This is a genomic window from Leclercia sp. 1548, assembly GCF_050435045.1.
In the GTDB taxonomy this organism is placed as follows: Bacteria; Pseudomonadota; Gammaproteobacteria; order Enterobacterales; family Enterobacteriaceae; genus Enterobacter; species Enterobacter adecarboxylatus.
On record NZ_JBNDJP010000001.1, the window covers coordinates 113,786 to 170,813 of the forward strand.

Below are 57,028 nucleotides of genomic sequence, written 5' to 3' on the forward strand. Positions count from 1 at the left end.
CCAGATAACGGCCAGCGCCAGGAGGAGCAACATGACAACTGCAGGTGAAAATGCGCTGACGCTTAACGATCCCAGCAGTAAGCCACCGAAAAATCCGCCACCGGCAATCGCCAGATTCCAGGCCGTGACCAGCATTGACTGTGCCACGTCAGCAGCGTCGCCAGCGGTCCTGGCAATGGCGGTCTGGAATAACGTTGCTGCGCCACCAAAGGAAAGCCCCCAGACAGCGACTGCCGTGTAGACAGCAGCGGGGATATCACCCATGACCCACAGTACCAGCGCAGACAGAGCGAACAGTGCCGTGCTGATGAGCGCCAAGGTACGCAAACATCTGTCAACGAATACGCCGATAACCCAGATGCCCAGCAACGAAGCAACGCCAAATACCAGAAGTATCAGGTCCGTTCGTTCGGCCATCCCTGCGGATGCCAGAAATGGCGCGATATAGGTGTATAAGATGTTATGCGCCATCACAAAAGTCAGCACGACAAACAACACCGGGCGGACACCTGCAAGCCTGAACACCTGTCCCAGCGGCAGGCGCTTACCCGCTACCAGCCCCGGGAAGTCAGGCACCAGGAAGCGCACCCATACCATCAGCGTTATAGCCATCACACTGATAATACCGAAACACATGCGCCATCCGACCAGGCCACCGAGGAACGTTCCGGCGGGTACACCAAGCGACAGAGCTAGCGGCGTACCGACCATCGCAATGGCAATAGCCCGTCCTTTCTGCTCAACCGGCACCATGCGCGCTGCATAGCCCGCCAGTAGCGCCCACACAAGCCCCGCTGAAACCCCCGCCATAAACCGCGCAATCATCGTCATGACATAGTTAAGGGAGAACGCAGTGACGGTGTTAGTCACAACAAACCCGGCCAGGGCCAACAGTAATAACGGGCGTCGGCGTACGCCCTGTGTCGCTGTGATCAGGGGAATGGCAGCAACCAGCGATCCGACAGCGTAAAGCGTGACGAACTGCCCCGCCATTGCGCCTGAAATATTCATGCCAGCGCTAATCTGCGGCAGCAATCCTGCCGGCAGAGTCTCCGTCAAAATGGTAATAAAACCCGCCAGCGCCAGCGCCAGGAGTGAAGCGACCGGTAGAGGGGCGCTCTGCGTAATTTGCCCGGGTGCGGCGGTAATATTTGTCATAAATATGCCTTATCAAATGTGAGAAGCGGATGCCTGTGCCTGCAACAGACACGTATTTATTGGTTCCGGTCATAGTGAAGGCGTTACCTGAGCAAGACAATAATGCTAATGTTCATGACATATCGGACAAATATTCTTAAATGGTAAGCAATGGAATCCCTTAACGGCATCGCATTTTTCGTGCAGGCAGCAGAAGCCCGCAGTTTTTCCGGGGCCGGACGCAGCCTTGGTGTATCTTCATCAGCAGTAGGCAAAAGCATATCCCGGCTGGAAGAACGTCTGGGCGTTCGCCTTTTTCATCGCAGCACGCGCAGCATCACCTTGACCGCTGAAGGGACGCTGTTTCTTGAGCGTTGCCGCCGGATCCTGAGTGAAGTTGAAGCCGCCGAGCTGGAGCTGTCTGAAACTCAACAGATGCCCAGCGGGCGTCTGCGCATCAGCCTGCCTCTCGTTGGCCCGCTGGTGATGCCAGCGCTAACCGCCTTTATGCTTCGTTATCCTGAGGTTGAGCTGGATGTTGATTTTTCAGATCGCATGGTGGATGTGATAGAAGAAGGTTTTGATGTGGTGATGCGCACCGGCGAACCTACGGATTCACGCCTCATGTCCCGTCCGCTGGGCAGCTACCGGCTGCAGCTGGTCGCCTCCCCGGACTATCTTAAACGCCATGGAGTGCCAGAGCTTCCTGCAGAGCTATCCCATCATGCCTGCCTGCATCACCGATTTCCGAGCACCGGCAGGCTGGAGCCCTGGCCTCTGACGTGTGGACCTGACGCTGAGGAGCTGAAACTCCCCACAACGATGGTATGTAACACCTCGGCAGCCTTGTTGGATGTCGCGACGGCAGGTCTGGGTATTGCGTGCCTGCCTGACTTCATGGTGCGTCAGGCCGTGGCTACAGGCGAACTGTTACGCGTACTGGATAAATATATTGATCATCAGGGCACGTTCAGGCTGCTCTGGCCATCCAGTAAATACCTTTCGCCTAAAATACGTGTGTTCATAGACTTTATGGTCGGTACCCTCTTTGCGGAGATGGAGTCTCAAAAAGAGAGATAAGGGCGTTTTAGCCAGGGGGTCGGCTTCGCAGTGATGACCAATTTCACCGCAATAAAGAATTTTGAGTACAAAAAACCGGGCATTGCGCCCGGCTTTGCTTCCAGCCTGAAAAAGCTCTACGCAGTTAACCCGCGATTCACCAGCATCGGCTCAATCTGCGGATCGTGTCCGCGCCATGCCCGATAAAGTTCCGCTAAATCCGTGCTATTCCCGCGGGACAAAATCGCCTCGCGGAATTTCTGCCCGTTTTCGCGGTTCAGCCCGCCCTGCTCCACAAACCACTGATAGCCGTCATCGGCCAGCATTTGCGTCCAGAGATAGGCGTAATAACCTGCCGCATAGCCGCCGCCGAAGATATGGGCAAAGTAGGAGCTGCGATAGCGCGGCGGTACGGCGGGGAGATGCAATTGCTCACGCTCCAGCGCGGCGACTTCAAATGCCTCCACATCGTCTGGCGCTTCGCTGGCACTTAACCCATGCCAGTTCATATCCAGCAGCGCGGCGCTGAGCAGTTCGGTCATGTCATAGCCTTTATTGAACTGGGTGGCACTGAGCATTTTCTCGCGCAACGCGTCGGGCATCGGCTCCCCGGTTTCATAGTGGCGCGCATAGTGAGCGAAGACCTGCGGATGGCTGGCCCAGTGCTCGTTGATTTGCGACGGGAACTCCACAAAATCGCGCGGTGTGTTGGTGCCAGAGAGCGTAGCGTAACGCTGGCTGGCAAACAGCCCGTGCAGGGTGTGACCAAACTCGTGGAACAGAGTGATCACATCATCCCAGGAGATCAGCGCGGGTTGGCCTTCCGCCGGTTTTTGATAGTTACAGACGTTATAAATCACCGGACGCGTCCCGAATTCATGGGACTGTTCGACAAAGTTACCCATCCACGCCCCGCCGCCTTTTGAGTCGCGGGCGAAGAAGTCACCGTAAAACAGCGCCATCCCTTCGCCGTTCTGGTCAAAGATCTCCCAGACCCGCACGTCAGGATGATAAACCGGGATATCATTGCGCTCTGCGAAGGTAATGCCGAACAGTTGGGTCGCCGCCCAGAATACGCCGTCGGTCAGCACCCGGTTAAGGGCAAAATAGGGTTTAACCTGTGATTCATCCAGGGCGTACTTCGCCAGCCGCACACGTTCAGCGTAAAACAACCAGTCCCAGGCCTGCACGTCAAAGCGGCCCTGCTCGTCATCAATCACCTTCTGGATATCGGCCTGTTCCAGCAGTGCACGACCACGTGCGGCCGGGACGATACCGCGCATAAATGCCAGCGCGGCGTCAGGGGTTTTTGCCATCTGATCGGCAATTTTCCAGCTGGCGTAGCTGTCGAAGCCCAACAGCTCAGCCTGACGCGCCCGCAGCGCAACCAGACGACGAACCAGCTCGCGCGTGTCGTTGGCATCATTTTTTTGCGTACGCAGCCAGCCTGCTTTGAACAGATTTTCCCGGGTCTGGCGGTCTCGCAGCTGTTGCAGGGCCGGTTGCTGGGTGGTGTTGAGCAGCGGGATCAACCAGCGATCGCTCAACCCCTTATCCGCCGCCGCCCCGGCAGCCGCATCCAGTTCGGCCTTGCTCAGGCCATCAAGCTGATGAGGATAATCCACCACCAGCCCACCCGCTTTATCGGCGGCCAGCAGACGCTGGTTAAACTGGCTGGTGAGCGTCGCCGACTCGGTATTGATCGCCTTCAGGGCCTGTTTTTCCGCCTCTCCCAGCCGGGCACCGGCGAGGATAAAGCGCTGGTGCAGCTCCTCGATCAGGCGAAGAGACTCCGCGTCTGGCGCCATCGTCTGCCGCGCCTGGTAGACTGCATCCACCCGGGCAAAGAGGGCGTCATTCAGCCAGATATCATTGGCCAGCGCCGCCAGCTCGGTGGCGATCGCCTCTTCCAGCTGCTGCAAATGATCATTGGTGTGCGCCGAGGTCATGGCAAAGAAAACATTGCTCACCCGGCCCAGCAGGCCGCCGCTGTGCTCCAGCGCCAGCACGGTATTGTTAAAGTCAGGCGCTGCTGCGGACCCGGCGATGGCTGCGATCTCGTCGCGTTTCTGGCGAATGGCTTCGTCAAAGGCCGGGCGATAGTGACTATCGTCAATCAGATCAAAATGCGGCGCCTGGTACGGTAGCAGGCTGTTTGCGAAAAAGGGGTTAGTGCCAGACATATCAGACTCCTGAATATGATGAATCTCACCAGAGTAGGCCAGCCCGGCAGTCGCTGCAATCGTTGTCACCCGACGGAGCAAAAAGTGGCCTTACTCTGCGCCAGATCACATGCTATGGTAGTACTACACAAAAAGCGTTGAGGAACAGTGACATGATAATTTTAGTTACCGGGGCGACAGCAGGTTTTGGTGAAAGCATTACGCGTCGCTTCGTCGCCAACGGCCATAAGGTGATTGCCACCGGCCGTCGTCAGGAGCGTCTGCAAGAGCTGAAAGAGGAACTTGGCGACAGCATTCTGACCGCGCAGCTGGACGTGCGTAACCGCGCCTCCATTGAAGAGATGATCGCTAACCTGCCGGCGGAATGGCGCGACATCGACGTGCTGGTCAACAATGCCGGGCTGGCGCTGGGGCTGGAGCCTGCGCACAAAGCCAGCGTTGAAGACTGGGAAACGATGATCGACACCAACAACAAAGGCCTGGTCTATATGACCCGCGCTGTGCTGCCAGGTATGGTCGAGCGCAACCGCGGCCATGTGATCAACATTGGCTCCACTGCGGGAAGCTGGCCTTACGCGGGCGGCAATGTCTATGGCGCGACCAAAGCGTTTGTGCGTCAGTTCAGCCTGAACCTGCGCACCGATCTGCACGGTACCGCTATCCGCGTAACGGATATCGAGCCAGGTCTGGTTGGTGGGACCGAGTTCTCCAACGTGCGCTTCAAAGGCGATGATGACAAAGCCGGTAAAACCTACGAAAACACCACTGCCCTGACGCCGGATGATGTCACCGAAGCCGTCTGGTGGGTGGCGACCCTGCCGAAGCACGTCAACATTAACACCGTTGAAATGATGCCGGTCAGCCAGAGCTTTGCCGGTCTGAGCGTCCATCGCGGATGATTTTTCCAGACCTGGTCTGCGGGCCAGGTCTGGGATGCCCGACAAAAGAATGGTAGTATTTATCGGTTAATTTTCTGAGAAATCACAACCAATGGCCGCTGAATCGCAACTTAATCCTACCCAACCTGTTAATCAGCAGATTTACCGAATTTTGCGCAGCGACATTGTGCATTGTTTGATCCCGCCGGGAACGCCGCTCTCTGAAAAAGAGGTGTCGGTCCGCTTTGATGTCTCCCGCCAGCCGGTTCGCGAAGCCTTTATTAAGCTGGCTGAAAACGGCCTGATTCAGATCCGCCCTCAGCGCGGCAGTTACGTCAATAAAATCTCCCTTACTCAGGTGCGTAATGGCTGTTTTGTGCGTCAGGCTATTGAGTGCGCAGTGGTGCGGCGGGCGGCGAGTCTTATCGACGATCATCAGTGCTACCTGATTGAGCAAAACCTGCATCAGCAGCGCATCGCCATTGAACGTAAACAGCTGAATGATTTTTTCCAGCTGGATGACGAGTTTCACCAGAAGCTGGCGCAAATTGCCGACTGCCAGTTGGCCTGGGATACCATCGAAAATATCAAGGCCACCATAGACCGGGTGCGCTATATGAGCCTTAACCATGTCTCGCCACCTGAAATGTTGCTGCGTCAGCATCATGATATTTTCAGCGCGCTGGAAAAACGCGACGCTGATGGGGTGGAAAAAGCGATGACCCTGCATCTGCAGGAAATTGGCGAGTCGGTGCAGTTAATTCGTCAGGAAAACAGCGACTGGTTCAGCGAAGAGTAATGATTGCGCATCCCGACCCGGGTCGGGATGCAGCGCGTTATTATCGTACGACAAGAACCGGTAATTTGGCGTAGCGTAATACCGATTCTGCATTTGAACCCAGCAGATGGGTCGTAATCCCCGGTTTTTTTGAGCCGATGACGATGACGTCATATTCCCCTTCGGCACTCATCGCTATTATTTCATCGCGAACGCTACCGAAGCGCACTTCTGTATGAATATGTGCCGGGTCAATATCAAATAAACGTTTTAAATCCCTGAGCTTTTTCTCTGACTCTGCGGCCATATAGGTTTCAAACTTTTTAATATCAGCAGAAAAACCGCGCAGCATGGCCCTACTGTTGACGGGCAGAACGTTGAGCAGCGTGATGCTGGCGTTATCCGCACGGGCAAGGAAACTGGCATGCCGTACCGCTTTATCGCTTAACTCCATTTCAAAGACATCAACTGGCATTAATATTTTCTTATACATACGCCCTTCTCCTTAATAACGATAAATTCTTTTCCTGAGGACTTCAGGATGACAGGGCAATATCAAACCAACCTTAAACGATTTCAGTATGTAACTATCAATATACGTAAAGAACTGTCCGGCTGCGCTTATTCATAGCCCCTGTAAAAAGTGTGATATTGATCGAAAACAAAAACAGCAGCAGCCAACAGGCGTATTAATAGGCCCCCGTGAGCGGCAGGAAATTACATGTCGCTTCGGTTTGTTAGAAAGGAGAAATTATTATGATGACTTACGACCGTAACCGTAATGCTATTACCACCGGCAGCCGTGTAATGATTAGCAGCACTGGCAACACAGGCAAAATCAGCGCCATTCACGGCGAAGGGCTGAGTGCCGCGCAATTACGTCGCAGTAAAACGGTAGAAGTAGAAGGCTATGAAGGCCGCTTCGAACCGGTTGAACTGATCCGTCTGGGGATGCACTAATTCGTGCAGCGTCATGCCGCCGCGAACGGCGGCATGGAATGGCGTCAGATTGCCGCAGCGTATTGCGCGACCGTGGCTTTCGCTCCTTTCTCCAGCAGAGTGAGATACGCGCTCATCACCGCGTCGATAAAGACCCCGTCCAGCGGTAACTCATTACCAAAGATCGCTTCAATGCCCAGCAGCGCGTTGACCCGGCTCTCTCCTTCGGCACTGCTCTTCACCGCTTCCTGAATCGCTGACAGCAGCGGATCGCAGACGTCAATGGCTGTCCCCTGTTCATCGACGCCCCCTACATAGCGCATCCAACCCGCAATACCCAGCGCCAGTAACGGGAAGCTGCGCTGATGCGCACGATGCCAGCGCACAGAGTCCAGCATACGCTGCGGTAACTTCTGACTGCCGTCCATAGCAATCTGCCAGGTACGGTGGCGCAATGCCGGGTTGCTGTAACGCGCAATCAGCAGGTCTGCATAACGTGCTAAATCGACACCTTTTACTTTTAACGTCGGTGCCTGCTCGTTCAGCATCAGGGCATGTGCAGCAGCGCGGTAATGGCTGTCTTCCATGCAGTCATTGATGTGCTGATAACCCGCCAGATATCCAAGATAGGCCAGGAACGAGTGGCTGCCATTAAGCATGCGCAGCTTCATCTCTTCGAAAGGCACCACATCGGCCACCAGCTCCGCGCCGGCTTTTTCCCACTGCGGTCGCCCGGCCACGAAATTATCTTCGATTACCCACTGACGGAACGGCTCACAGGCCACCCCTGCCGGGTCGCGTACGCCGGTAATTTGTTCAATTTTCGTCAGAGTATCGGCCGTGACGGCAGGCACAATGCGATCCACCATGGTGGACGGGAAGGTCACGTTAGCGTCGATCCAGTCAGCCAGTTCGCTGTCTACCGCGCGGGCATAGGCACAGGTGACATTGCGCATCACATGGCCGTTCTCTGGCATGTTATCGCAGGACATTACCGTAAAGGCAGGCAGACCCGCCGCTTTGCGTCGCGCCAGCGCTTCTACGACCACGCCAACGGCGGAAACCGGGGTATGCGGTTGTTGCAGATCGGCAGCGATTAACGGGTGATCAAGCATTAACTCCCCGGTGGCGGGCGAGTGACAGTAGCCTTTCTCGGTGATGGTTAACGAGACGATCGCCACCTGCGGTTCACACATGGCAGCCAGTACCGCTTCCAGCCCATCCACCTGGGCGTGCAGCGCTTTTTTGACCACACCCACCACTCGCGCCGTCCAGGCATCGGCTGACATTTCTGCCACGGTGTAAAGGTTATCCTGCGCCTTGAGATCCGCGATCTGCTGCTCACCGCCAATCAGGTTGACCTCGCAGTATCCCCAGTCGCTGTCGTGCTCTGCTGCCAGCATATCGGCATACACCGCCTGATGGGCGCGATGAAAGGCACCAAAACCCAGATGTACGATGCGCGACCTGAGGTTATCGCGATTGTAGTGAGGCAGCGTGGCTTGCGCATGTAATAACGGATTTTTCATGTTAGCACTCGTCAATGTGATTAAGCAGGCGTTGCGGGCGGGTGTTAACCCCTGACCCGACGCACTAACCCAACTAGAATGGTAGATGGAATAAAAAATTCTCTGTGGTTAACCATACTGATTGTTGTCAGCGGGATATTGATTTACGTTAACTTTTCACCATCTGGTGTGACATAAATTGAAAGTTGTGTGACAGCTTTCGATGTAAATCACAATGCGGTAAACCACGCAGAGAGGGATAAAAAAAGACTCCCCTGCATCGGCAGGAGAGTCATCAGATATCAGGAGATAACGCGATGTTTATTGTTCATACCCAGCGCAGCAGCTTTGTCTTCTGCGGCATCGCCCAGGATGCTCAGGTCACGGTCACGCACTTCCGGCATCAGCAGGGCTGAGATCAGGCCGATAACGGAGTAGACCACCACCATCACCGCAATTGGCCACCAGGAACCGGTCATGTTGCAGAAGATCCCCGCCAGCACCGGACCAAAACCAACCGCCACCAGACCGCCCGCCTCTTTCGATATCGCCATGCGGGTGAAGCGGTTACGGGAGCCGAATATTTCGGCCATGGTGATATTTTCCAGTGCAAACAAGCCCAGTACGGCAAAGTTATGGATCACGATAATGGACGTCATGATCACCCCCGGTGTATTCGATTTATCGACAATGAGCGACAGCATCGGATAGGCCAGAATAATGGCGGAAATGTTCAGCAAAATATAAGGCAGACGACGGCCATATTTATCAGACAACCAGCCCAGCAACGGAATGGTAATAAATCCAAGGATGGAGCTGATCATCAGGGCATCCGTCGGGATGGCTTTGTTGAACAGCAGCGTCTGTACGAGATAGCCCGCAAGGAACGTCTGGATCAGACCGGAGTTACCCGCCTGGCCGAAACGCAAGCCTGTCGCCAGCCAGAACGATTTGCTCTTCACCATCGCTCCCAGGGTATTTTCCTGCGCGGCTGCCTGCGCAGGGGCTTCTTCAGCATTGACCTGCTCAAACACCGGACTCTCTTTAAGATTCATACGCAGCCAGATGGCAAAGATCATCACCACCACACTGGCCAGGAATGGCACACGCCACCCCCAGGCCAGCAGCTCTTCACGGTCGAGAGCAAAGAACATCACCGCCCAGATCGCCGTGGCGCTGAGGGTCCCGCAGTTGGTGCCCATGGCGACAAGCGAAGAGATAATGCCGCGTTTCCCTTTCGGGGCATATTCCGCCAGCATAGTGCCCGCGCCGGAGATTTCGGCACCCGCGCCCAGCCCCTGGATAATACGCAGCGTCACCAGCAGCACCGGCGCGAAGATACCAATTTGCGCATAGGTCGGCAGTACACCAATCAGGGTGGTACAGATCCCCATCATGGTGATGGTGATAAACAGCACCTTTTTGCGCCCCACGCGATCGCCCATTTTGCCGAAGATAAAGGCCCCGACGATACGGGCAATATAGCCCGCACCGTAGGTCCCCATCGCCAGAATCAGCGCCATCGCCGCCGACTGTTCCGGGAAGAAGATCTCGTGAAAGACTAAGGCTGCGCCCAGCGAGTAAAGCTGGAAGTCCATGAATTCTAACGCGGTGCCCAGCCACCCGGATACCGCGGCTTTGATCAGGTCAGATGTGGATCTTTCATGTTGTACTTGAGTCATAATGGCTATCTCAACAGGGTAAGATGCGTACCGCTAAACCGCATTCATAGTAATTAGAACGTCAGCAACACCTTGCAGCACTGCCGCTGGTCTTTCTCAAACAGTTCGATGGCGTCTTTAACATGTTGATACTCAAAGGCGTGAGTAATCAGCTTGTCGGGGTCGATAAGCCCCTTCGTCAGCCAGTCGATTACCACCGGGAACTTATTGGCGTTAAGACGGGACGAGAAAATGGAAATTTCTTTGCCGGTAATCCCCTGCTGCACGATCTGGCTCGGCTCACTGGAGAAGCCCATCAGCACAATACGCGCCGCAGGCGAAGCCAGGGTGACCGCTTCCTGCAGAATGGACGGATGGCAGGCCGCGTCGATAATCAGCGTCGGCTTAATGCCCTTCTCTTCCAGCAATGCTGGCAGGGACTGGCTGCCGTTGTTGATGACCCAGTCGGCTCCGCTGCGCTCGGCCATTGCCAGGCGCTCGTCGATGCGATCGACCACAATCACCTGTTTCACCTTATAAACGCCTTTCAGCGCCTGAACGGTGACCAGCCCCATCGGACCCGCGCCATAAATCAGCGCCACGTCCTGTTCCGTCGGGCTGGCGTGGCCGGTGACGTTAGCTGCGATGGTGAACGGCTCCACCATCACCGCATGCTTATCGCTGATTGCATCCGGGATAACCCAGGCATTTTTAGCCGGTACCACAGCGTACTCACTGAAGCCGCCGTCGCGATGGACGCCCAGCACCACCAGCGAGGTACAGACGTTCGGTTTGCCGACCGAGCACGGATAGCAGTGGCCACAGCTGATCACCGGATCCACCGAAACGCGCTGCCCCAGGCGAGCGGTATCGACGCCGTCGCCGACGGCATCAATCACGCCGAAGAACTCGTGGCCGATCACCCGCGGATATTTGGCGAAGGGGTTATGGCCGCGATAGATATGGCTGTCGGAACCGCAAATCCCCGCCAGCTTCACTTTGACGCGCACCTCGCCCGCCGCGGGGGTCGGTAACGGGCGATCTTCGATCACCAGGGTATTGGGTTGTTGAATGACGATACTTTTCATTTTCGGCTCCTTTACCAGTTCCACAGCGTGCCATCTTCAAGACGTGCAACCGGCAGGTAGGCTGGATCGTAGGGGTATTTCGCTGCCAGTTTTTCGTCAAAGTCGATACCCAGCCCTGGCTTCTCGCCCGGATGCATATAGCCGTCTTCAAACGTCCAGTTATGGTGGAAGACTTCCAGCATCTGCTCGGAATAGCCCATGTACTCCTGCACGCCAAAGTTTGGTACCCACAGGTCAAAATGCAGTGCCGCCGCGTGGCAAATCGGCGACAGATCCGATGGGCCGTGCGAACCGGTGCGTACCTGATAGAGCGAGGCAAAATCGGCAATCCGACGCATCCCGGTGATGCCACCCGCGTGGGTGATGGTGGCGCGGATATAGTCTATTAACTGCTCTTCAATCAGCTGCTTACAATCCCAGATGCTGTTGAACACTTCGCCCACCGCGATCGGCGTAACGGTATGCTGGCGGATCAGGCGGAAGCACTCCTGGTTCTCTGCCGGGGTCGGATCTTCCATCCAGAACATGCGGTACTGCTCGATGCTCTTGCCGAAGCGCGCGGCTTCAATGGGCGTCAGACGGTGGTGCATGTCGTGCAGCAGGTGTTCATTGAAGCCATATTTGCTGCGCACGGCGTCAAACAGTTTCGGAGTAAAATCGAGGTACTTTTCGGTTGACCACAGCTGTTCTTCCGGCCAGTTACCTTTGGTGGCGGGTTCATACGCCAGCCCTTTCCCTTTAGACATACCGTAAGTGGTTTTCATTCCCGGCACACCGCACTGAACGCGGATGGCTTTGAATCCCATCTCTTTATGTCGAGCGTAATCTTCCAGCACATCGTCAATCGTGTGGCCGGTGGTATGGCAGTAAACCATTACCCCTTCACGGGAGGCACCGCCCAGCAGCTGGTACAGCGGCATATTGGCGGCTTTGGCTTTGATGTCCCACAGCGCCATATCGATAGCAGAGATCGCCGACATGGTGACCGGGCCACGACGCCAGTACGCGCCTTTATAGAAGAACTGCCAGATATCTTCGATGCGGTGGGCATCACGACCAATCAACTGCGGGCAGAGATGATCTTTCAGGTATGAGGCCACGGACAGTTCGCGGCCATTTAAAGTGGCATCCCCCAGGCCAACGATCCCTTCGTCGGTAGTGATTTTCAGCGTAACGAAGTTGCGCCCTGGGCAGGTGACAAAGACTTCAGCCCCTACAATCTTCATATTTCGGTTCCTTACATCTTTCGTTGTGATGAAGGAAATTTACGCAACAACCCTACTACCATACAAGTATGAAGATCAAAAAACCCTCGCTGGATCACACAATGAGGCGCTTACGCGCGCCGCCAGCCTGCCACGATAATCAACATGCCGCACAAGGCGATCACTGCACCGGCCCAGTCGTACGGGCTTAACTTCACGCCATCCACCACCCGTAACCACAGCAGCGCCGTACAGACGTATACGCCGCCGTAAGCAGCATAGACGCGCCCGCTGGCTGCAGGATGCAGGGTTAGCAACCAGACGAAGAGCGCCAGGGCGATGCCCGCAGGAATGAGCAGCAGGACTGATGCGCCTTTCTTTAGCCACAGCCAGGGCAGGAAGCAGCCGATAATTTCGCACAGCGCGGTGGCAAAAAAGAGCAGCGTTGTTTTAAACATATTTAGCGTTGTCTGAGGAGTGATGCGTTATCATACCCGAATGTGAAAGGATCCTTTCCACATGCCTGATGTGGGTTTGCCCTTAACATGGACTGTTATAGAATCTGCGGTGGGGATTCGAATTTCCACCATCCATAAGGAAATTGCTATGCGTAAATTGAGCACACGTCTCTGTCTGGTTGCCCTGCTGGCTACGGTCTTCGTCGCGCCAGTATCCGCCAACACCAGCAAACTGATTATTGAATCCGGCGACAGCGCCCAGAGCCGTCAGAATGCCGCCATGGATAAAGAACAATGGAACGACACCCGTAGCCTGCGCCATAAGGTGAATACCCGCGCAGAGAAAGAGTGGGATAAAGAGGATGTGGCCTTTGATGCGCGGGATAAATGCCAGCAGAGCGCCAACGTCAACGCCTACTGGGAGCCGAACACCCTGCGCTGCCTGGATCGCCGCACTGGCCGGACCATGACCCCCTGATCTCTGCCCGACCGTACCGCGCAGCCTGCTGCGCGGTGCTTAGTAGTATTCGATACTGTTTTTGATGGTGTACTTGCGCGAAACCGCAGGCTTCACGGTCGCATCCACAATCACCAACTCGCACTCCTCCGGGTTGTTATGCCGGTCGTACTGGCAGGTCTGCTTCACATTTCCCAGCGGTTTATCGTTCAGCAGGCTCACGGCGGTATAGTCCATTCTTTTACGCTTGTCGGCAGACGGTGTTGCCGTAATCGACAGGTGCTGCTCCCCGGCCACGGTGGTTTTACCCAGCGGATAACCGTCGGTGTCGTAGCGATAACGGACTTCCATATTTTTGCCGTGGGCGCTGACGATAAACCCGTTGTCATCGGTATCCCATGAAATGCCCGACGCAGGCATCTCTGCCAGCTGGCATTTACCCTGCAACCGCAGCTTTTTCTGCTGGGTCTGGGCATCGAGATAGTAGTTAGCATCCAGCACCAGGGCGATGCCGGAGTTCGACTCCAGATCCTGCATTTCCAGGCTATCAAAACAGCCCTCTGCCGATAGCGTGCCGCTGACGCGCTTCGCCACTTCCCCTTTGTCATTGAAAAGTGTTTGGCTGAAGTCCTTCACCGGCCCGCGAAGCGGATCAAAATCGAACTCATTAGAGAAGCTGGCCATCTCTGGCGTAAACGACAGCGGCGCACTGGCGTTGTCACACCCCGCCAACAGACCTGCCAGAAGAAGCATAAGCGCGTGTTTATTCACATGACCTACCAATAGATGAAGATAATTCCCGGTCATATTAGCAAATACAACCATTTACATTAACCCTGCTACTATTATAGTCACACCCAGTCGTAAGGAGGCAGAGATGAAACGGTTACCCTGGATTACTGCACTTTTGCTGGCGGGGATTGCCCCGGCCGCGCTGGCGGCACCTGATAACTGCGAGCGGATCAAAAGCGATATTCAGCAGCGAATCATCAACAATGGCGTACCGGAAAGCGGCTTTATGCTGAACATCGTGCCGAACGATCAGGCCGATAAACCCGACGCCGAAGTGGTCGGTCATTGCGCCAACGATACCCTTAAAATCCTCTACACCCGCACCAGCAGCGGAAATTACCCGGTAAGCGGAGGTGGCACTCAGGCCCCGGCGCCGCGCGAACCGCAGTAGAGATTATCCCCCGCCCGGGCGGGGGAATCCCCTTTGTTTTGATATACATTAATATTATCTCCCCCTTAATAGGTAACACTGCCACTCCATTAGCCTGATCCTAATCACGGCTTAAAACGTTCATAGATAACGAACATTATGGAGTGAGCCATGTCAGATAATGCGCAAAGCGGCGGGATCAGCCGCCGCACCCTCGTTAAATCTTCTGCCCTCGGATCCCTTGCGCTGGCCGCCGGCGGCTTGTCATTACCCTTTGGATTACGCCCTGCCGCAGCCGCCCTCAAACAGGCCCAACAATCCGGCCAGGATAAAGTGGTCTGGGGTGCTTGTTCGGTTAACTGCGGCAGCCGTTGCGCGCTACGTCTGCACGTGCGGGACGACGAGGTATTCTGGGTCGAAACGGACAATACCGGCGACGATATCTACGGCAACCATCAGGTTCGTGCCTGCCTGCGCGGACGCTCGATCCGGCGGCGTATTAACCATCCTGACCGGCTGAATTATCCCATGAAGCGCGTCGGTAAACGCGGCGAAGGCAAGTTCGAACGCATCAGCTGGGATGAGGCGCTGGATCTGCTCGCCAACAGCCTGCGCGACGTCGTGACTAAATACGGCAACGAAGCGGTCTACATTAATTACAGTTCCGGTATTGTTGGCGGTAACATTACCCGTTCTTCGCCCTATGCCTCTCTGGTAGCGCGTCTGATGAACTGTTACGGCGGTTTTCTCAGCCATTACGGTACTTACAGTACAGCGCAAATTGCCTGCGCGATGCCCTATACCTACGGCAGCAACGACGGCAACAGCACCTCGGATATTGAAAACAGCAAGCTGGTGGTGATGTTCGGTAATAACCCGGCGGAAACGCGCATGAGCGGCGGCGGGATCACCTATTACCTTGAGCAAGCGCGCGAACGCTCGAATGCGCGCATGATCGTCATCGATCCTCGTTACACCGATACGGCTGCCGGACGCGAAGACGAGTGGATCCCCATCCGTCCGGGCACCGACGCCGCGCTGGTGGCCGGTATCGCCTGGGTACTGATCAACGAAAATCTCGTCGATCAGCCCTTCCTGGATAAATACTGTGTCGGGTACGACGAAACGACGCTGCCGGAGGGCGCCCCGGCCAACGGCCATTACAAGGCGTATATTCTGGGGCACGGCGAGGACGCCACCGCCAAAACCCCGGAATGGGCCGCAACTATCACCGGGATCCCCGCCGACCGTATTATCAAGCTGGCGCGGGAGATCGGTACGGCTAAACCTGTCTATATCTGCCAGGGCTGGGGTCCGCAGCGCCAGGCCAACGGCGAATTGACCTCTCGCGCCATCGCCATGCTGCCGATCCTCACCGGCAACGTCGGTATTAACGGCGGCAACAGCGGCGCGCGTGAATCGACATACACCATCACCATCGAGCGAATGCCGCTGCCGGAGAATCCGGTCAAAACGCAGATCTCCTGCTTCAGCTGGACCGACGCCATCGCCCGCGGGCCGGAGATGACCGCCACCCGCGACGGAGTGCGCGGCAAAGAGAAGCTCGACGTGCCGATCAAGTTCATCTGGAACTACGCTGGCAACACCATCATCAACCAGCATTCAGACATCAATAAAACCCACGACATTCTGCAGGATGAGCGCAAGTGCGAAATGATTGTGGTGATCGACAACTTCATGACCTCGTCGGCGAAATATGCCGACCTGCTGCTGCCCGATCTTATGACCGTCGAACAGGAAGACATCATTCCCAACGATTACGCCGGGAATATGGGCTATCTGATCTTCCTCCAGCCGGTAACCGCGCCGAAATTCGAACGCAAACCCATCTACTGGATCATGAGCGAAGTGGCGAAACGCCTCGGGCCGGATATCCATCAACGCTTCACCGAAGGCCGCACCCAGGCGGAGTGGTTGCAGTATCTGTACGCCAAAATGGTGGCCAAAGATCCACAACTCCCCTCTTACGAAGCGCTAAAAGAGATGGGCATTTATAAGCGCAAGGACCCTAACGGTCACTTCGTGGCCTATAAGAAATTCCGCGAGGATCCCGAGGCTCATCCGCTTAAAACCCCGTCAGGCAAAATCGAGATCTACTCCAGTCGGCTGGCAGAGATCGCCCGCACCTGGGAGCTGAAGGAGGATGAGACGATCAGCCCGCTGCCGGTGTATGCCTCGACCTTCGAAGGCTGGGATTCGGACGATCGCGGTCAGTTTCCGCTGCAGCTGTTCGGCTTTCACTACAAAGCCCGCACCCACTCCAGCTATGGCAATGTGGACGTGCTGCAGGCCGCCTGCCGCCAGGAAGTGTGGCTCAACCCGGTTGATGCCCAGAAACGCGGCATTAAAAACGGCGACATGGTGCGGGTCTTCAACACCCGCGGCGAAGTGCGCATTCCCGCCAAAGTGACCCCGCGGATCATGCCGGGCGTCAGCGCCATGGGCCAGGGGGCGTGGCATCAGGCCGATATGCAGGGTGACCGCGTTGACCACGGCGCCTGCATGAACACCCTGACCACGCACCGTCCGTCGCCGCTGGCGAAGGGCAATCCACAACACACCAATCTGGTGCAAATCGAGAAGGCGTAAGGAGTAGCCGATGACCACTCAGTATGGATTTTTTATTGATTCCAGCCGCTGCACCGGGTGCAAAACCTGCGAACTGGCGTGCAAGGATTACAAGGATCTCACCCCGGATGTCAGCTTCCGCCGTATCTACGAGTACGCGGGCGGCGACTGGCAGGAGGACAACGGCGTCTGGCACCAGAACGTCTTCGCCTACTATCTTTCCATCTCCTGCAACCACTGCGAGGACCCGGCCTGCACCAAAGTCTGCCCCAGCGGGGCGATGCACAAGCGCGAAGACGGCTTTGTGGTGGTGGATGAGGATGTCTGCATCGGCTGCCGCTACTGCCACATGGCCTGCCCGTACGGTGCGCCGCAGTACAACGCCGCCAAAGGCCATATGACCAAGTGCGACGGCTGCCATGAGCGGGTGGCGGAGGGCCAGAAGCCCATCTGTGTCGAGTCCTGCCCGCTGCGGGCGCTGGACTTCGGCCCGATTGAAGAGCTGCGCAAGAAACACGGCAAACTGGCCGCTGTCGCGCCGCTGCCGTCGGCGCACTTCACGAAGCCGTCTATCGTCATTAAACCCAATGCCAACAGCCGACCCACGGGTGATACCACCGGCTATCTGGCTAATCCGCAGGAGGTGTGAGATGGGAAACGGATGGCATGAATGGCCGCTGGTCATTTTTACCGTACTAGGCCAGTGTGTTGTCGGGGCACTGATTGTGGCGGGCGTCGCCTGGCTGCGGGAGCGCGACCCGATGGCGCGCAACCGGCTGGTGCGCAGCATGTTCTTTTTATGGCTGGTGATGGGCGTGGGCTTTGTGGCCTCGATCCTGCACCTCGGCTCACCGCTGCGCGCCTTTAACTCCCTTAATCGCGTCGGCGCATCCGGCCTGAGCAACGAAATCGCCAGCGGGACGCTCTTCTTTGCCGTCGGCGGCTTCTGGTGGTTAGTGGCCGTGCTCGGCAAAATGCCCGCGGTGCTGGGCAGGATCTGGCTGGTGCTGAGCATGGTGCTCGGGCTTGTCTTTGTCTGGGCGATGACCCGCGTGTATCAGATAGACACGGTGCCTACCTGGCACAATGGCTACACCACCCTGAACTTCTTCCTGACCATGCTGCTCGGCGGCCCGCTGTTCGCCGCCCTGCTGGTGCGGATGGCGAAGGTGCCGTTTCACGCGCATGTAGCAGCAGGCATCGCCGTTGTCGCACTCTTGGTCAGCGCGGCGGCGGTGGTTCTGCAAAGTCACGATCTCGGTTCGATCCACAGTTCTGTCCAGCAGGCCAACGCCCTGGTCCCGGATTATGGTTCCCTGCAGGTCTGGCGTATCATGCTGCTCGCGGCCGGTCTGGGCTGCTGGCTGTGCGCGCTGGTACGTCGTAAAGTGCCTACGCCAGCAGGACTGGCGCTGGGGCTGCTGCTGGTGGTGGTCGGGGAGCTTATTGGCCGTGGCGTCTTCTACGGCCTGCATATGACCGTGGGTATGGCGATTGCCGGATAATCTGTGCGCGCGGGGCAACCCGCGCCGTTCAAGGAATGCAGTAATGAATGAAGGTTTTGCGTTTACCGCCCGGGTACTGGGCGCACTGTTTTATTTCGCCCCTGACAGCGAGCAGGCTGCACCGCTGGTGGCGGCGTTGACCGGGGGCGACTGGCAGCAGGACTGGCCGCTGACGTCCGGGCAGTTAGCCCCTGTCGCAGAGATCCTGCGCCAGCCGTCTGACGAAGCGCTCCCGGATGCCTGGCAGCGGCTGTTTATTGGCCCCTGGGCGCTTCCCGCGCCGCCATGGGGATCGGTCTGGCTGGATCGCGAGAGCGTACTGTTTGGCGACTCCACTCTGGCACTGCGCCAGTGGATGCGCGACAACGGCATCGCCTTTGAAATGGCGCAGAATGAACCGGAAGATCACTTTGGCACCCTGCTGCTGCTGGCCGCATGGCTGGCCGAAACGGGCCGGGATGCGGAGCGGGATCAGCTGCTGGCCTGGCATCTTCTGCCGTGGAGCACGCGTTTTCTTACCCTGTTTGTCGAAAACGCGGGCCACCCGTTCTACCGTGCGCTGGGACAGCTGGCGCAGTTGACGCTGGCAGAGTGGCAATCCACGTTGTTGATCCCGGTAGCAGAAAAGCCGCTGTACCGTTAACGAGATGCCTGGCTGCTCACCCCTGGTGGGCAAGCCAGGCTCTCCAGCCACCAAACGCCGTTATCTCCTGCGCCCCCTGCAAACCATACTCTTCGCAGATAAACCCAGTTAACCAGCGCCCGTCCTCCAGCTCCACTTTGCCCAGTCCCAGCGGGGCCGGGATGCCTGCCAGAAACGACCCCACTTCAGTATGGGGCAGTTCCCATACCTCAACGGCAATGGCCGCTCCCTGCTCCCGGTCGCGCACCATGCCGGGGCGTTTTCCTTCAGCCAGAGCGTAAAGCCGATAGTGCGGCGCGCTGTGGGTTGCTTCCCGCAGGACGGCTCCCCGCTGGCGCAGCTGGTGGTTGAGCGCCAGCCCGTCCAGATGCGCCCCACAGACCACGACCGACAGGCGATCGTGAGTGGCGGGGGTAGCCGGTGCAGCAATCTGGATCTGGCGATCGCCGGGTAAGGCCAGGTTCTGGTGACGTTGTAACGCCCCGGCAAGGCTGAGCAGATACTGGTCGGTGAAGGCCCGACCAAACAGCGTCACGCCCGACGGCAGGCCATTCGCCATTACACCCGCAGGCACCGCCACGGCGGCGTAGTCCAGCAGGTTCATGAAGTTGGTGTAAACCCCAAGCTCGGAATTGCGTTTAACCGGCTCCTCCGCCAGCTCTGCCAGCGTCACCGGGCGCGGATAGGTCGGGGTGAGCACACAATCCAGTTCCGCCATGATTTCGTCGCACAGGGTTTTGAAATGCTGGAGTTTGTACTGGGCGTCAAACGCCGCCACCGCGTCGGTGCCGGGGGCTTTGCGCAGCACATCGCGGATCACCGGCAATACTGCCTCCGGCTGCTGCTCAATCAGTTTTCCGGCAACGTGATAGCGCTCCGCCACCCACGGGCCGTCGTACAGTAGCGTCGCCGCCGCTAAAAACGGCGCAAAGTCGATGGTCACCGGAACGCCGCCCAGCGCCATGAGTCGCTCACGGGCGCGGTGATAGAGCGCTTCGCTCTCCGCGCAGCCGAGGAACTCCAGGTGGTCCGGCACGCCAAAGCGGAAACCTTTCTCAGGCACCCCAAAGGCCTGCGCCCCGTTCCACGCCGGGTTGGCGCGGCTGTAGTCGTCGCGCGGGTCCTTCACCGCCGTCAGGGCCAGCAGCTGACTGGCCTCGTCAGCGGTGGCCGTGAAGAAGGTCACGCAGTCCAGCGTCCGACAGGCTGGCACCACCCCGGCGGTGGAAATTAACCCTTTGGTGGCTTTCAGCCCGACCAGATTATTCAGCGCAGCCGGTACACGACCGCTCCCGGCGGTATCCGTGCCGAGGGCAAAGCTCGCCAGCCCCAGCGCCACCGCCAGCGACGACCCGGCGCTGGAGCCACCCGAGGGATAATCCGCATTCACGCTGTTACGACAAAGCCCGTAAGGCGAGCGCGTGCCGTTTAAGCCGGTGGCGAACTGGTCAAGATTGGTTTTACCCAGCGGAATTGCCCCCAGCGCAATCAACTGGCCGACGATGGTCGCATCCTGCCCGGCCCGGTAAGCAAACGCCGGGCAGGCGGCGGTGGTCTCGATACCCGCCAGATCGATATTGTCTTTGATGGCAAAAGGCACGCCATAAAGCGGCAACGTCTGCGGCGATGCACCGTCCAGCGCGGCGAGGTACGGCTCCAGTTCTTCGGAGGTAAGGAGATAAATAAAGGTGTTGAACTCCGGGTTTAACGCCAGCGCCCGCTCGCGCAGGGTGGCGATCACTTCCCGCGGCGTAAAACGGCCATCACGGTAAGCCTGTGCCAGGGCATCAAGCCGTAAATCAAAGGGATGCATCATGCTGTTTTCTCCAGAACCACTACACACTGACCCGCGCGCACCGACGAACCCGGCTGGACACGCACCTGGCTAACCACGCCGTCCTGCGAGGCCAGCAGCGGGATCTCCATCTTCATTGACTCCAGCACCACCAGCACATCGCCCTCGCGTACCGGCTGACCGGGTTCGACATTGACTTGCCACAGGTTGCCGGAAATCGGGCTGTCGATACCCGCCTGTCCTGGCTGGAGCGGTGCATCTTCGCCCTCCTCCGCCAGCACATCGCTGCTGTCGAAATGCGCCTGGCCGTTGGCAATCCAGCGCTCACGCTCGGCGTTAAAAGCCCCCTGTTGATGGGCGCGAAACGCCTCTATGCCCTGGGCTTCGTCAGCCAGGAACTGCTGATACTCGGCCAGTTTCAGGGTGGTGTGCTCGATGCGCAGCGGATAGCGCCCCAGCGGGAAGTCGCGACGGATGGTGATCAACTCCTCAGCAGAGACCGGATAGAAGCGGATCTGGTCGAAGAAGCGCAGCAGCCAGGGCTTGCCGCCAAAATCATCGACGGCGTGATAGCGATTCCACATCTGTAACGTCCGGCCGACAAACTGATACCCACCCGGCCCCTCCATGCCATAGACGCACAGATAGGCCCCGCCGATCCCCACCGAGTTTTCCGCCGTCCAGGTACGCGCCGGGTTGTATTTGGTGGTGACCAGACGATGACGTGGATCCAGCGGCGTTGCCACCGGCGCACCGAGATAGACATCCCCCAGCCCCATCACCAGATAGCTGGCGTCAAACACCGTTTTGTAGACCTCATCGACATTCGCCAGATCGTTTATGCGGCGAATAAATTCAAGGTTACTCGGGCACCAGGGCGCATCCCGCCGCACGGTGGTCATGTATTTGTCGATGGCTTTCTGGCAGGCCGGGTCGTCCCAGGAGAGCGGCAGCCAGACGATGCGCGACGGCACGTCCAGCGACGCCTGCTCGCAGACGTCATGCCAAATCCCGGCCACGCTATCCAGCAGGCTCGCCAGGCTTAGCGCCTCGGGCTGATAGTGAATTTGCAGCGAGCGAATGCCCGGTGTCAGATCGATAATCCCCTCAAACGCCCGCGCCTCCAGGGCCTGCATCAGGGCGTGGGCGCGAAAACGCAGGACCAGATCCAGCTCAGGATCGCCAATCTCCAGCAGCAGATGGGTATCGCCGGAGAGACGCGCCACCAGCCGTTTATCGCCCTGTCCTTGCTCCAGCACCACTGGTGAGGCCTTTTCCGCTGGCTGCCATTCGAGCTGCTGCGGGTGCAGGCTGCGGATCTCCGCCTCCTGCGCCTGGGCCAGACGTCGGGCCGTGGCGATATCAACCGGGACAAAGCGCACTTTGTCACCCGCTTTCAGCTGCCCGACCGCGTGCAAATCGGCTTCGATGATGGTGACCGGGCAGACAAACCCGCCCAGGCTTGGGCCATCCGGGCCGAGGATCACTGGCATATCGCCGGTAAAATCCACCGCGCCTATGGCATAGGGATTATCGTGGATGTTCGACGGATGCAGCCCCGCCTCGCCGCCGCTGTCCCGTACCCACTCGGGTTTCGGGCCGATCAGGCGCACGCCGGTGCGGCTGGAGTTGAAATGCACTTCCCAGTCGGTAGCGAAGAACGTCTGCATGTAGTCAGGGGTGAAATATTCCGGCGCACCGTGCGGGCCAGAGATCACCCGCAGCTCCCGCACCGCCGCCAGGCGGGTGCGCAAGGCCTGCGGCAGCGCCTGCTCCGGGCACGGCGAGGTTAACGGCGAAATGTGCAGGACGTCGCCGGTACGCAACGCGCGTCCGGCGTGACCGCCAAACTGCCCGAGGGTAAAGGTACTTTTGCTGCCGAGATAATCCGGCACGTTAAACCCGCCGCGCAGGCACAGATAGCTGCGCACGCCAGCGTCAGCAATATCGCCCATCCGCAGCGTCATGCCGCGTCGCACATGAATAATCCGGTTGTTTTCCAGCGGCTCGCCGTCCAGGCTAAGGTCAATCTCGGCCCCGGTCACCACCAGCTGGGCATCGCAGTTGAATTTAAGCGTCGGGCCGCTGAGGGTGATCTCCAGCGCCGCGGCGCGGTCGTCATTGCCCAACAGACGGTTGCCGAGACGCAGCGCCCGGCTGTCCATCGGCCCGGAAGGTGGCACCCCCACCGCCCAGTAGCCCGTGCGCCCCGGGTAGTCCTGCACCGTGGTTTGCGTGCCAGCGCTCAGCACCTCAAGGGTGAAGGCCTGATACTCCAGTCCTTCCAGACAGCGGGTCCAGGGTTCGCCGCGGGCGAATGGCGTAAAGGTCAAAATCTGCTGCAGATAGCTGCGGTTCGTCTCCACGCCGTACAGGCGGGTATCACCCAACGCGGCGAGCAGGGCATTGATGCCCGCGTCGCGCGTGGGTCGCCAGGCGATGATTTTCGCCAGCATCGGGTCAAAAAATGGCGGGACTTCGCAGCCGGACTCTACCCAGGTGTCGATGCGCAGGGTACGGCGGTCATCCGCCGGGAACACCACTTCGGTGAGCAGACCCGGAGAAGGCTGGAACTGACGACCCGGATCTTCGGCATAGACCCGCGCCTGAATGGCATGTCCCGACGGGGTGAGGCTTTCAGCCAGGGCGGCCAGCGGAGGCAGCGTTCCGGCCGCCAGCTCTATCATCCAGCGCACCAGGTCCACGCCCCACACCTGCTCGGTAACGCCATGCTCCACCTGCAGACGGGTATTGACCTCAAGGAAATAGAAGCGAGCGGCGTCGCTGTCATAGACAAACTCTACCGTGCCCGCGCTGCGGTAGTTAATCGCCTTGCCCAGGGTGATCGCGGCCGCACAGAGCGCATCGGCCATCCCCTCCGGCAGGTTAGGCGCGGGCGTCTCTTCCAGCACTTTCTGGTTACGGCGCTGTACCGAGCAGTCGCGCACACCGAGGGCAATCACCTCCCCCTTGCCGTCGCCAAACAGCTGGACTTCAAGATGCCGCGCCCGCTCGATGTACTTCTCAATAAAGACGCCCGCATCGCTGAAGTTATTTTTGCCCAGCCGTACCACCGCATCGAAAGCATCCACCAGTTCCGCGGCGGTATAACACACGCGCATCCCGATTCCACCTCCGCCCGCGGTGCTTTTCAGCATCACCGGGTAACCCACCTGCTCTGCCGCCTGCTGCGCCTCGTTCACATCTGCCAGCAGTTCAGTGCCTTCCAGCATTGGCACGCCGTGGGCTTTGGCCAGCGCCCGGGCGGTATGTTTCAGGCCAAACAGGCGCAGTTGCTCCGGCGTGGGACCGACGAAGGCAATACCGGCTTGCTCGCACGCCTCGGCAAAGGCGGCGTTTTCCGACAGAAAGCCGTAGCCCGGATGGATGGCCTGAGCACCGCTGGCTTTTGCGGCGGCGATAATGTTGTCGCTGACCAGATAGGTGTTCGCCGCCGGGCCGTCGCCCAGGCTCAGGGCCTCGTCGGCCTCGCGAATATGCAGGCTGCTGATATCCGCCTCGGAATAGACCGCCACGCTGCCAATGTTCATGGCGCGCAGCGTGCGCAGAATGCGGCAGGCAATCGCCCCGCGGTTGGCAATCAGGAGTTTTGTCAACATAGTTCAGACTCAATCGTGGCGGGTCGTCCCGCCGAAAATTGGCTCACCGCATGGTCGTCCACGGGGAAAAACGTTTAAGGCAGGATGCGTCCGGCGCGGACTTCAAACAGGCGATACAACGCCTGACGCAGGCGCTGCCAGCGGGTGGGCGTCAGTTCCATACCAGTACCTCCGCAGGCGTCGGGTTCCAGCCGTTGCAGGGGTTGTTCAGCTGCGGGCAGTTGGAGATCAGCACGATGACGTTGCACTCTGCGCGCAGCTCGACATATTTCCCCGGCGCGGAGATGCCGTCGGCAAAGGTCAGCCCGCCCTGCGGGGTCACCGGCACATTCATAAAGAAGTTGATGTTGGCGCCGATATCGCGTTTGTGGAGGCGACCATCGTGCAGACAAGCGCAGAGGAAGTTGTCCCGGCAGCTGTGCATATGACGTTTGTCGAGGGCATAGCGCACGGTATTGCTCTCCTGAGCGCAGGCTCCGCCAAGAGTATCGTGACGGCCGCAGGTGTCGGCCACCAGGGTCAGCAGCGGATTGCCGAGGTTGGAGTAGAGCACGCTCCCGCTGGTGAGATAGGCATTGTTCTGGCGGCGCAGCGTGCGCTGTGCATCGTAGCGTTCGCGCGGGTTATCGGCGTTATAAAACAGAGTATCCACCGCCTGGTTGCCCTCCAGATCGAGCAGGCGCAGGGTCTGGCCTTTTTTCACTTCGAACAGGTAAGGCTCGCCCGCCGGGATCACATGGCGGAAGATCGCATCCTGGGGCTGTTTTTCGCTGACAATGGTCATAGTGCGGCTCCTTACAGGGCGAAAAGTTGCGTATTGGTGATGGCGCGGCTGTTTTCCGGGCGCGTGAGGAGTGCGTTAATGGCCGCCTCTTCGTCCCCGGCCTGCCGCCAGCTCAGCTGTACCGGGCGCGGGGCATACTCGGTGGAGGGGTCCATCGGATGCTGCAAGGCGGTCATCACGATCAGGGTGTCCATCGGGGCAAACAGCTCCACGTAGCTTCCCGGCCGGGAATGGTCGCGATGGAAGCTGAACTGCCCCTGATCATCTACGGTGACTTTGCTGAAGAAGTTCACCACCATCAGCAGATCTTCGAGGTTGAGATCCCACTTACCCATCTCTACCAGCAAATTGTCGGTGCCGTTCCGGTAGAAGCCGTTGCGCAGCTCCTGATAACGTCCCTGACCATATTTTTCCGTGACTTCAGCGGCGTTAAGCACGCCGCCAAAGGGATCGTGCCAGCCAGAGGTGTCGGCGATAATGCCCGCCAGCACGCGGCCCATATCCGAGTAAAAACAGTGCCCGGCGGTCAGGCGCGCAGTGTGCTGGCCTTTCAGGGTGTCCGGCAGGTTCAGGCGTTCGCTCTTCTCGTGCGGGTTAAGCATCATCAGGCTGACGTTCGCCCCGCCGTCGATGTCGGTCATCCGCAGGATTTGCCCGCGCTTAAGCACAAAGGAGAGGTGGCCGCCGCCCGGCAGGGTCTCTTCGCGTAATGTTGTCGTGTTCACAGGGTTATCCTCTTAATGCATACACGTTGTCGGGAGCCGTTCCGCTCAGGCTGGAAAGCCGTGTCTCGTTGAGCGGAATGTCGTAGGTGATGCGCGCGCCGTAGGCATTCGGGGCCTGCGGATCGAGGCGCACCTTATCGAACACCAGCAAACGGGTGCCGAGGTTGAAGCCTTCGGAGAGATCGTGGGTGACCATAAAGACCGTCATGCGGGTTTCGCCCCACAGCTGCAGCAGCAGCGCATGCATGTCTTTGCGGATGCCGGGATCCAGTGCCCCAAATGGCTCATCCAGCAGCAGGACGCGCGGCTGCATGATGAAGGCCTGGGCGATGGCTAAACGTTGCTGCATCCCGCCGGAAAGTTGGGCGGGATATTTTTGCAGGGCATGGCCCAGCCCCACCTTCTCCAGCATTTCCGCCGCCCGTTGACGCGCGGCGCGTTTTTTCGCGCCAAACAGCCGCCCGAACAGCGGGGATTGCGGCAGTTCGATGCCAATAGCAACGTTATCCAGCACGCTGAGGTGCGGAAAGACGGAATAGCGCTGGAACACCACGCCCCGGCGGCTGTCCGGCTCGGCGGTAAGCGGTTTGCCGTCCAGGGTGATTGTGCCCTTGCTCGGCTTTTCCTGGCCGAGCAGCAGGCGCAGAAAGGTCGATTTCCCGCAGCCGGAGGCGCCGACCATTGAGCAGAACTCCCCCTCGTTGATCTGCAGATTCAGGCGCTCCAGCACCACATGGTCGCCGTACTCCTGCCAGATATTGTTGATGGTGATAAAACTCATGCTTTCCCTCCTTCTGCCCACGGGAAGCAGGATTTGTGCAGCTGACGCAAGGCCAGATCCATCAGCCAGGCCAGCAGCGTGATCCACAGGACATAGGGGATGATGACGTCCATCGCCATATAGCGGCGGACGAGGAAGATGCGGTAGCCCAGCCCGGCGGTGGAAGAGATGGCCTCCGCCGAGATGAGGAATAACCAGGCCGAACCAAGCAGCAGACGCAGCGAAGTCAGCAGACGCGACAGCAGCTGCGGCAGTACCACCCGCAGCACCAGCGTCCAGCTGTTGGCGCCCAGGGTCTGGGCTTTGATCAGGATCTCCGGCGGGATTTCGCAGGCGCGATGCTCCAGATCCCGGGCCAGCATCGGGGTGATGCCAATCACAATCAGCATAATTTTGGACAGCTCATCCAGCCCGAAGACGATAAACAGCACCGGTAAAATCGCCAGCGGCGGAACCATCGACAGCACCGTCATCAGCGGCGAGAGCGACGCGCGCCACAGGGGGAACACCCCGGCGGTGACGCCAATGCACAGGCCAATGAGCGACGCGATCCCCAGCCCCACCAGCAGACGGGCCAGGCTTACCAGCGTATCGACCCAGAACAGATACTCCCCGCTGCGTTTATCCGGGGTAAAGGCCATCCGCGAGATCGCATCCAGCATCTGTTGCAGGCCGGGCAGCAGCTTGTCCTGGGGGTTAGCCTCGAGGCGTACCGCCGAACCAAAAAAGTAGGCGGCCAGCAGCAGGACAAAGGGCAGTATCACCAGCATCAGCCGCATGCCCGGACCAGGATGGCGATTAATGTGTCGCATGGAGACTCCGTCAGTCATCACAGCTGGCCCGCGGCGGCCATTTTCACGAAGCTGTCGTCAAAACGCAGTTTGACGTTGTTAGCATCGCCCTGAGTGACATTGCCAGGGAAGCTCATACCGATAAAATCGGCACTCTGCGCGCCCTCACCCAGCAGCCCTTTATCGAAAGAGAAGGCCGCTACACGCTGCATGGTTTTCGCCAGATCCGCAGAGGTGACAAAGGCAATGTTGTCCTGCGGGGTGTAGAACAGGTGGGTGGTTTTCAGCTGCGCCTGATAGCCAGTGAGATCGGTGCCGGACGCCGCCGCCATGGCATTCAGGGCGTTAGCGTCCTGGGCTTTCATCAGCCCCATCATCTCGTACCATGCGCCGGTCAGGGCTTTGCCGAGCGCCGGGTTGTCCTTCAGGGTTTCGCTGTTAACCACCATCATGTCGATCAGCTCGCCCGGCACCTGCGAGGAGCTGAACACCTCGGTGGTTTTCGGCGTGCCTTTGATCACCGATAGCTGGGGGTTCCAGGCCACGACGGCCTGCACATTTTGGGTGGCGAAGGCCGAGACGATATCCGCATCCGAGGTATTCACCACGGTGACGTCTTTCTCCGCCAGCCCGGCTTTTTCCAGCCCGCGCACCAGCAGATAGTGCGAGACGGACAGCTCCGGCAGGTAAATTTTCATCCCTTTCAGGTCTGTGAGGGTTTTGCCCTCGCCTTTCATCACGACGCCGTCGTTGCCTTCTGAGTAGCTGCCGAGGATCAGCGCCGTGGTGTCCACCCCACCCGCCGCCGGAATGGTCAGCGCATCCATGTTGGTCATGGTGCAGCCATCAAACTGGCCCGCGGTGTACTGGTTGATGGATTCGATGTAATCGTTGAGCTGTACCACATTGATTTTGATGCCGTACTTGTCGGCCCATTTATCAATGATCTTGTTGGTGCTGATGGTGCCCCAGGGCATCCAGCCTGCGTAGATGGTCCAGCAGACGTTGAACTCTTTTTTGACGGCAGCAAAGGTGGGGAGACTGACCAGCATCGCCAGCGACAGTACAAGAGAGCGGAGTAATGGCGTTTTCTTCATGCTTGACCTCTGAGTGGCACAAAATAAGGGGGCAGCGCGACACCTTCTGGTGCTGCTGTCTCCCGGGCTTTTGTCCCGCCGTGTAACCTCTCAGAGGTCGCCAGCTCTTGGACCAGCCATTCACCAACGTGAACCGGAACCCTAGCCAGCTATTTTTTATATTGTGTGATGCACTGCCCTTCGCTTGTCGTTATTGCAAAGGGTATGCCAGGAATTTTTTCCTTTTATTATCAGTTTGTTGGTGAATTGTGCGCAACGCGTTTCACTGTTTTGGGGAACCTGCGCGGGGAGAGTGCACTGTGGTGGTGCTGGAGGAATGGGGTGACAGCGCGTTGTTTTAAAATGTCTCAGGATGAGCTTGATGCGCGAAAGTAAGGGGCCGCGTTGTGCCGGAAGCGAACATTGATGCTTCAGGCAATGGTCTGGCTAAAGCGTAATAAACACCCACTGGCTTTCCTTGGGCAAGCCGTCGTTTCTCCTGTTTTATAGCGATGCCTGTCCCCGTAGCGTCCGTAGGGATCTGCATCGTTCTGGGCACAATTCGGAAGCTTTTTCATAAGATGGAATAAAAGCCCCCGCAATAAAGCTGCATTTCTGTCAGGAAGTTTTGATCTGTCCAGACCCGATAAGCTGCCAGATTGCGGTGGGTTATCTCTGCGGGTGATACCCCGCAAAATGCGGTCAATTTTTCGTCAAAGAGGTTTATGCCTTACATCGCCTCTTCTAAAAATTCAATAAATGCCCTGACCTTTGAATTAAGTGCTGAACGTTCAGTAACACACGCAAAAATATCCATCGGCAGGGATTCAATGGTGCTCTCACTGTGACCTGACCAGTACACAGGCCTTAGCTGACCGGCGTCTATCAATGGCTGTGCGACAAAACTTGCCAGACGGGCAATGCCGCCCCCGTTCACGGCTATTTTGGCGATGATATCAATATCATCGCTGATAAAGCTGGGGTTGAGCTTCGCATTGACGAGCTGTCCGTTGACCATAAAAGACCATGGCAGAAATCGTCTGTCGGTTGGATAGCGGAAAACCACGCAGTCGTGCTGGCTGAGGTCTTCAGGTGTCTGAGGCGTGCCTGCACGGTCAAGGTAAGCGGGCGCCGCGCAGAATATAAAGGGTAACGATGCAATTTTTCTGGCGATCAGTTGATCATTCAGTTGTGCCTCGATGCGGATACTGACATCGACGCCTTCAAGGTGATGACTGACGTTGCGATCGGTACTGATCAGTTCAATATCTATATCGGGAAAAGACGCTTTGAAGGCTGGCATAAGTGGAGCCAGAACGTATCGGCCAAACGCGGCCGTCGTCGCGATACAAAGTGGCCCCTTCGGTTTGGTTACGTGTGCGGCAGCCTGCGAGGCGAGTTCGACATCATCGGGAATGTGACGAACTTTCTCGAAATACCGTTTACCATTTTCAGTTAACGTCATGCTGCGGGTGGTGCGCGACAGCAGTCGTACGCCCAGATGCCCTTCAAGACGAGAAAGGCTCTGGCTAACGGCTGCCGGACTCATCCCTTTAGCGCGTGCCGCCGCTGCAATACTGCCATTCTCCACCACGCGGATAAACGTACTGATGAGGCCTAAAACGTCCATAGCATCCTTAATACCGAATTCGTCACTTTTGTTTAACAATGATTAAAGCATAAGTGCTCTACAACAGGCTTCATAAGCTTGTTAAGTTAGCCGCAGTTTCGTTAACCTTTGTTTAACAGGATATCCCGATGACTGATGCTACTGCAAAAAAAAACCTGCGAACCCGCCTTCCTGTGCGCTCGGCACCCTACATATTTGCTCTTTATATGGCGACAATCATGGCGTTCCTGATGAGTCTGGTTATCACTTTTGCTGAATTCGGAATGGGGCCCCATTACATGGCAAATGTGATGAATGCTTACCAGGTTGCTATGCCAGCGGCTTTCTTTTGCATACTTGTTGTCCGGCCTGTTGTTATCCGACTCGTCGGATTGACCGTTCAGGGTCACTGAGGCATTTAGCGCGCGTATTACAGGCGTCGAATAAGATCGGCCCCGCTTATTCATTAAGGCAGAACTATGTAACACATAATCACGAAGAATGGGGTAGGCCATACCAGCGTCCTACCTGATTCCGTTAAGAATACTTATTCCTGTTCTTAGTTATTCTTCCACCGTGGTTATTCTTCCAATTTCATTAACTATCCCCTCCTTGCATTGCATGAGTTCTTTCCGATAAAAGGCTTCATGTTTATGGAAACGTGCCGCCGGAACTAATAATGAGATAGAAAAGCGACCCAAAAGTGTGTCCAGCGCTACAGCTATCGTGCAGACGCCTTCAAGAGTTTCACCCAGATCTATAGCTAGCCCATTGGCACGAACATCGGCGATCAGCTCCTGAAGCTGTGGAAAAGTTTTAACTGTCATTCCGGTGAGATCTTCATAGGCGTCGCCTACCAGTATGCGGACATCTTCATCACTTTCCATAGCCAGTAACACACGGCCGCCGGAAGTGCTGTAGAGCGGCAAATTAAGTCCAATACGAGGTACAACACGTAATTCACGTGATGCGACGACGTAGTGGATGATGGCCAGTTGGGTACCACTGGCACGTGCAAGGGTCACTGTTTCATTAACATTGGCCGAAAGTTGCTCCAGGAAGGGACGTACAAGATCCACTACATCACTGTGCACACTGGAAATAAGTTTGAGTAGTGCAGGTCCCAGACGCAGGCCACCGGCCCCGCTGCTACGCACAAGTTGAGCGCTATCTAAAGCCGCGACAATACGCTGCACCGTTGAACGAGGGAGAGCAACCTCCTGCGCAATTTCCCCCAGACTCATGCCGCCAGGGTGTTTACCCAGCACATTCAAAATTGCAGCTGCACGGGCGATAACCTGAATCCCGCCGGGTTTTTCATCCTCAAAGCTTGAAGCATTAACGGCCATATAGAGCTCCTTATCGTCCGGTGACGGACAGCTTGTTATCTCAGTTCTTGTCTTAATTATCACATTGCAATGGACGCTGTCGCAATGTAAGATGCCAAATTGTACCACAATACGGTACACTGTATTGATTAAATGCATGAGAATTTTGTATGAATGCACAGCGTTCTACCCCACCCTCGCCCCCTTTTACCTGGCGCCTTGCATTGGGGTTTGTGGGGGTACTGATTGCAGCCTTGACCTCTGGGCTTAATGGTCGGGTTATAGATATAGCGCTTGCAGATGTGCGTGCCGGAATTGGCGTGACGTATGATCAAGCCAGTTGGTTCACATCTGCCTACCAGGCCGCGGAAGTAGTGGCGATGATGATCGCACCATGGTTTGCTGTGACTTTTTCGCTGCGTAAATTCGCTCTTGGTTGCGCTGGCGGTTTTATGGTTTGCGGCATACTTTTACCCTTAGTACCGAATGCGCAGTTGTTTCTTCTCTTGCGAACGATACAGGGTCTGTTTAGCGGCGCACTTCCGCCTTTACTCATGACTGTGGCGCTACGTTTTCTGCCACCATCGATAAAACTTTATGGTCTTGGAGCTTATGCTCTGACTGCGACTTTTGGTCCAAATGTGGCGCCTACACTGGCGGCATTCTGGACGGATGATGTGAGCTGGATGTTCATGTTCTGGCAAGTGGTCCCCGCCATTTTGATTTCGATGCTATTTATTGGCTGGGGTTTGCCGCAGGACCCGATTCATCTCGACCGATTTAAGCAGATCGACCTGTTCGGCATGCTCACCGGCTGTTCTGGTATGGCGTTTTTAATAATCGCCATCACTCAGGGTGGACGTATGGACTGGTTTGAATCGCCATTATTTAATGGTCTGTTATCCAGTGCCATCGTCTGCCTGACAGTTTTTCTGATTAATGAATGGTTTCATCCCCTTCCTTTGTTCAAATTACAGATGCTGGAGAGAAGTAACTTTTCATATGGCCTGATGGCGCTCGCTGTGGTGTTGGTACTGGCGCTGGCTGGCTCGGCTTTGCCGTCCAATTTCTTTGGCAAAGTTGAGGGTTTTAGAACAGCGCAATTTGCGCCGCTAGCTTTGACCATTGGGCTCCCGCAGTTAATTATCACCCCGCTTGTTGCCGCACTGCTTAGTCTGCGCTGGGTTGATTGTCGCTGGCTGATAGCTTTCGGGATTGCCCTGATGATTTTCGCCAGCCTGATGGGTATGCAGATAACCAGCGACTGGGCACGCCAGAATTTCTGGGCCATGCAGGCTCTGCAGGCGATTGGATTACCGTCAATTATTTTACCTTTACTTATGAGCGCAACCAGCGTTGTGGCGCCCCCGGAAGGACATTATGCCTCTGCTATGTTCAATACCGTACGGGGTTTTTCAAGCATCGCTGCTGGCGTTTTAGTTGAATGGTTTATAAATCACAGAGAACAATTTCATTCTAATGTTCTGGTCAATAACGTAGCCAACCGCCCATGGTTGATATCGACACCGGTAAGTGAGCAGGCCAGCAGCAACTTCCCTTTATTACACGACGGCAGCATCAGCAACACCGAGAACATCGCTGGATTTATCACCTTATTAAAACATCAGGCAATTGTTCTGAGTCTGGGCGACAGCTATCTGCTCATGGCTGGCTTTGCCGTCCTGTTGCTATTACTCACCGTCTGGCTGCCAAAACGTGTCTGGCCGCCCCAGATACGTTTTTAAACTGCCAAAAATAGAGGTGGTCAAATGAAATTTCCTGTATCCAGAAGAACGACTCTGCTCAGCGCATTATTAATCCTGATGATGACGATGATATTTTTTGTCTGGTCGACAATGCTGAATAATGATACCCGTACTAATGATGCCTATGTGAATGCGGATTACACACTGGTGGCACCAAAAGTATCGGGATATATCAAAAATATCTATGTCGCAGATAACCAACGCGTTAAAGCAGGGCAAACACTGGCCACGCTGGATGACCGTGACTACAAAATAGCGCTTGAAATGGCGCAGGCGAATTTGCAGCTTAGTGAAGCAAAACACCTGAGCAGCCTTGCACAACTGGAGCAGCAACAATCCATTATTGCTCAGACAAAAGCGACCCTTTTAGCCAGTCAGGCATCGGCGCAGTACGCCAGTCAGAACGCTGAACGTTTTAACAAGCTTTATCAGAGAGGTACCGTCGCTGCGGACGATCAACAAAAAGCCCATTCAACGCAGCGTTCTGCATCCGCAGTCGTTCGTCAAAACGAAGCTGCACTGACCTCAGCAGAAAAACAGGTAGGCGTGTTGAGGGCTGCATTACGTCAGGCGGAAGCCGATGTTGCAGTCGCGCAGGCAAAGGTCAGTCAGGCGAGGGTTAATCTTTCTTATACGCGTATTGTTGCACCAGTCGATGGGATGGTAGGCCAGCGTTCGGTGCGCCTCGGTGCCTACGTTAACGCAGGGACACGTCTGCTGGCTGTGGTTCCGCTACATCAAACTTACATCATTGCCAACTATCTTGAAACACAGCTGGCAAATGTTCAGCAGGGGCAGAAAGTCTTAATTAAAATTGATGCCATGCCTGGCAAAAAGTTTACTGGACATGTCGATAGTATCGCTCCTGCAACCGGCGCAACGTTTTCTGCCATCCAGCCAGACAATGCAACTGGTAACTTTACTAAAGTCGTTCAGCGTTTACCGGTAAAAATAGTGCTGGATGGTAATCAGCCCGATGCAAAATTATTGCGCGTTGGGATGTCAGCCGTTCCTGAAATTGAGATCCGCTAATATTCCATACATTCTCAAAACCCCGATCTATTTTTGAACGTCTGGCTTAGAAACGGTGTTCCCGTTATCTATACATAATTTCCTGTAGAAAATAAAGGGCACTGACACCAAGCTAGCTTCCTGTAAGAAAAACGCATGTACTATCACGACCATATTTAGTCGATCCTCATTTACAGAGAGTGATCGACTAAATATTTTTTTCAGGCGACAATACTGGTAAACAATAGATCATTATTCACGCCCGGCTATCAAAAGCTTAATGCTGCATAAGCGCCAGTGTTTTTGCCCTAACGCGCAGCAAAATTTTCTGCGCCTCTTCGGTTGAACGAATATTAGTGTATCCAATTACTAACCCATAACGTTTCTGTGTCTGCGTATACCAGCTTGAGAGTGGCCGGACATAAAGATCGTGCTGTGTCCATAATGCAGCTAATGCAGTGTCTTCAATACCGCGATGCAGGTAGGCGACAATATGCATCCCGCCATCTGTAAGCTCAAATTCAAATAGCCCAGGAAAGCTCGTTTCAATTGCCTCAAGCATCATGCGACGCCGCTGCTGGTAGAGTAAACGCATTTTTTTTATATGCCGGTAGAAGTGCCCTTCGCTAAGGAATTGCGCAAGAATTTTTTGCGGCAGTAATGGCAGACCCGTTTCAAGGATTTCGCCCAGTTCGCTGAAACGGGCTACCGTCTCTTGTGGCATTACCATATAGCCGATACGCATAGCTGGCATTATGGTTTTACTAAACGTACCGGTATAAATAACCCGGTCATGCATATCGAGACTTTTCAACGCCGGGATTACTTTTCGTGTGTAATGAAACTCTCCGTCGTAATCATCTTCGATGATCCAGCTACTTTTTTGCTGTGCCCAGGCTAGCAACTGGTGCTTACGCGGTAATGAAAGGCTAACTGCGAGCGGACTTTGATGAGTGGGTGTAACGATAGCGAAACGCCCATCGTTGTGATAGCGCTGAAGATAATCAACATCCATGCCCTGCCGATCAACAGGTATATAGTGCAGGTTGGATGCCATTCGCTTCAATAATTGCTGACCATAAAAGTAGCCAGGATCTTCAAACAGCACTTTATCTTCAGGCTGTGCAAGTACCGACAGAATTAACCGTAAGTTGGCCCGATAGCCGCTGGTAACAAAGATTTGCTCTGGTCGGCAATTCAGTCCTCTTGAAATATTGAGATAACTTGAAATGGCCTCACGTAGCGGCTGGAAGCCCATTGCCGGGGGCATGAGCATTTCTTCTGGGCGAAGACTTCGCGCCGCTTTTCCCGATATTAGTAACCATTTTTTATGGGGAAATTCATCCAGAGCAGGGATTCCGAGCCGCAGATCACCCTTCCTTTCAGTAACCTGTGTGTTAAGTGAACAAGAAGATACAGCGTTGTCTGCGCTGACCGTTGAAGTCAGCCTGAGCTCCGGGTTTATATAGGTCCCCTTCGCCCCCAGACTCACGAAATAGCCTTCTCCAATAAGAATTTCATACGCGGTTTCCACCGTTTTACGCGCTACCTGCAACTCGCTCGCTAGCGAACGAATCGAGGGAACGCGCGCTCCCGGTTTCAAAACACCGTCCTGAATCTGCTGACGATAGCGGGCATAAATCTCTTTGTACCCCATGAAATGCACCCTTATATGTCCTACCAATTAAGTCTAATAATGGCCCTTTTTAATCAGACATACAAGATTAAGATATGGCTATTAACAAAGCCACTCAATATGAGGCGTCATGAAAATTGAACATTACGACACCGCCACCGACCTTGCCCATTGCTTTGCGCTGATGCGGGAACTACGCAGCAAACTGACGAATGAGAAACAATTTATTGCCCAGGTACAGCGCCAGCAGGCGCAAGGCTACCGTCTTGCAGGACTTGAGCAGGATGGCAAACCAATGGCGCTAGCCGGTTATCGGCTGCTCGAAAATTTTATTCACGGGCAATTCTGTTACGTCGACGATCTGGTAACAGTGAGCGAGGCTCGCGGTCAGGGGATGGGTGCAACACTGTTGAATCACTTAGCGGTAATCGCACGTGAATACGGTTGTGGTCAGATGGTCCTTGATACCGCCATAAGTAATTCAGGAGCCCAGGCATTTTATCAGCGTGTCGGATACACCGCCCTCGGCCTGCACTTTTATCGCGATCTCACCTGAGGAAAAAATGATGAAACTGCTTCACATTAAGGTCAGTCCGGATTTATCAGGATCGACATCCCGCGCGGTGTCTGAACGCCTGGTAGAAAAATTACGCGCGCATCATGCCGAGCTTGAAGAATTAGTGCTGGACCTGGCTCAACGGCCGCTACCGCATCTTGATGCATTTACCATTGCTGGTTTTTTTACCCCACCAGACCTACGCAGTGAAGCTCAGCTCACTGCTATTCAGACTTCGGAACAACTGGTAGATCAGCTTTTTGATTGTGACACGCTGGTTATCTCATCACCGATGTGGAACCTCGGCCTGCCTTCCGTACTGAAGGCTTGGTTCGATCATATAACCCGCGCCGGACGAACTTTCGTCTTTACGCCAGAGGGCAAAAAAATAGGACTCGTCAGCGGCAAAAAGGTGTATTGCGTTGTCGCCAGCGGCAGTGTATTTGCCCACGGTCCTTTTGTAGCAGATGACCAGTTCACTCCATACATTCGCGTAGCGCTTGAATATATTGGCATTACCGACGTGCAATTTATTCGGGTAGACGGAACGCATGATCCCGTCGCTCGTACAACAGCATTACCCCATGCACTGCAAACCATTGATCGTTTATTTTAAAAAGAGGATTACAATATGTCGTCACGTGTGAATCATTTCAAAACTATCCCTGCACTGGCTAAAACACTTGCCGATGCTTCTATGGCATTAGGAAAAATCTCGCTGGATAAAAAACTTAAGCACTTAGTAGATATACGTGCCTCACAGCTGAATCATTGTGCATTTTGTCTGGATATGCATGTTAAAGAAGCAAAAATGCATGGGGAGCGTGAACTGCGTCTTTATCATGTTGCAATTTGGCGGGAATCGCCATTATTCAGCGCCAAAGAGAAAGCTGCGCTGGCACTGACTGAAGCTTTGACCCGCATTGGTGATAATGGTGTAAGCGAAGCGCTTTACAGCGAATTGCGTGAACATTTCTCTGAAGTGGAAGTATCAGAGTTAACATTTACCATTGCTGTAATCAACGCCTGGAATCGTCTACAGATTTTATCACAGATGGCACCAGGCTCGATGGATAGCGCTTACGGTCTGGATCGTGCTGAATTACATTAATAAATGTCCGCCAGCATCACTTCTTGTTGGCGGATTTATTTTTTTAAATCTAAGCTTGCATATGTTTTTATAATCGCTCACGAATAGTATTCATAGTGTATTTTCAACCTTCACGTAAGGGAATATTATACGTACATTAAAAGAACGTTAAGTGCGATTATTTTAATGACTTTCTGTTAAAAATGGAAAAACCGCCGAAAGGCGGTTTTTCCATTGGGGAGAATTAATAACCGGTCTCGTTAAGAAAACGAATGGTAATTTACGCCTTGGCTAGTGGTTTCATTCGAAAGCTGATACCCATACGATTCAGAGCATTCATTGTTGCAATAACGATGGTTAAGTCGACCAAATCTTTTTCACCAAATGCTGACAGCGCTGCAGAATACGCTTCATCCGAAGCATGTGTCTCACTTACACGGGTAACTTCTTCTGCCCATGCCAGTGCCGCTTGCTCCAGGTCCGAGAATAAATAATTAGCCTCATCCCATACTGGAATCAGTACTATTTTCTCTACTGACATACCACACTTTATAAGATCGCGTGTGTGAATATCAATACAATGCGCACAGCCATTAATCTGCGATACTCTTAAAAAAACCAAATGTATTAGCTCTTCCGGAAGACTTGTTCCTTTTGTAGCGAAATGATGCAGCGCTCCCAGTGCCTTTGAGCCTTCTGCAGATACTTGAAACCAATTTGGACGATTCATTTTCTTTCCTTTATAGAGAGTTAGGTGCATGATTTATCTACGGAAATAGACCTCACCTTCATCAGAAGGGTTACTAACTGATACTTCAGAGTTAAATCATAATAATCAATATTGACATATAAAAAAGACACAAAGAAGAAGAAAACGCGTAGGACATGATAAAAAAACGGAATACTATGACTCTAATTTGAGTTTAAGTTTATCTAACAATGATGGTATTGGAATGGCCAATTTTAGCCTTTTTGTGGAGACGACATTTTAGGGCATGACTCGGTGAAGGGCTTAATAATTACAGTTTAAAAGGTGCATGATATATCGCTGAAAAAATATTTTCGTCTCGCTGGGCTGACGATTACCAGCACGCTAAAACTTGGCTATCGCAAATGAAAATCGACGATCCTGAATAATAGATACTTAATCCATCAGTAAAGAAAGTAATTCTGGATGTCCGTCTCTCGCTCATAGCAGACCTTCAGCTCTGTTAGTCGGTCCGCTTTGTGCCAGAAGCGGACTTTTCCTGAAGCGCCATTCAATCTTTTAACAAGCTCATTTCTTCAGAGAGCCATTGTCTTAGAATGCTTATTTTAAATGAATCCTGATTATCTGGACGGTAGACTAAATCGTACCCCCGTTCAGCCCTAAGCTTGTGCTGTGGAAACGGAACAACAAGCCTTCCAGCAGCTACATCATCTGCAATCAGAAGACTGCGTCCGAGAGCAACACCTTCGCCACGTATAGCAGCCTCAGTCGCCATGCTGCCAAGAGTCCATAAGGGCCCCTGATGGCAACTGAAATTTTTTTCTCCGGCCATCTCAAACCATGCCTGCCAGTTCGCCTGCATTCTATACTCATGAAGAAGAACGCAGTTTAAAAGTTCCTTAATCTCTGTCAGACCATTATGTTTCTCAAGAAAACCTGGACTACAGACAGGGGTGACTGTTTCATCAAACATACGCTCAGACGAAACATATTGATAATTGCCAAGGCCGTAACGAATTGCAGCATCTACCTGACCATCGTTAAGATCTACATTAATGTCAGTAACATCCAGTTGAATATCAAATTCTGGATATCTCTGCCTGAACCGGCTGAGACGAGGTGCTAACCACTTACTGGCAAATGAAACCGTTGTACTTATACGTAAACTCTTTATCAGGTTTCTTCCACGCAGACGCTCAGTCTCCTTCATTAAATCACTTAAAAGACGGGTAACCACATGGTGAAATTCACCCCCTTGCTCCGTCAGAATTATCTGCCTTGTCAGCCTGAAAAATAGCTTAAACCCCAGATGCTCTTCGAGCTTTCGGATTTGCCGGCTTATCGCGCCATGCGTAACGTGCAACTCCGCTGCCGCCAGCGTCATGCTCGAGAGGCGGGCAGTGGCTTCAAAAGCGCGCAGAGTCTGCAATGGGGGAAGGCGATCGAATATCATACGCGTGATAATAATTCACGCGTGTAGTGAGAACAAATAATTTGTCAGGTCAGAGTTCGAAAATCAAAATCAACATAAAGAACATTACTATTTTCATAGCGATACCGGAGCATTAATGGAAAGTTTGTTTGTTTACGGGACTCTCGGTCTTGGCCGGCCTAATGCTCATATTCTTGAAAATATTGGGGGAACATGGCAGGAGGGTCACGTGGGAGGATCTCTTCTTGCCAAAGGTTGGGGAGCAGAAATGGGTTATCCGGGAATTGTGCTGGATGATTCAGGAAATCGTGTGCAGGGCTTTCTTTTCACGTCAGAGAATTTACTTAATCACTGGCACATACTCGACGAGTTCGAAGGTTATGAGTATGAACGTGTTCCAGTAGAGGTAACCATATCTACCGGTCAGACAGTGCAATCATGTATCTATATGCTCAAAGCATAAACCAAGAGACCTGCTGCTAGCGGAGTCGAGATTTTTAACTGTACCCGTTAACAAATCAAGATGACTGTCGGCCGGTTACAGATAATATAATCTGACGATGTCAGCAAGCCAGTTTAGATATTGCTGTCTTAACTACCCATGATGCTAAAACGCTTTTCAGGTTCTAATGCAGAGAATAAATCATCCTTAACTCATCATGCACAATTCTCTGGCCTCAACGATGTTCGCTTTTCGCTCAAAGCGGAACTTGATGTCTCAGGGACGGTCCGTTTCGTGCCTGAAGCGAACCTAGCCCAGCCAGTATGCTACATCCTCACATTGACCTTAGTGAGAGTGAACGGACGCGTTCAGCGCGAGTCGCTTAACCACTCATGCATTTTTATCGAATAGAGAAGACTTGGCGGTGCATCTTCAACGTCATGGATCTTTTTGATAAATCTCAACCCCGTTTTCAGAAGCACTTTCTGTGACGCCAGATGGTTCTCCCGGACAACCGCTGATATATCCGTGAGTTTGCTCTCCTCAAAGCCAAATTTTATCGCGCGGGAAGCAAATTCTGTGGCCAGGCCTTTGCCCCAGGCCTCTGTGGAAAATCGGTATCCAAGATTATTGACAACGAGATCCCCATAACTCCGAATCCTCAACCCGCCAAAACCGATAATTTTTTCAGGCTCAGCCAGAAGCGAAATTGCCCAGTTTCCAAATCCCTGAGTTTGCCAGTGGTCGAGCCAGCCGTTCAGAACTGTTTTTGCATGGTCAATGTTCGGATAGGGGCCCGCTGGATTGAACGTATTTGTCGCGGGATCACCATAGATTTTGAAGAGATCGTCTGCATCTGATGAGATTACAGGGCGAAGGTATAACTGATGTGTTTGAATTCGCAATTTTATCTCCCTGGCTCTCAGGCCAACAGTCTGTTTTTTTAGAGGTTTGCTTTTGATTTAAGCACACTTTTGAGGGAGTCTGGAGATGACGTTAACCGCGATGTCCGCTTCTCGCAGATAAAAGAAGGTGTTCATTATCTGCTCATGACTGATTCGACCGACTTGCCTGCTATTTCGCCTAAAGATAGCTATGAATAGCGTTCAGTAGCAGGCTGCATACCGGAAAGTGGGTATTTTCACCATTTGCGCAGACTACAAATTCAAACCTGATCTTTATTAATCAAAATATGCCGGTAATACTTGCGCATGACATAAATCGTACACTGGTCCCAGGCCATGACTGCTGGAGGAATACAAAACACACACTGTGCAATGTCTCGCCATAATGCGTTTTCGCCTGGAAATAATGTATTAAAAAGGGAAAAAAAGATAAAAATCAGCGCAAAAAATAAAAGCGCACCCAACCAATGTTCATAATGTGCACTGGCTTTGCTGCGCGCTTCTTTATAATTGCGATCTCTGATTGGTTTAGGCAGATCCCTAAGCTCAGGAATACTCTTTTTCGTCCAGTATATTTTCACTGTCTCTCCTTTTGCACATCTGTTTATGATAATGAATATCATTTGCGCTGGCAAACTGATCTGCCCCCTGCCCCCATCGAAAGCTCTTTTATCACTTCCTTGCTCCGATAGCTGCCAAGCAGACTTAACATGCTCCAGCAGCATCGACTTGATGGACGCTCTGGACCTTATTCCTTTAAGAATGTCGCCACCGCGTCGGAGAAACGCTCGGGCTGATCAAGCATGACAAAGTGAAAACTGTCATCGATACGGGTGAAATGAATCTCTTTTGCAGAGGCATAGGCTTGACGGTACATCGAATCCACGCTGGCTGCCGGAATACCGAATAAAGGGTCATAGGCGTACACAACCTCAATCGGCGCTTTAATGTGGCCAAGTTCGGGGCGCAAATCGGTCATCATCAGTTCGTACACGGCATCCGCCACGGTTTTGGGATCGGAATGGATCCCTGCCGCCACCAGGGCGGGTCTCACCGCATCGGTTTTAACTAAACGGGCGATGGAGCTAGTCTGAAAATCTGAACGCTGCTCCGGCGACTGCGACAGCAGCCAATCCCGCATTCTGGTGGCAGGTTGGGTAGCCGTTTTGCGGGTCGCAGAGGGATCAATCATCAACGTATAGAATGGCAACGCATCGACAATCATCAAGCGACTGACCAGGTCGGGATGGCGGGCACCCAGCATCAATGCGATCTCCCCCCCAAGGGAGTGACCAATAATCACAGGGGCTTTCAGGTGTCGGGTACGAATGTACTCAGCGATGGCGTCAACTGCCGGAGCGATAACCTTCCCGTCAGGATTGGAAATGGCAGGTGTACTCGCAAATCCCGCCAGTTCGACAAGATGTATGCGGTGGTTCTTACGTAAATCTGCGGCTAAACCGGTCCAGACGTCTCGGGACGACGCCAGCCCCGGAATCAGTATGACATCCGTACCTGAGCCTTGCGTCTGTACAGAGATACGCTGCGAGTTCGGATGTTCGGCAGGTGTAGGCAGAGACTGAGCTGTGGACGTCGAGACTAAGGCTAACATCAAAAAAAACGTCCCGCCGATCATGGTACGGATAGTTGCGGTATACATTGGATTTCCCTGTTTAAGCTAAGCGGTCAGAAAGTAGCGGGAGCCGCGCCAGATCGCGAGTCGCCGGGACATTTTATAAAGCGAGGACGCATAAGGTCGTAGAGAGACGCGTTTTTAGAATGGCTGGATGACATAAAGCCATGCAGGCATCAGTCCATCTTTTTGAAATACATAGCTTAATATACCGATTTTGTTCCGCAAAAAGTAGTCAAGGGCGGGTGCGAACGGGAGCCGTCTGTGCCGTTTACATCAGACCCGGCCCCCTGAAGGTGCGCCGCCATTCGCTTGGGCTGACGTTGTAGCGCGCCTTGAAACTCTGGCGGAAAGAGACCGGAGACTGGTATCCGGCAAGGGATGAGACGACTTCAATGCTGTGATCCGTGGTTTCAAGCAGCTCCTGGCTGCGCTGCAGACGCTGGGCGCTGAGCCAGTCTCCGACAGTCATACCGGTAGCCTTGATAAAATGGCGGGTCAGCGTGCGACGGCTCATGCCAGCGTAACCGGCTAAAGAGTCAATATCGTGTCGCTTGTCCAGATTGCGGCGCAGGTAATCGATAAGGTCATTTATCTGCTCATCACGCGTCGTTTCAGGTACCGCATGCTCAATAAACTGCGCCTGCCCGCCCTCCCGGTAAGGCGGAATGACCATCCTTCGGGCTACGCGGTTCGCCAGCGCGGTACCGTAGTGTTCCCTCACGATATTGAGGCAGCAGTCGATACCGGCCGCCGTACCGGCGGATGTGATGAGGCGTTCATCGCTGGTATAAAGCGCATTGCTGTCCAGCCTGACCTGCGGAAAGCGTCTGGCAAAATCCTGCTCAAATTCCCAGTGCGTGGAGGCTCTGCGGTTATCCAGCAGTCCGGCGTAGGCGAGGACATAAGCGCCAAGACACAGCCCTGCGACTTCGGCTCCCCGTTGCCAGGCTCTGCGCAGCGCGTCAAGCAGTGCGGGTGCCGGGCGCGTCTCAGGATGCTCCCAGAACGGCACGATAATGATGTCCGCCGTTTCCAGTTGCTCAGGCCCGTGCTCCACATTGATTGAAATCCCGATATCGGACACCACAGTACCGGGCTGTTCAGCGCAGACCGTCACCTCGAAAAGTCCCCGCTCCGGCATCGCCTTGTCAAAGACCATGGACGGAACGGAAAAGTGAAACGGGCTGAAGCCCGGCGTGGCGATAACAACAACGTGCAGAGCGGACATGATGGTGACCTTTTACTGATTAAACCGGGTGTGGCTGATGTTATGCCGTACAGGCGACAGTCGGATCTTAGTCGCCTGCAGGCATGTCGGCGTCAGAGGCTCAGCGTCTCGCCGTCTTCAGGCACCAGCACATTTTGCTGGATACCTTGCTCTGCGGTGTAGTCGCGCAGTTCCGCGCGGCTCAGCAGGCAATGGTTCACCGCTTCCATATGGGATGCCACGATGGTCGCAGCAGGCAGAATGTCCAGCGTGCGCAGGGCATCCTCTTTACCCATTATAATGGCGCCAATCCCGTCAACCGTGGCACATCCGATATTCAGGACCACAACGCCCGGCGCGTATTTTGTCAGGCTGTCCACGTAAGGGGGAACCCAGATGGTATCGCCTGCAATATAGAGCGTTTTTTCACCCTCTGCAGAAAAGACCAGCCCGCACGCATCGCCCAGACGCTCAGCCACCTCTGGAATGGCATAGGCTTCATCACTGCCATGCTGTCCATCGGTTTTCACGATCTTAATACCAGAGATGACGTTGCTGTCAGCCAGCACCTTGACGGCGGTAAAACCCTGAGAACGGATGAGGGACGCGTCGCTTTCATTCTGGGTGTAGATCACCTTGTCTTTAGGGATCAGCTGCTGTGCCGCTTCGTCCCAGTGGTCCTGATGCGTGTGCGTCACAATAATCACGTCCACGTCCAGCAACTCATCAACTGCAACCGGCAATGCTACCAGAGGATTACGCAGGTGAGCGCGTGCGGTTCCGGCAAAACCGGGCCAGGCCTCTTTATCAGCGAGCATCGGGTCGATCAGGAAGCGAACCCCGGCATAGTCAAGCTTCAGTGTGGCGTTACGTATTTGAGTCAGCTGCATTTTTTACTCCGTCAGATAAACCGCTGCGACGCGGTCTGTGCATTGAAAGTGCAGTATAAAAAAGTTGCAGACGAGGTTGTGAGGTGCGCGAAGGTCATTATTCGATGAAAAAGGGTCAAAGCGCCAGGCCAGATCGCCGCCGCTACAGAGGAGGCTGATGCACCACAGCGAACGCGCGCTCTGGCGCCTGAGCAACTATCTCAGGCGGTGTACCCTTCTGGTCGGACAGGGTTCTGTTTTTCGGGGAATGCCCTCTGACCCGATATCATCGCATTTTGACTTTTCTGCCTCTCACGCGGTTGCGGAATGCCCTTTATCCTTACCGGACTGTAAACACCGAGGTAAAACTATGGCATACGCAATCACTGACGACGGCATCGAAATCTACTACGAAGCAAAGGGCCAGGGCCTGCCGGTCATTTTTGTCTCCGGCTATTTTGGGATCAGCGATATCTGGCAGGCGCAAACCGACGCGTTATCTGAAAAATTCCGCACGGTGTCTTATGACAGCCGTGGATACGGGCGTTCAGCCAAACCCCTGCCAGCAGAGGCATACAGCATTCCCCGTCACGCAGACGACCTGAAAGCGGTTATTGACGCCGCGGGCATCAATGGCCCTGCTGTTCTTGTTTCCCATTCGATCGGCTGTAACATCATTTCCACCTTTGCAGTGAAATATCCGCAGCAGGTGGCCGGGCTGGTCTATACCGCCTGCTATGTTGACGGCAAACAGATGCGCGACGCGGGTATGTCTGTGGAAGGTGTCAGCGAAGCGGTATCCACACCCTCAGGTGCGGTGGCATTTTATAAACCCTTTGGCGTAACCGAAAGCGTGGGTGCAGAGGCTGCCAAATGGGCGACGCATGCATTGCAGGCGAATGCGGCGGCGTTTCTGAACCATGAAATGGCGGATCAGTATTCAGCCATTACCGCACCGGCACTCATCCTACAGGGCGAAAACGATGCACCCAACCCGCTTCCGTTTGCCACTGCGCTGCAGCAGGTTCTGGGCGGTGGAGCAGAGTTGAAAGTATTGAAGGGGGTCAACCACTTCCCGCCACTGGAGGCACCAGAAACCGTTACGGCTTTTGTGGAAGAACATGCACGCAAATGTTTTGCTGACTAACTCTGTGCCAGGTAAATCCAATCACTAAGCCATCTGTAAAGGTGGTTTTTTTATGCTCATGAAAATGTGCGACAGTCGATGTGCCCGGGGTCGGTATTTTCCGGGCATTGCCAGCCGGTTTGTCAGACTGTTTCGCTACGTGATTCCCATCATTACAGGCATCACCCAACCCACGCTCTTCATGCCCTGCTGTATTAAGCGAGCCGCAGGCAGTCCATAAAAACGTGCCGGCAAACATCCAGAATGACCGGCAGGTTTTAGGTTATTTGCTCTGCACGTCAACGAGGTTTTTCGCCATCCACACGCGGTCGATTCCCCCCGTATTATAATGGGAAAGGGTAAAGACCTGGGCCTGACTCATCATGAGCGCCAGTTCGGGGGTGATACTGAAACTTGCCGCAACTTCATGGTGCTCAAGTTCAGGCCGACGCTTACGACGTTCAATACGAAAGCGCAGCTGGTTGTATTTTGCCCAGCCGATCAGCGCCATATCGATAAGACAGGCCACCAGCAGGTAGATACTCAACGTACTGAGCGTGGTGTAGAACGGCCTGGTTCCCATAAAAGGATCATGTTCAATCGCGTTTATCAGACCACTGTAAATCAGCCAGCAAAACCCCAGCCAGGCAATGATCGTTAACAGCAGATCCAGCGCGCGTGGAAACAGACGTTGTTCAGTAAAAATTAAAGGTTGAATCATGGTTTTAATCTCCCAATACCGCGATCGGGACTCACCCAACGAGCTCTGCTGCGTTTGCGGCGCAGCATGACTTTCGGGAAAGCCACAAGCGTAGTGAACAGGCTCAGCATCCAGTAGACCACCGGAAACCAGATAACCCAGAACAGTGACGCCGCAATACCTTTCTCGTAGCGTCTTTCAATAAACAAACTGACCGCGAACTGCAACAGACAGACCACGCCCAGCATCAGGCCAGTAAAAGCCGGCGGGAAAAGGTGCTGAACATATAAAGAATCGGGCATCGGAATAAGCAGCCCGATGAGAAACAACAGAATGCTGACGGCATAAGCAAACGCCCATGCGGTTGACATACAAAACTCAATAAATAGCGGCCACATGCGCCGGTACTCCCAGTTCCACAAGCGACGCATATTGACAATGAACACTTCCGCGCCCCCCTGCGCCCAGCGCAGACGCTGCTTCCAAAGCCCTTTCAGCGTCTCGGGCATCAATATCCAACACAGCGCACGAGGTTCGAAGAAAATTGACCAGTGGCGCAGTTGTAACTTCCAGCTGATATCAATATCTTCCGTGATCATATCCGGGCTCCAGTACCCCACCTCTGCCAGGGCGCGACGGCGAAAAGCGGCAATGACACCGGAAACGGTAAAGACCTGACCATAGATGCGCTGGGTACGCTTGATGAGGCCGATGATCGATGAAAATTCCCCCACCTGGACTCGCCCAATCAGCGTTGAACGCGTACGGATACGCGGATTACCGGTCACCGCCCCCACGCGAGGGTAATTGAGCAGCGGTGCGACCAAATACACCGCCGCATCTTTATCCAGCAGCGCATCCCCATCAATACACACCAGAAAATCACTGCGCGCCGCCGCGGCACCAGCCTGCAGGGCTACCGCTTTGCCCTGATTTTCCGCCAGATGAATCACCCGCAGCCGCGCATATTCACGCGCTAACTGATCCAGCACCGCCGCGGTGTTATCGATAGAACCGTCATTGATAGCAATGACTTCGATATTTTCATAACGTTGCGCCAGCGCCGCTTCGATAGTCTCACGTGCATTCAGCCCTTCGTTAAAGCACGGCACAAGAATGGAAATCAGCGGATTGCCTTCGAGTACAGGTGGCGGTGTGCCCGGCCCCCATGGCCAGTGGCGCTCGCGGTAGAACCAGAAGTAAAGCCCACCGCTTATCCAGAGGGCCGACATAAACAGCGGCCAGAAAAAGACGAAATCAAGGATCACTTCACCGGTAAAAACCACCGCCACGCCGAGCGGAAAACTGAACATCAGGCAAAGGATCAGAAAGGCGATGAGGCGATCGGTCATTTTTGCGGATACCAGTAGGAGGAAAAAGCAGAACGGATCTCTGCCATCCGGGGTTGATCGTTAATGAAATCGTCCGGGTAGTAGCCATAGTTTCTGGCACCGCTTAGCTTGAGCTGCCGCATCCACCCGTTAAGCATTTCACCGCTAATATCGTCCTGCCCTGCCCCCTTACGCCAGTCGCGTGCCTGAAGTTCAAAAACCGTTTTATCCAGCGCGCCAGGGTAACGGGCTACCTGCCCGACGAGTCTGTCCAGCCAGGCATTGGCATCGTTGACCGGGACATTTTCCATCAGCGGCATCGCCATCGGGGCTGTCCAGTCGTAGGTGCTAAGAAAATCATTCAGATTCTGCGCAAACCAGGTTTCGCTCTGCGGATCCAGTATCGGCATGGCGTAAATGTTGCGGGCGGTTTTGACCTGGGGGCCGCGCACGGCACGCACGGTTTGCGTGAGCTGTCGGGTAAAATCAATCAGGGCGAGACTTTTAAAGCGCGTCCAGCGCGCCAGCAGCTGCGGGTTGGCGCGGATCTGCGCGAGGTTGTCCGGGAAGCCCGCTGCCCGATAAGCTTTGAGCGCATCCGGGGAGGCATCCTCAAAGTCGGTCAAAAACGCGTCATCATGGAACAGGATGCCGCTGAAGTTGGCATGGCGCGCCAGGTCTTCGTAGATGTCGTTGATTCTCTGCCGGGCAACCGCACTCCAGGGCGATAAGCGCAAATATTGGCGGGTATCTGGCGCAATGCGTCCATTGTCTGGCGACCACGCCGCCACACGAGGCACTGAAGGATCTAACCCAAACGCCAGTACCGGCATCCAGGCGTAAACCTTCACCCCGGCGCGGGTCTGCAACTGCCAGGAAACGAAGTTAAACAGATCCGCCCGCATAGGCAGCCAGCGGCTGCGGAAATAGAGCGCATTGACGTTGCCATCCCCTTTCGGATCGGCATAGGCCTGTAAAAAGACATGGGTAATCTTCATATCGAAAACACGCTGGATGAGCAGATCGATATTCTTACGCTGTTGAGCCTGGTTTTTGTCGTACACATAGTCGAGATCGATATGCATAACCCGCATGGTTTCAGGTTCCCTGACCTGGGCTATCTGGCTGGCGAAGCTGCGCAGCGAAGGGTTGTTGGAGATCAGCACCCGGGGGATATCTTCCAGATTTGCGGCATTCGCCAGCCCCTGATTCAGGGTAAACGCCATCTGGTAGCCCTCCTGATGCGCAAGCTTCAGTGTTGTACCGCTCGCCGCACCGTAGGGCCATACCCAGGCACGCGGCGCTTTCCCGGTGACCTCTTTGATTTTGTTTGTAATGCGCTGCAGGTCGGCACGTATACGCTGTTCAAACTGCGCATCCGTTTCGTACTCCCCGCGGGTTTTATCGTATAAACGGTTAGCGACCGCAGGCTCCAGACTGCCTTGCGGATTGGCCTGAATACCGTAATGGGATGCCCAGGTATGCGCGCCCACTTCCACCAACCCCGACTCGCTGGCCTCGCGTACCATCTTCCAGGTGGCAAATTTTCCCCGCGGTGTCTTTAGCCCGCCAAAATCCACCAGCGAATGTTGCGGTGCATCCACCCAACTGCCGACAGGCGCCCACAGAGCCGGCCATTTGAACAACCGAAGCAGCGGCAGAACGCGGGTTGAGAAGCTGCTGTATCCATCATCAAAGGTCAGCAGCACCGCTTTTTCAGGCAAGGTGATTTTCCCGGCATGGGCATCCAGCACCTGCTGCACGCTAATCGGGTGGTAGCCGTTATCATGCAACCAGGCGAACTGGTCGTTCAGGGCACTGGTACGCACGGACAGATAGCGCTGATCGGCGGCACCGTCCTCCACGTCATGCCAACCCAGCACAAGAAAACTGTTTGTGGGCCAGCGCTGGTCCGCATACAGCGGCGGCCGTTCGGCAGGAGGAAGATAACGTGGTGCCGCGGCCAATGCACACATGCTCATCATCATCCACCCGACGATTACCCTCGCGGCGAGAAGCCATCGTTTCATCATGAAGCGCCCTTAGAACCTGACATTCAGATCAAATGCGAGGGCAATATTGCGCTCCCGCTTCCCATCGTAAGGACGTTTATCCCAGGTCAGTTTCACCCCGGCATCCACTACGTTATTCCATTGAATACGTTGCCCGTAACCTAACTGATTGATGGCCCCGGCACTGTGCCCTTTTTGCCAGTAACCGCCCGCCCCCGCCTCAAACTGCTGCCTCCAGACCGTGTCGTAATGGCGGTACAGCACATGTTCGGCGCGCAGCCCTGCAACCGCCGAAACATCACGTTTAGGGTTGTAATAAGGCACATCTTCTTTGGTGTTATGGCTGCCGCTGATGCCAGGGATAAAATCAAGAGTAAAAAGTGGCAGCGTCCAGAGGCGTTCTTTGCCGCTGATGCCATATTCCAGCCGATCGTTGCCGTCGGTGAAATGGGCGCCGAAAATTGAAAGTTGATATTCGCGTCGTTCGTTCTGATACCAGCGTAACCACAGATCGCCACCGTTGGCGTTTACCCCATTGCGCAGGGCACGCAGCGGCGTGTTACGGGATAACCGCTCTGCCGAGCCACCGGCCCGCCAGTTGTCGTTGAAATCGTACCAGCCCGAGAGGCGTCCGCCGATTTTCTGATCGCTACCATCGTTGCGTCCGGAGATCTCCATTTCGGCCCAACTGCCCCGAGACGTCCATTCCGCCCCCGCCAGAAGATCCCGGCTGATGCCCTTCCCCTCCTCAAAATCGCCACGGGCAAAGTTGTAGCCGGTAAACAGGCGCCAGTTTTGGTTAATCGGCGGGCTATAAAGCGCAGTGTTGAGAGTAAAATCGTGTTTGCCACTGACCGGACTGTCGGATGAGATGCCCTGAGATCCGGCTATCCGCAGTTCAGCTTTATTGTGCAACGCCATCAGTCGTTCAAGCTGCAACGAGGCGACATCATCCGGGCTGCGGGCGACCACATCCTTCGTCAGCTCGTCAGCCTGCCGCCACTCCTGTAACTCCATGGCCGTCCATGCCTGTTGCCTTTCCAGCGCCAGGTTGCTGGGTTCAATGACTTCGGCAAGCTTCAGTTCGCGCTCTGCGGCACGAGGTAATCTTCTCGCCAGCAGCACTGACGCATAGGCAATACGCAGGGCCTGGTTACCCGACCCGGTACGCGCCAGGCGCTCCGCATGCGTCTCGGCTGCGGGCAAATCATTGATAGCCACCAGATAGTCGGTTTGTAAGGTTTTGGCCAGCAGCCAGTTGTCATTGGGCTGCGGCGTGGGAGAACCATAAACCTTTTGCAGGTAAGGGGTTTCGTTACTGTATGCATCCAGTTGCTGCTTCGCTTCGTCGAAGTGGTTGTTATCAAGACGGGCATACAGCAGCTCCTGTTGATCGTCCATGGTGAGCGGCTTTGAGGCCAGGGTCGAGCCACGTGGAAAATAGATGCTTTCAAGCAGGGACTCGGCTTTGTCCGGCTGCTTCTGCGCAAGATAGGCAGACGCGATCCATCTTCTGGCGTAGTCAGGAACAGGCGTTCCGTCCGCCTCGAGAGATTCAAATTCAGCGACCGCTTCAGCCGTGTGTTTACGGACAACCAGCGCCCCCAGCCGGTCAATTCTGGCGCGTCGCACATCAGCTTGCGCTTCGGGATGGTTTTTCCACTCGGCGATCAGCGCGTTATAGCGAGCCAGTGCTTTGTCTGCCACCAGAAAGCGTTCATCTTCATTGCGGGTAGGTGTGAACGCCGCGCGGACGGTTTGCGCCGCCGCGTCCAGTTCAAGTTGACGTACAATGGCATCCGGCTGTGGGTAGCGTTCTGAAAGGGTCAGCGCGGGGCCGGCAATGCGGTTGGCCGACATGGCAGCCAACAGGGTGGGCACCGCGTTTTTGTTGCGGTCTGAATCGGTATCGAGGTGGCTGGCCGCCAGTACGGAATCCCAGTTTTTCCCCTGAGCATGATAAACATAAGCCAGCAGTGCCTCTCTCTCTGGCCCCGGCTCCTCGTCAGCCCAGCGCTGCGCTTCGGTGATGGCCTGCTCGTTGCGATGGGCATCTGCGAGCGTCATTATCCAGCCGGTGCGGGCGTCGCTATTGCCGGGTTCATCTTGCAGAACGGTTTCCCAGACGGCCAGCGAGGCATTCCACTGCTTTTGGTTACGCAGCGCGCGGGCGGCAGCGACCTGCCCTCTGGCAGGGATGGCCATGCTGTGGCGATAACGATCCCATACCGCCAGCGTCTCGACGTCATTATTGGCCCATGAGGAAACCTGAAGCCAGTCAGCAATCTCCCCTGCCGTTAATTGTGTCTGCTTTTCCCGAACGGCAAGGTATTGCAATAAAGGTTGGCGGTCGCCCTCCCGTGCCTGAATAATAAGTTCGTCGTAAGCAGATGTTTGGGCGTATGCCCATGTCGGGAATAACATGCTCACCATTAATAAGTATCGTCCTGAACGCAAGGGTTTAATAACGCAAGAGGAGCAGGAAACGCTGAACATAGTTAACCCTTTATCTCTGTTTTAACGTGAGCTTTTCATTTATTCATGACTGAATGATGACGAGAATTTATTTGCCAAACAAGAAACAAAAAAGCACAGGAAAATGTTGAATGTCATACTTTTTTCGTATTTACCCTTACCCAATAAAGCACTACTTATTTTCAAATAAACACCTGGACGCTGCTCAAAACGTTAGCAGTCACGCTTACCTTTTACCAACGCATGAAATAAAAAAACACGCCGAAGCGTGTTTTTCAGGTTAATTTCATTCTTTCGTATCAGACTTTTTCTGCAGACTCAGTAAAATGACCTGGCATACGTCTGTTAAAAATTCTTATCCAGAGAAAGCGTGATATACCTCTGTTGATAATCATAGAAATTGATATTGCTATCGACCCGCTTATAGCTGAAATTCAGTTTCGGCATCACCCCAAAGAAATAGAGGTCGCGATGCCAGAGCGAGAGGTTATAGATCTGTTCGTTATCTTTACGTCGCGTGGAGAAGATATCACTGTCGGCCTGGTAATTGCGTCTGGCAATGGCCGTGGTGGCGGCAAAAGAGAGTTGCCAGGGCATATCAACCTGCACCCCGCTGCGCAAACCTACCCGATGGTTAGATTCACTGCGAGTGGAGGTCTGCTGCTCAAGCAGATCGACGCCGACAAAGCCTGACACCCGGTTACTGAAGGCATGGGACAGGGTTGTAGAAGAGTAACGATTTTGCCCGCGCAAGAAGCGATAATCTTCATCATCATAATCCAGTTTCTGATATTCCAGCGCCTGACTCACCTGCCAGGTGGGCGTCAGTAAATAACTGTATTCCGCGCGGACGCCAGGGCCAGAAGAATAGGCCTCGGTGCCATACCATCTTTTTTCATAAAACGGCAACAGGGCAAATTGCTGCCGGAAATTACGCCATTGATATCCGGCATAAGCCCGGGTAGTCACATCATCAAAATCATGATTATTCCAGTAACTTTTACCGTTTACCGTACCAAGAAATCGCAAGCCATGCTGATCAAAGAGCTGAACATCTTTTTGTAATGCGCCATTGAACCAGAAACCTTCTCCGCGCTGTGGGAAACTATCCTTATTACGAATAAACAGACGATCGCCAACCCGAATGGTTTTACCCGATGACGCATTATTCACATTACTGTCATTCAAATAACTCACGCTGAATGAACCCGTTAATGCGCTGCCTTTCTGAATGCGCTCAAGATACTGTGCAATAACCTGCTGAATATTCTCAGGCGGATTGCTTTGTAATACACGACGAAACTGATAATCAGCCGCGTCAAATTGACGATTTTCAAACATGGCACGCGCTAAATCCAGACGCACTGCAGCAAAGTCAGGATGACGACTCAGAATGGCGCGATAGTGTTCAATCGCCTCTGCATAATTCCCCTGACTGCGCGCAAGGCCAGCTTTGGCAAAATGAATCAGGGTAGCATCGGGATTCGGTGACGCCGCATAGACAGGTAAAATGGCACGAACCATCGGCCACTTTTCTTCACGAATGGCCTGATCGAGTAGCGCCATCGCCAGCTCTGGCTGTTCCGCCAGTTGCGCATTGGTCACATGCAGCGTTTTATCGCCAGGCTCGGTGCGCTTGTCCGGCGTAGTCAGTCGTTCAAGGTGGGGAGCAGCAGGAATCGAGTCGGTTTCCGGCGGCGCAGCAAACGCAACGCTGAGCGGGCACAGCAAACTCAGTGCGCCAGTACGCAAAATATTCATAGAAAGGCTTACCATCTGAAGGTCCGGTCAGCCAGGCTGACCGGAAAACGATTTATTGACGTGTCGCGCCAAAGGAAGCGTTTTTAGTCGTGTCTGCAAACTGCGCCAGACCGCCTAACTCTTCAGCTGTGGGACCGTTGAAATGTCCGGTGAACGTCCCTTCCTGTCCGCCAGATTGCGCATTACCGGTGAAACCACCGTTGGCAATGTTGCCCTGCATCGCAACTTCGCTACCAAAGGTTTCATTTCCGGCAAGGGTGCCGTTGATGGTTTTCGCCGCGAAATCAATGTCAAAACGAGCATCACTCAGGTTATTTTCACGCATACCGTGACCCACATAGGCCGCCGTTCCCTGGGTTGGCACGTTAGCCGCGAGCGTGGCATCCCCGGTATAGAAGACGTCATGCTGACCTTTTTCATACTGTGTCCAGGTACCGAAGGTGGTGTAACTCATGCGGCCACAGCACCATGACGTTGAGGAGACCGGGGAATGATCGTCACGGGTGAGTCGCTGGGTTTGCACCAGACCCGCAGTGATCCCGGTGCCGCGCATAACGTATTCACGACCCTCAGGTGTGGTGTAGGTCCAACCCGAAATGGTACCGCCGGTGGTCAGGCTGACCGGTGCCGTAGCAGGGGTTTCCGGTGCCGTGACAGGGGTTTCCGGTGTGGTGTCCGTGTTGCCGTTATCCGTTTGCACAGGCGCAGTGGTTACCGGGGGCGTACTGTCACCACCACCGCCGCCACCACCACCACCGCCACCGCCACATGCAGTCAGTACAAAAGCAGTCAGTAATAAACCAGGTTTTAAGATCCCCATACGCTAAACGTCCTTGGTTGTGAATAAATTCGTAGGATTTGTAACAAAATTTTTTTGAATGAATTTACGCCAAAATATTTAGCATCACTAATGATTCGTCCATATTTCCGTTAATTCTAAGATTAATCTTAACAACCACTTATACAACGTTGCGCCTGTGGTTCTATTAACCGGCGTTAATTTGACTTAAGGCGATTAATTAGCGCCTTTTTCACGTGCCGTCTATTCTGTGCCCTTATTCATCCTATCTCCTGCTTCTGACAAATAATGTCAGCCAGGTCTTTGCATTTTTATCAACATTTAACTGTTTAACGGAGCACCACTGAACTTATTTTACACCCCTTTATCAGAGGAATAATGTCAGACTGCGTTCAACCAAAACGCCCCTTCCGCCGTTGTTGGTTATTTTTCCCGAGCCTCGCAGCGGCAAACGCGGGGTTAGCTTACCCGTTAAGGCTTCCGTGCAGGAGATCGCCGGAAACAAAGCGTTCAAGCGTATTTAATGCGTGGTGTAATTAATCCGGATTCAATGACTAATTTAATGAAGTCAGAATGAATCCGGATTCATTTTTACAGCATAGGCTTGGTCTTTTTTTGTTGATTCATGTAACTGATGACGGCATTCTGCCACGCAGGATCAATCAGATTTATTTTCGTATTCCCCATAGTAAGGCTTGCCGTACCGCTCTCACAGCCCATTCCTGAAGTGGGCATTGGTTTTTCACACCAGACAGGAAATACACCGCCCGTTGATACCGGCCCGTACTTTTTCAAGGCTGCTTCGACCATGTTGACTTCATTCTCTTTCGTCCATGGTATTTCATAGGTGACATGCGAAACAGCCATCGGATTAGATTTGTTATAAGGAACTCGAGGTTCGAAACTCACCTGCATGCGGGTTCCATTCTCTTCGTATACCAGATGAATGATCTGCTGACTTCCTGTAACGATACTTGGCGTCTGACTTTCCATCGACTTTGATGCTCTTATTTGAGCAGGCTTTATACCAAAGTTTTTCTGCATTGCTGCTTGCGCTTCTTCAATGCTCATTCCCATTTTAACACCACCAACGTCAAATGATTTGACATCTACGGCACGAACAGGAGGAATTGCATTTGCTGATACAGAAATAAGCGCAGAAGATAAAGCTACTAAATATAAGGGGTATTGCAGGCGAGTTTTCATTTTCCCTCTGATTATTGCGATGAATTATGGCTATAATTTACATTCACAAAATTTGCTTTGCAACTGAATGCAATAATTTCTCATCAGTTATTAATAAACGCACCAGCAGACCGCGGTTATTGTGTTTTTAAAATTTTAATTACCAACAAACCCATCAAGGATATATTTTGTGCATTAGGAATATTCCTGTTTACATGATCAGTGCGCCCCCTAAAAAGGTTATTCACTTCATGGTTTAAATTATGAAGAGGGATATATCTTGCAGATTCCAGGTAGGCCAAGGCATCAACATGGGGGCCAAAATCAAATCGCATACATCGGTAGGTGGACTTTAAGTACCTCCCTTTTAGTTCCATGTATTTTGTGAAACTCCCGGATTTTTAGCCATCAGCTGGTACTCTTCCGGCATTAAGTTATTCAGTGATTTATAAGATCTCTCATCTTCGGATTGCTTCAAGCCCAACGTGTTGTCCATACAAAAACGCTAATGTATTACCATCAGGTTCGCGCTGCTGGTCAACAGACATGCCTTAATGGCGATTTGAGCGCGTTGCGGAGTAGACCATCGCCGCTCCGGGAGCAGCTTTACCGTAAGCTGTA

General features: G+C 54.3%; 52 protein-coding genes and 1 riboswitch (2 of these 53 cut by a window edge). Of the genes, 18 read left to right on the plus strand and 34 right to left on the minus strand.

All coding sequences use genetic code 11. The annotated features are described in order from the left end of the window. Nucleotides 1-1,158, minus strand: the 5' portion of a protein-coding gene (locus ABIE02_RS00545) for an MFS transporter (RefSeq protein ID WP_032618028.1). It extends 39 nt beyond the left edge of the window; the window shows 1,158 of its 1,197 coding nt (coding positions 1-1,158); the start codon lies at nt 1,156-1,158; its stop codon lies off the left edge, out of view. Nucleotides 1,159-1,308: 150 nt separating this feature from the next. Between ABIE02_RS00545 and ABIE02_RS00550 the strand changes: the two genes are divergently transcribed. Further along, nucleotides 1,309-2,217: a LysR family transcriptional regulator gene (locus ABIE02_RS00550; protein WP_164540307.1), complete on the plus strand. Its 909-nt coding sequence runs from the start codon at nt 1,309-1,311 to the stop codon at nt 2,215-2,217. 116 nt (nt 2,218-2,333) lie between these two features. On the opposite strand, the gene dcp is transcribed toward ABIE02_RS00550, so the two are convergent. Further along, nucleotides 2,334-4,379 carry a peptidyl-dipeptidase Dcp gene (dcp, locus tag ABIE02_RS00555; RefSeq protein ID WP_336994630.1) on the minus strand — a complete coding sequence of 682 codons (2,046 nt, stop codon included), beginning with the start codon at nt 4,377-4,379 and terminating at the stop codon, nt 2,334-2,336. Between the two features lie 152 nt (nt 4,380-4,531). On the opposite strand from dcp, the gene ydfG reads away from it, so the two are divergent. Next, a complete protein-coding gene (gene ydfG / locus ABIE02_RS00560) occupies nt 4,532-5,278 on the plus strand; it encodes a bifunctional NADP-dependent 3-hydroxy acid dehydrogenase/3-hydroxypropionate dehydrogenase YdfG (RefSeq protein WP_032618025.1) in 747 nt (248 codons plus the stop codon). A 91-nt stretch (nt 5,279-5,369) separates the two neighbouring features. Then, entirely contained in the window at nt 5,370-6,056 is a 687-nt protein-coding gene (locus ABIE02_RS00565; protein WP_032618024.1) for a GntR family transcriptional regulator, read from the plus strand. Nucleotides 6,057-6,096: 40 nt separating this feature from the next. Here ABIE02_RS00565 and ABIE02_RS00570 read toward each other — a convergent pair whose 3' ends face one another. Further along, nucleotides 6,097-6,528 (minus strand): universal stress protein, encoded by a 432-nt coding sequence (locus tag ABIE02_RS00570; protein ID WP_032618023.1) that lies wholly within the window; start codon nt 6,526-6,528, stop codon nt 6,097-6,099. Nucleotides 6,529-6,791: 263 nt separating this feature from the next. On the opposite strand from ABIE02_RS00570, the gene ydfZ reads away from it, so the two are divergent. Further along, on the plus strand, nt 6,792-6,995 hold the full coding sequence (gene ydfZ / locus ABIE02_RS00575; RefSeq protein ID WP_032618022.1) for a putative selenium delivery protein YdfZ: 204 nt from the start codon (nt 6,792-6,794) through the stop codon (nt 6,993-6,995). A 44-nt stretch (nt 6,996-7,039) separates the two neighbouring features. Here the strand turns inward: ydfZ and ABIE02_RS00580 are convergent, their stop codons facing one another. The 5 genes from ABIE02_RS00580 to ABIE02_RS00600 all read right to left on the minus strand — a co-directional run bounded on the left by ABIE02_RS00580 (nt 7,040) and on the right by ABIE02_RS00600 (nt 12,894). After that, nucleotides 7,040-8,503: a mannitol dehydrogenase family protein gene (locus tag ABIE02_RS00580; RefSeq protein ID WP_336994631.1), complete on the minus strand. Its 1,464-nt coding sequence runs from the start codon at nt 8,501-8,503 to the stop codon at nt 7,040-7,042. 281 nt (nt 8,504-8,784) lie between these two features. After that, nucleotides 8,785-10,164 (minus strand): MFS transporter, encoded by a 1,380-nt coding sequence (locus ABIE02_RS00585; RefSeq protein ID WP_059307995.1) that lies wholly within the window; start codon nt 10,162-10,164, stop codon nt 8,785-8,787. Between the two features lie 53 nt (nt 10,165-10,217). Next, nucleotides 10,218-11,231 carry a Zn-dependent oxidoreductase gene (locus tag ABIE02_RS00590; RefSeq protein WP_117386567.1) on the minus strand — a complete coding sequence of 338 codons (1,014 nt, stop codon included), beginning with the start codon at nt 11,229-11,231 and terminating at the stop codon, nt 10,218-10,220. Nucleotides 11,232-11,242: 11 nt separating this feature from the next. Beyond that, nucleotides 11,243-12,457, minus strand: coding sequence for a D-mannonate dehydratase ManD (gene manD, locus ABIE02_RS00595; protein WP_032617959.1), 1,215 nt, complete (start codon nt 12,455-12,457; stop codon nt 11,243-11,245). A gap of 110 nt (nt 12,458-12,567) precedes the next feature. Continuing rightward, nucleotides 12,568-12,894: a YnfA family protein gene (locus tag ABIE02_RS00600; protein ID WP_336994632.1), complete on the minus strand. Its 327-nt coding sequence runs from the start codon at nt 12,892-12,894 to the stop codon at nt 12,568-12,570. 148 nt (nt 12,895-13,042) lie between these two features. Between ABIE02_RS00600 and ABIE02_RS00605 the strand changes: the two genes are divergently transcribed. Next, on the plus strand, nt 13,043-13,372 hold the full coding sequence (locus ABIE02_RS00605; protein WP_059307997.1) for a DUF1283 family protein: 330 nt from the start codon (nt 13,043-13,045) through the stop codon (nt 13,370-13,372). Nucleotides 13,373-13,411: 39 nt separating this feature from the next. On the opposite strand, the gene ABIE02_RS00610 is transcribed toward ABIE02_RS00605, so the two are convergent. Next, on the minus strand, nt 13,412-14,122 hold the full coding sequence (locus tag ABIE02_RS00610) for a YnfC family lipoprotein (RefSeq protein ID WP_081921635.1): 711 nt from the start codon (nt 14,120-14,122) through the stop codon (nt 13,412-13,414). A gap of 106 nt (nt 14,123-14,228) precedes the next feature. On the opposite strand from ABIE02_RS00610, the gene ABIE02_RS00615 reads away from it, so the two are divergent. The 5 genes from ABIE02_RS00615 (at nt 14,229) to dmsD (ending at nt 19,250) form a co-directional block, all read left to right on the plus strand. Beyond that, nucleotides 14,229-14,534: a DUF1161 domain-containing protein gene (locus ABIE02_RS00615; RefSeq protein ID WP_032617956.1), complete on the plus strand. Its 306-nt coding sequence runs from the start codon at nt 14,229-14,231 to the stop codon at nt 14,532-14,534. Between the two features lie 150 nt (nt 14,535-14,684). After that, nucleotides 14,685-17,123, plus strand: coding sequence for a selenate/tellurate reductase subunit YnfE (gene ynfE / locus ABIE02_RS00620; RefSeq protein WP_280713166.1), 2,439 nt, complete (start codon nt 14,685-14,687; stop codon nt 17,121-17,123). A gap of 10 nt (nt 17,124-17,133) precedes the next feature. After that, a complete protein-coding gene (locus ABIE02_RS00625; protein WP_059307999.1) occupies nt 17,134-17,751 on the plus strand; it encodes a DMSO/selenate family reductase complex B subunit in 618 nt (205 codons plus the stop codon). A 1-nt stretch (nt 17,752) separates the two neighbouring features. Beyond that, nucleotides 17,753-18,607, plus strand: coding sequence for a dimethyl sulfoxide reductase anchor subunit family protein (locus ABIE02_RS00630; RefSeq protein ID WP_336994633.1), 855 nt, complete (start codon nt 17,753-17,755; stop codon nt 18,605-18,607). Between the two features lie 43 nt (nt 18,608-18,650). Further along, nucleotides 18,651-19,250, plus strand: a complete 600-nt coding sequence (dmsD, locus tag ABIE02_RS00635; RefSeq protein ID WP_077227403.1) for a Tat proofreading chaperone DmsD — start codon at nt 18,651-18,653, stop codon at nt 19,248-19,250. Nucleotides 19,251-19,266: 16 nt separating this feature from the next. Here dmsD and atzF read toward each other — a convergent pair whose 3' ends face one another. From atzF to ABIE02_RS00675, 8 genes are all read right to left on the minus strand, one after another. After that, the gene (gene atzF / locus ABIE02_RS00640) at nt 19,267-21,066 is read right to left on the minus strand and encodes an allophanate hydrolase (RefSeq protein ID WP_280713164.1); all 1,800 of its coding nucleotides are present in this window, start codon (nt 21,064-21,066) and stop codon (nt 19,267-19,269) included. Next, nucleotides 21,063-24,665 carry an urea carboxylase gene (gene uca / locus ABIE02_RS00645; protein ID WP_280713163.1) on the minus strand — a complete coding sequence of 1,201 codons (3,603 nt, stop codon included), beginning with the start codon at nt 24,663-24,665 and terminating at the stop codon, nt 21,063-21,065. Before uca ends, atzF begins: the two co-directional genes overlap by 4 nt. Before the next feature lie 151 nt (nt 24,666-24,816). Further along, nucleotides 24,817-25,449 carry an urea amidolyase associated protein UAAP2 gene (locus tag ABIE02_RS00650; RefSeq protein WP_117386573.1) on the minus strand — a complete coding sequence of 211 codons (633 nt, stop codon included), beginning with the start codon at nt 25,447-25,449 and terminating at the stop codon, nt 24,817-24,819. Between the two features lie 11 nt (nt 25,450-25,460). After that, nucleotides 25,461-26,174, minus strand: coding sequence for an urea amidolyase associated protein UAAP1 (locus ABIE02_RS00655; RefSeq protein ID WP_032617940.1), 714 nt, complete (start codon nt 26,172-26,174; stop codon nt 25,461-25,463). 4 nt (nt 26,175-26,178) lie between these two features. Continuing rightward, on the minus strand, nt 26,179-26,955 hold the full coding sequence (locus ABIE02_RS00660; RefSeq protein WP_336994635.1) for an ABC transporter ATP-binding protein: 777 nt from the start codon (nt 26,953-26,955) through the stop codon (nt 26,179-26,181). Continuing rightward, nucleotides 26,952-27,767 carry an ABC transporter permease gene (locus tag ABIE02_RS00665; protein ID WP_032617938.1) on the minus strand — a complete coding sequence of 272 codons (816 nt, stop codon included), beginning with the start codon at nt 27,765-27,767 and terminating at the stop codon, nt 26,952-26,954. Before ABIE02_RS00665 ends, ABIE02_RS00660 begins: the two co-directional genes overlap by 4 nt. A 17-nt stretch (nt 27,768-27,784) precedes the next feature. Beyond that, a complete protein-coding gene (locus ABIE02_RS00670) occupies nt 27,785-28,843 on the minus strand; it encodes a putative urea ABC transporter substrate-binding protein (RefSeq protein WP_032617937.1) in 1,059 nt (352 codons plus the stop codon). Between the two features lie 57 nt (nt 28,844-28,900). Next, nucleotides 28,901-28,999: riboswitch (guanidine-I (ykkC/yxkD leader) on the minus strand. A gap of 553 nt (nt 29,000-29,552) precedes the next feature. Further along, a complete protein-coding gene (locus tag ABIE02_RS00675) occupies nt 29,553-30,452 on the minus strand; it encodes a LysR family transcriptional regulator (protein WP_032617936.1) in 900 nt (299 codons plus the stop codon). 128 nt (nt 30,453-30,580) lie between these two features. On the opposite strand from ABIE02_RS00675, the gene ABIE02_RS00680 reads away from it, so the two are divergent. Next, nucleotides 30,581-30,844, plus strand: coding sequence for a DUF2798 domain-containing protein (locus ABIE02_RS00680; RefSeq protein WP_032617935.1), 264 nt, complete (start codon nt 30,581-30,583; stop codon nt 30,842-30,844). A 150-nt stretch (nt 30,845-30,994) separates the two neighbouring features. On the opposite strand, the gene ABIE02_RS00685 is transcribed toward ABIE02_RS00680, so the two are convergent. Further along, a complete protein-coding gene (locus tag ABIE02_RS00685; protein ID WP_032617934.1) occupies nt 30,995-31,780 on the minus strand; it encodes an IclR family transcriptional regulator in 786 nt (261 codons plus the stop codon). A gap of 149 nt (nt 31,781-31,929) precedes the next feature. Between ABIE02_RS00685 and ABIE02_RS00690 the strand changes: the two genes are divergently transcribed. Continuing rightward, nucleotides 31,930-33,504: an MFS transporter gene (locus ABIE02_RS00690; RefSeq protein ID WP_032617933.1), complete on the plus strand. Its 1,575-nt coding sequence runs from the start codon at nt 31,930-31,932 to the stop codon at nt 33,502-33,504. Between the two features lie 24 nt (nt 33,505-33,528). Beyond that, complete coding sequence (locus ABIE02_RS00695) at nt 33,529-34,557, plus strand: HlyD family secretion protein (protein WP_032617932.1); 1,029 nt, start codon at nt 33,529-33,531, stop codon at nt 34,555-34,557. A gap of 256 nt (nt 34,558-34,813) precedes the next feature. Here ABIE02_RS00695 and ABIE02_RS00700 read toward each other — a convergent pair whose 3' ends face one another. After that, nucleotides 34,814-36,193 carry a PLP-dependent aminotransferase family protein gene (locus ABIE02_RS00700; protein WP_151584201.1) on the minus strand — a complete coding sequence of 460 codons (1,380 nt, stop codon included), beginning with the start codon at nt 36,191-36,193 and terminating at the stop codon, nt 34,814-34,816. A 109-nt stretch (nt 36,194-36,302) separates the two neighbouring features. Here ABIE02_RS00700 and ABIE02_RS00705 point away from each other — a divergent pair, with 109 nt between their 5' ends. Genes ABIE02_RS00705 through ABIE02_RS00715 form a run of 3 tightly spaced genes read left to right on the plus strand, consistent with a single transcriptional unit; the run spans nt 36,303 to nt 37,839 of the window. Next, a complete protein-coding gene (locus ABIE02_RS00705) occupies nt 36,303-36,728 on the plus strand; it encodes a GNAT family N-acetyltransferase (protein WP_032617930.1) in 426 nt (141 codons plus the stop codon). A 7-nt stretch (nt 36,729-36,735) separates the two neighbouring features. Continuing rightward, the gene (locus tag ABIE02_RS00710) at nt 36,736-37,344 is read left to right on the plus strand and encodes an FMN-dependent NADH-azoreductase (RefSeq protein WP_225988668.1); all 609 of its coding nucleotides are present in this window, start codon (nt 36,736-36,738) and stop codon (nt 37,342-37,344) included. Between the two features lie 15 nt (nt 37,345-37,359). Beyond that, a complete protein-coding gene (locus tag ABIE02_RS00715) occupies nt 37,360-37,839 on the plus strand; it encodes a carboxymuconolactone decarboxylase family protein (protein WP_059308010.1) in 480 nt (159 codons plus the stop codon). 259 nt (nt 37,840-38,098) lie between these two features. Here the strand turns inward: ABIE02_RS00715 and ABIE02_RS00720 are convergent, their stop codons facing one another. Both ABIE02_RS00720 and gcvA read right to left on the minus strand, forming a co-directional pair. Next, nucleotides 38,099-38,548: a carboxymuconolactone decarboxylase family protein gene (locus tag ABIE02_RS00720; protein ID WP_059308011.1), complete on the minus strand. Its 450-nt coding sequence runs from the start codon at nt 38,546-38,548 to the stop codon at nt 38,099-38,101. 529 nt (nt 38,549-39,077) lie between these two features. Beyond that, nucleotides 39,078-39,980, minus strand: coding sequence for a transcriptional regulator GcvA (gcvA, locus tag ABIE02_RS00725; RefSeq protein ID WP_200142150.1), 903 nt, complete (start codon nt 39,978-39,980; stop codon nt 39,078-39,080). 115 nt (nt 39,981-40,095) lie between these two features. Between gcvA and ABIE02_RS00730 the strand changes: the two genes are divergently transcribed. Next, nucleotides 40,096-40,422, plus strand: coding sequence for a gamma-glutamylcyclotransferase family protein (locus ABIE02_RS00730; protein ID WP_032617926.1), 327 nt, complete (start codon nt 40,096-40,098; stop codon nt 40,420-40,422). Between the two features lie 347 nt (nt 40,423-40,769). On the opposite strand, the gene ABIE02_RS00735 is transcribed toward ABIE02_RS00730, so the two are convergent. The 5 genes from ABIE02_RS00735 to ABIE02_RS00755 form a co-directional block, all read right to left on the minus strand. Continuing rightward, on the minus strand, nt 40,770-41,306 hold the full coding sequence (locus tag ABIE02_RS00735; protein WP_429211148.1) for a GNAT family N-acetyltransferase: 537 nt from the start codon (nt 41,304-41,306) through the stop codon (nt 40,770-40,772). A gap of 260 nt (nt 41,307-41,566) precedes the next feature. Further along, on the minus strand, nt 41,567-41,887 hold the full coding sequence (locus tag ABIE02_RS00740) for a hypothetical protein (protein ID WP_429211149.1): 321 nt from the start codon (nt 41,885-41,887) through the stop codon (nt 41,567-41,569). Nucleotides 41,888-42,054: 167 nt separating this feature from the next. Further along, entirely contained in the window at nt 42,055-42,966 is a 912-nt protein-coding gene (locus ABIE02_RS00745; RefSeq protein WP_336994637.1) for an alpha/beta fold hydrolase, read from the minus strand. Between the two features lie 244 nt (nt 42,967-43,210). Then, a complete protein-coding gene (locus tag ABIE02_RS00750; RefSeq protein WP_032617925.1) occupies nt 43,211-44,170 on the minus strand; it encodes a GlxA family transcriptional regulator in 960 nt (319 codons plus the stop codon). Between the two features lie 92 nt (nt 44,171-44,262). Then, complete coding sequence (locus ABIE02_RS00755) at nt 44,263-45,039, minus strand: MBL fold metallo-hydrolase (protein WP_077227957.1); 777 nt, start codon at nt 45,037-45,039, stop codon at nt 44,263-44,265. A 349-nt stretch (nt 45,040-45,388) separates the two neighbouring features. Between ABIE02_RS00755 and ABIE02_RS00760 the strand changes: the two genes are divergently transcribed. Beyond that, on the plus strand, nt 45,389-46,165 hold the full coding sequence (locus ABIE02_RS00760; RefSeq protein WP_163603343.1) for an alpha/beta fold hydrolase: 777 nt from the start codon (nt 45,389-45,391) through the stop codon (nt 46,163-46,165). Nucleotides 46,166-46,427: 262 nt separating this feature from the next. Here ABIE02_RS00760 and pgaD read toward each other — a convergent pair whose 3' ends face one another. The 8 genes from pgaD to ABIE02_RS00800 form a co-directional block, all read right to left on the minus strand. Continuing rightward, nucleotides 46,428-46,865: a poly-beta-1,6-N-acetyl-D-glucosamine biosynthesis protein PgaD gene (pgaD, locus tag ABIE02_RS00765; RefSeq protein ID WP_032617922.1), complete on the minus strand. Its 438-nt coding sequence runs from the start codon at nt 46,863-46,865 to the stop codon at nt 46,428-46,430. Then, nucleotides 46,862-48,196 (minus strand): poly-beta-1,6-N-acetyl-D-glucosamine synthase, encoded by a 1,335-nt coding sequence (gene pgaC / locus ABIE02_RS00770; RefSeq protein WP_077227954.1) that lies wholly within the window; start codon nt 48,194-48,196, stop codon nt 46,862-46,864. Before pgaC ends, pgaD begins: the two co-directional genes overlap by 4 nt. After that, the gene (gene pgaB, locus ABIE02_RS00775) at nt 48,193-50,208 is read right to left on the minus strand and encodes a poly-beta-1,6-N-acetyl-D-glucosamine N-deacetylase PgaB (RefSeq protein WP_144883217.1); all 2,016 of its coding nucleotides are present in this window, start codon (nt 50,206-50,208) and stop codon (nt 48,193-48,195) included. Before pgaB ends, pgaC begins: the two co-directional genes overlap by 4 nt. A 9-nt stretch (nt 50,209-50,217) precedes the next feature. Then, on the minus strand, nt 50,218-52,683 hold the full coding sequence (pgaA, locus tag ABIE02_RS00780; protein ID WP_336994638.1) for a poly-beta-1,6 N-acetyl-D-glucosamine export porin PgaA: 2,466 nt from the start codon (nt 52,681-52,683) through the stop codon (nt 50,218-50,220). 324 nt (nt 52,684-53,007) lie between these two features. After that, nucleotides 53,008-54,438, minus strand: a complete 1,431-nt coding sequence (locus ABIE02_RS00785; protein WP_270735137.1) for a porin family protein — start codon at nt 54,436-54,438, stop codon at nt 53,008-53,010. A 37-nt stretch (nt 54,439-54,475) separates the two neighbouring features. Next, the gene (locus ABIE02_RS00790) at nt 54,476-55,243 is read right to left on the minus strand and encodes a Slam-dependent surface lipoprotein (RefSeq protein ID WP_103793222.1); all 768 of its coding nucleotides are present in this window, start codon (nt 55,241-55,243) and stop codon (nt 54,476-54,478) included. A 570-nt stretch (nt 55,244-55,813) separates the two neighbouring features. Beyond that, complete coding sequence (locus ABIE02_RS00795) at nt 55,814-56,428, minus strand: hypothetical protein (protein ID WP_233211673.1); 615 nt, start codon at nt 56,426-56,428, stop codon at nt 55,814-55,816. 585 nt (nt 56,429-57,013) lie between these two features. Then, on the minus strand, nt 57,014-57,028 hold the 3' end of the coding sequence (locus ABIE02_RS00800; protein WP_233211672.1) for a histidine phosphatase family protein. 543 nt of this gene lie beyond the right edge of the window; the window shows 15 of its 558 coding nt (coding positions 544-558); its start codon lies off the right edge, out of view; its stop codon occupies nt 57,014-57,016.

What these genes read in the sequence shown, in the direction of transcription:
- ABIE02_RS00550 (WP_164540307.1), top strand. Translation starts at nt 1,309, where the DNA reads ATGGAATCCCTTAACGGCATCGCATTTTTCGTGCAGGCAGCAGAAGCC.
- dcp (WP_336994630.1), bottom strand. Translation starts at nt 4,379, where the DNA reads ATGTCTGGCACTAACCCCTTTTTCGCAAACAGCCTGCTACCGTACCAG.
- ydfG (WP_032618025.1), top strand. Translation starts at nt 4,532, where the DNA reads ATGATAATTTTAGTTACCGGGGCGACAGCAGGTTTTGGTGAAAGCATT.
- ABIE02_RS00565 (WP_032618024.1), top strand. Translation starts at nt 5,370, where the DNA reads ATGGCCGCTGAATCGCAACTTAATCCTACCCAACCTGTTAATCAGCAG.
- ABIE02_RS00570 (WP_032618023.1), bottom strand. Translation starts at nt 6,528, where the DNA reads ATGTATAAGAAAATATTAATGCCAGTTGATGTCTTTGAAATGGAGTTA.
- ydfZ (WP_032618022.1), top strand. Translation starts at nt 6,792, where the DNA reads ATGATGACTTACGACCGTAACCGTAATGCTATTACCACCGGCAGCCGT.
- ABIE02_RS00580 (WP_336994631.1), bottom strand. Translation starts at nt 8,503, where the DNA reads ATGAAAAATCCGTTATTACATGCGCAAGCCACGCTGCCTCACTACAAT.
- ABIE02_RS00585 (WP_059307995.1), bottom strand. Translation starts at nt 10,164, where the DNA reads ATGACTCAAGTACAACATGAAAGATCCACATCTGACCTGATCAAAGCC.
- ABIE02_RS00590 (WP_117386567.1), bottom strand. Translation starts at nt 11,231, where the DNA reads ATGAAAAGTATCGTCATTCAACAACCCAATACCCTGGTGATCGAAGAT.
- manD (WP_032617959.1), bottom strand. Translation starts at nt 12,457, where the DNA reads ATGAAGATTGTAGGGGCTGAAGTCTTTGTCACCTGCCCAGGGCGCAAC.
- ABIE02_RS00600 (WP_336994632.1), bottom strand. Translation starts at nt 12,894, where the DNA reads ATGTTTAAAACAACGCTGCTCTTTTTTGCCACCGCGCTGTGCGAAATT.
- ABIE02_RS00605 (WP_059307997.1), top strand. Translation starts at nt 13,043, where the DNA reads ATGCGTAAATTGAGCACACGTCTCTGTCTGGTTGCCCTGCTGGCTACG.
- ABIE02_RS00615 (WP_032617956.1), top strand. Translation starts at nt 14,229, where the DNA reads ATGAAACGGTTACCCTGGATTACTGCACTTTTGCTGGCGGGGATTGCC.
- ynfE (WP_280713166.1), top strand. Translation starts at nt 14,685, where the DNA reads ATGTCAGATAATGCGCAAAGCGGCGGGATCAGCCGCCGCACCCTCGTT.
- ABIE02_RS00625 (WP_059307999.1), top strand. Translation starts at nt 17,134, where the DNA reads ATGACCACTCAGTATGGATTTTTTATTGATTCCAGCCGCTGCACCGGG.
- ABIE02_RS00630 (WP_336994633.1), top strand. Translation starts at nt 17,753, where the DNA reads ATGGGAAACGGATGGCATGAATGGCCGCTGGTCATTTTTACCGTACTA.
- dmsD (WP_077227403.1), top strand. Translation starts at nt 18,651, where the DNA reads ATGAATGAAGGTTTTGCGTTTACCGCCCGGGTACTGGGCGCACTGTTT.
- atzF (WP_280713164.1), bottom strand. Translation starts at nt 21,066, where the DNA reads ATGATGCATCCCTTTGATTTACGGCTTGATGCCCTGGCACAGGCTTAC.
- uca (WP_280713163.1), bottom strand. Translation starts at nt 24,665, where the DNA reads ATGTTGACAAAACTCCTGATTGCCAACCGCGGGGCGATTGCCTGCCGC.
- ABIE02_RS00650 (WP_117386573.1), bottom strand. Translation starts at nt 25,449, where the DNA reads ATGACCATTGTCAGCGAAAAACAGCCCCAGGATGCGATCTTCCGCCAT.
- ABIE02_RS00660 (WP_336994635.1), bottom strand. Translation starts at nt 26,955, where the DNA reads ATGAGTTTTATCACCATCAACAATATCTGGCAGGAGTACGGCGACCAT.
- ABIE02_RS00665 (WP_032617938.1), bottom strand. Translation starts at nt 27,767, where the DNA reads ATGCGACACATTAATCGCCATCCTGGTCCGGGCATGCGGCTGATGCTG.
- ABIE02_RS00670 (WP_032617937.1), bottom strand. Translation starts at nt 28,843, where the DNA reads ATGAAGAAAACGCCATTACTCCGCTCTCTTGTACTGTCGCTGGCGATG.
- ABIE02_RS00675 (WP_032617936.1), bottom strand. Translation starts at nt 30,452, where the DNA reads ATGGACGTTTTAGGCCTCATCAGTACGTTTATCCGCGTGGTGGAGAAT.
- ABIE02_RS00680 (WP_032617935.1), top strand. Translation starts at nt 30,581, where the DNA reads ATGACTGATGCTACTGCAAAAAAAAACCTGCGAACCCGCCTTCCTGTG.
- ABIE02_RS00685 (WP_032617934.1), bottom strand. Translation starts at nt 31,780, where the DNA reads ATGGCCGTTAATGCTTCAAGCTTTGAGGATGAAAAACCCGGCGGGATT.
- ABIE02_RS00690 (WP_032617933.1), top strand. Translation starts at nt 31,930, where the DNA reads ATGAATGCACAGCGTTCTACCCCACCCTCGCCCCCTTTTACCTGGCGC.
- ABIE02_RS00695 (WP_032617932.1), top strand. Translation starts at nt 33,529, where the DNA reads ATGAAATTTCCTGTATCCAGAAGAACGACTCTGCTCAGCGCATTATTA.
- ABIE02_RS00700 (WP_151584201.1), bottom strand. Translation starts at nt 36,193, where the DNA reads ATGGGGTACAAAGAGATTTATGCCCGCTATCGTCAGCAGATTCAGGAC.
- ABIE02_RS00705 (WP_032617930.1), top strand. Translation starts at nt 36,303, where the DNA reads ATGAAAATTGAACATTACGACACCGCCACCGACCTTGCCCATTGCTTT.
- ABIE02_RS00710 (WP_225988668.1), top strand. Translation starts at nt 36,736, where the DNA reads ATGATGAAACTGCTTCACATTAAGGTCAGTCCGGATTTATCAGGATCG.
- ABIE02_RS00715 (WP_059308010.1), top strand. Translation starts at nt 37,360, where the DNA reads ATGTCGTCACGTGTGAATCATTTCAAAACTATCCCTGCACTGGCTAAA.
- ABIE02_RS00720 (WP_059308011.1), bottom strand. Translation starts at nt 38,548, where the DNA reads ATGAATCGTCCAAATTGGTTTCAAGTATCTGCAGAAGGCTCAAAGGCA.
- gcvA (WP_200142150.1), bottom strand. Translation starts at nt 39,980, where the DNA reads ATGATATTCGATCGCCTTCCCCCATTGCAGACTCTGCGCGCTTTTGAA.
- ABIE02_RS00730 (WP_032617926.1), top strand. Translation starts at nt 40,096, where the DNA reads ATGGAAAGTTTGTTTGTTTACGGGACTCTCGGTCTTGGCCGGCCTAAT.
- ABIE02_RS00745 (WP_336994637.1), bottom strand. Translation starts at nt 42,966, where the DNA reads ATGTATACCGCAACTATCCGTACCATGATCGGCGGGACGTTTTTTTTG.
- ABIE02_RS00750 (WP_032617925.1), bottom strand. Translation starts at nt 44,170, where the DNA reads ATGTCCGCTCTGCACGTTGTTGTTATCGCCACGCCGGGCTTCAGCCCG.
- ABIE02_RS00755 (WP_077227957.1), bottom strand. Translation starts at nt 45,039, where the DNA reads ATGCAGCTGACTCAAATACGTAACGCCACACTGAAGCTTGACTATGCC.
- ABIE02_RS00760 (WP_163603343.1), top strand. Translation starts at nt 45,389, where the DNA reads ATGGCATACGCAATCACTGACGACGGCATCGAAATCTACTACGAAGCA.
- pgaD (WP_032617922.1), bottom strand. Translation starts at nt 46,865, where the DNA reads ATGATTCAACCTTTAATTTTTACTGAACAACGTCTGTTTCCACGCGCG.
- pgaC (WP_077227954.1), bottom strand. Translation starts at nt 48,196, where the DNA reads ATGACCGATCGCCTCATCGCCTTTCTGATCCTTTGCCTGATGTTCAGT.
- pgaB (WP_144883217.1), bottom strand. Translation starts at nt 50,208, where the DNA reads ATGATGAAACGATGGCTTCTCGCCGCGAGGGTAATCGTCGGGTGGATG.
- pgaA (WP_336994638.1), bottom strand. Translation starts at nt 52,683, where the DNA reads ATGTTCAGCGTTTCCTGCTCCTCTTGCGTTATTAAACCCTTGCGTTCA.
- ABIE02_RS00785 (WP_270735137.1), bottom strand. Translation starts at nt 54,438, where the DNA reads ATGGTAAGCCTTTCTATGAATATTTTGCGTACTGGCGCACTGAGTTTG.
- ABIE02_RS00790 (WP_103793222.1), bottom strand. Translation starts at nt 55,243, where the DNA reads ATGGGGATCTTAAAACCTGGTTTATTACTGACTGCTTTTGTACTGACT.
- ABIE02_RS00795 (WP_233211673.1), bottom strand. Translation starts at nt 56,428, where the DNA reads ATGAAAACTCGCCTGCAATACCCCTTATATTTAGTAGCTTTATCTTCT.